The organism is Litchfieldella qijiaojingensis (genome assembly GCF_014651875.1).
GTDB lineage: Bacteria > Pseudomonadota > Gammaproteobacteria > Pseudomonadales > Halomonadaceae > Litchfieldella > Litchfieldella qijiaojingensis.
In genome coordinates this window covers 1-57671 of record NZ_BMXS01000011.1, presented here as the reverse complement: position 1 = coordinate 57671, position 57671 = coordinate 1, and the positions used below count along the sequence as shown (strand labels likewise).

47 protein-coding genes and 2 pseudogenes (1 of these 49 running past the window's edge) are annotated in these 57671 nt (G+C 63.2%); 20 read left to right on the top strand and 29 right to left on the bottom strand.

From position 1 onward, the window contains the following. From IE093_RS11745 to IE093_RS11730, 4 genes are all read left to right on the top strand, one after another. A protein-coding gene (locus IE093_RS11745; RefSeq protein ID WP_189469390.1) for a PilZ domain-containing protein crosses the window boundary here: on the top strand, positions 1 to 1337 show its 3' portion. It extends 283 nt beyond the left edge of the window; 1337 of the gene's 1620 nt are visible here — the last part of the coding sequence; its start codon lies off the left edge, out of view; it ends in the stop codon at positions 1335 to 1337. A 65-nt stretch (positions 1338 to 1402) separates the two neighbouring features. Then, the gene (locus IE093_RS11740; RefSeq protein ID WP_189469388.1) at positions 1403 to 2317 is read left to right on the top strand and encodes a polysaccharide lyase; all 915 of its coding nucleotides are present in this window, start codon (positions 1403 to 1405) and stop codon (positions 2315 to 2317) included. Positions 2318 to 2373: 56 nt separating this feature from the next. Next, the gene (locus IE093_RS11735) at positions 2374 to 3621 is read left to right on the top strand and encodes an alginate lyase family protein (RefSeq protein WP_229803507.1); all 1248 of its coding nucleotides are present in this window, start codon (positions 2374 to 2376) and stop codon (positions 3619 to 3621) included. Positions 3622 to 3896: 275 nt separating this feature from the next. Then, positions 3897 to 6458, top strand: coding sequence for a tetratricopeptide repeat protein (locus tag IE093_RS11730; protein WP_229803505.1), 2562 nt, complete (start codon positions 3897 to 3899; stop codon positions 6456 to 6458). A 65-nt stretch (positions 6459 to 6523) separates the two neighbouring features. Here IE093_RS11730 and IE093_RS11725 read toward each other — a convergent pair whose 3' ends face one another. From IE093_RS11725 to IE093_RS11675, 11 genes are all read right to left on the bottom strand, one after another. Next, complete coding sequence (locus tag IE093_RS11725) at positions 6524 to 7819, bottom strand: adenylosuccinate synthase (RefSeq protein ID WP_189469383.1); 1296 nt, start codon at positions 7817 to 7819, stop codon at positions 6524 to 6526. 99 nt (positions 7820 to 7918) lie between these two features. Next, entirely contained in the window at positions 7919 to 9100 is a 1182-nt protein-coding gene (locus IE093_RS11720) for an ATP phosphoribosyltransferase regulatory subunit (RefSeq protein WP_189469381.1), read from the bottom strand. 89 nt (positions 9101 to 9189) lie between these two features. Continuing rightward, complete coding sequence (hflC, locus tag IE093_RS11715) at positions 9190 to 10101, bottom strand: protease modulator HflC (protein WP_189469379.1); 912 nt, start codon at positions 10099 to 10101, stop codon at positions 9190 to 9192. After that, entirely contained in the window at positions 10098 to 11312 is a 1215-nt protein-coding gene (gene hflK, locus IE093_RS11710) for an FtsH protease activity modulator HflK (protein ID WP_189469377.1), read from the bottom strand. Before hflK ends, hflC begins: the two co-directional genes overlap by 4 nt. A 132-nt stretch (positions 11313 to 11444) precedes the next feature. Beyond that, a complete protein-coding gene (gene hflX / locus IE093_RS11705; RefSeq protein WP_189469375.1) occupies positions 11445 to 12758 on the bottom strand; it encodes a ribosome rescue GTPase HflX in 1314 nt (437 codons plus the stop codon). A 17-nt stretch (positions 12759 to 12775) separates the two neighbouring features. Next, complete coding sequence (hfq, locus tag IE093_RS11700) at positions 12776 to 13021, bottom strand: RNA chaperone Hfq (protein WP_076747124.1); 246 nt, start codon at positions 13019 to 13021, stop codon at positions 12776 to 12778. Positions 13022 to 13133: 112 nt separating this feature from the next. Next, positions 13134 to 14072 carry a tRNA (adenosine(37)-N6)-dimethylallyltransferase MiaA gene (gene miaA / locus IE093_RS11695; RefSeq protein WP_189469373.1) on the bottom strand — a complete coding sequence of 313 codons (939 nt, stop codon included), beginning with the start codon at positions 14070 to 14072 and terminating at the stop codon, positions 13134 to 13136. 26 nt (positions 14073 to 14098) lie between these two features. Beyond that, complete coding sequence (gene mutL, locus IE093_RS11690) at positions 14099 to 16030, bottom strand: DNA mismatch repair endonuclease MutL (RefSeq protein ID WP_189469371.1); 1932 nt, start codon at positions 16028 to 16030, stop codon at positions 14099 to 14101. A 124-nt stretch (positions 16031 to 16154) separates the two neighbouring features. After that, entirely contained in the window at positions 16155 to 17576 is a 1422-nt protein-coding gene (locus IE093_RS11685; RefSeq protein ID WP_189469545.1) for an N-acetylmuramoyl-L-alanine amidase, read from the bottom strand. 105 nt (positions 17577 to 17681) lie between these two features. Beyond that, positions 17682 to 18152 (bottom strand): tRNA (adenosine(37)-N6)-threonylcarbamoyltransferase complex ATPase subunit type 1 TsaE, encoded by a 471-nt coding sequence (gene tsaE, locus IE093_RS11680; RefSeq protein WP_189469369.1) that lies wholly within the window; start codon positions 18150 to 18152, stop codon positions 17682 to 17684. Further along, positions 18133 to 19644 carry an NAD(P)H-hydrate dehydratase gene (locus IE093_RS11675; RefSeq protein WP_229803504.1) on the bottom strand — a complete coding sequence of 504 codons (1512 nt, stop codon included), beginning with the start codon at positions 19642 to 19644 and terminating at the stop codon, positions 18133 to 18135. Before IE093_RS11675 ends, tsaE begins: the two co-directional genes overlap by 20 nt. Positions 19645 to 19752: 108 nt before the next feature. Between IE093_RS11675 and queG the strand changes: the two genes are divergently transcribed. After that, positions 19753 to 20856 carry a tRNA epoxyqueuosine(34) reductase QueG gene (queG, locus tag IE093_RS11670; protein WP_189469367.1) on the top strand — a complete coding sequence of 368 codons (1104 nt, stop codon included), beginning with the start codon at positions 19753 to 19755 and terminating at the stop codon, positions 20854 to 20856. A gap of 33 nt (positions 20857 to 20889) precedes the next feature. Here the strand turns inward: queG and orn are convergent, their stop codons facing one another. Then, positions 20890 to 21489, bottom strand: a complete 600-nt coding sequence (orn, locus tag IE093_RS11665) for an oligoribonuclease (RefSeq protein WP_189469365.1) — start codon at positions 21487 to 21489, stop codon at positions 20890 to 20892. Between the two features lie 116 nt (positions 21490 to 21605). Between orn and rsgA the strand changes: the two genes are divergently transcribed. From rsgA to asd, 3 genes are all read left to right on the top strand, one after another. Continuing rightward, positions 21606 to 22625 carry a small ribosomal subunit biogenesis GTPase RsgA gene (gene rsgA / locus IE093_RS11660; protein ID WP_189469363.1) on the top strand — a complete coding sequence of 340 codons (1020 nt, stop codon included), beginning with the start codon at positions 21606 to 21608 and terminating at the stop codon, positions 22623 to 22625. Positions 22626 to 22697: 72 nt separating this feature from the next. Continuing rightward, positions 22698 to 23528, top strand: a complete 831-nt coding sequence (locus tag IE093_RS11655; protein WP_189469361.1) for a sulfurtransferase — start codon at positions 22698 to 22700, stop codon at positions 23526 to 23528. A 290-nt stretch (positions 23529 to 23818) separates the two neighbouring features. Then, on the top strand, positions 23819 to 24691 hold the full coding sequence (gene asd / locus IE093_RS11650; protein ID WP_229803502.1) for an archaetidylserine decarboxylase: 873 nt from the start codon (positions 23819 to 23821) through the stop codon (positions 24689 to 24691). Here asd and epmA read toward each other — a convergent pair. Further along, on the bottom strand, positions 24675 to 25646 hold the full coding sequence (epmA, locus tag IE093_RS11645; protein ID WP_189469357.1) for an EF-P lysine aminoacylase EpmA: 972 nt from the start codon (positions 25644 to 25646) through the stop codon (positions 24675 to 24677). The genes asd and epmA overlap by 17 nt on opposite strands. Positions 25647 to 25858: 212 nt before the next feature. Then, positions 25859 to 26425 carry an elongation factor P gene (gene efp, locus IE093_RS11640; RefSeq protein ID WP_189469355.1) on the bottom strand — a complete coding sequence of 189 codons (567 nt, stop codon included), beginning with the start codon at positions 26423 to 26425 and terminating at the stop codon, positions 25859 to 25861. 103 nt (positions 26426 to 26528) lie between these two features. Here efp and epmB point away from each other — a divergent pair, with 103 nt between their 5' ends. Continuing rightward, positions 26529 to 27587 carry an EF-P beta-lysylation protein EpmB gene (epmB, locus tag IE093_RS11635; protein ID WP_189469354.1) on the top strand — a complete coding sequence of 353 codons (1059 nt, stop codon included), beginning with the start codon at positions 26529 to 26531 and terminating at the stop codon, positions 27585 to 27587. Positions 27588 to 27897: 310 nt separating this feature from the next. Here the strand turns inward: epmB and leuA are convergent, their stop codons facing one another. The 9 genes from leuA to pgi all read right to left on the bottom strand — a co-directional run bounded on the left by leuA (position 27898) and on the right by pgi (position 41089). Further along, on the bottom strand, positions 27898 to 29616 hold the full coding sequence (gene leuA / locus IE093_RS11630; RefSeq protein ID WP_189469352.1) for a 2-isopropylmalate synthase: 1719 nt from the start codon (positions 29614 to 29616) through the stop codon (positions 27898 to 27900). Between the two features lie 447 nt (positions 29617 to 30063). Beyond that, entirely contained in the window at positions 30064 to 30894 is an 831-nt protein-coding gene (locus IE093_RS11625; RefSeq protein WP_189469349.1) for an ion transporter, read from the bottom strand. Positions 30895 to 30970: 76 nt separating this feature from the next. Further along, the gene (locus IE093_RS11620) at positions 30971 to 32677 is read right to left on the bottom strand and encodes an HD domain-containing phosphohydrolase (protein WP_189469347.1); all 1707 of its coding nucleotides are present in this window, start codon (positions 32675 to 32677) and stop codon (positions 30971 to 30973) included. 86 nt (positions 32678 to 32763) lie between these two features. Continuing rightward, positions 32764 to 33018 (bottom strand): TIGR02647 family protein, encoded by a 255-nt coding sequence (locus IE093_RS11615; RefSeq protein ID WP_340163147.1) that lies wholly within the window; start codon positions 33016 to 33018, stop codon positions 32764 to 32766. Positions 33019 to 33096: 78 nt separating this feature from the next. Then, positions 33097 to 34314, bottom strand: coding sequence for a phosphoserine phosphatase SerB (gene serB / locus IE093_RS11610; protein WP_189469345.1), 1218 nt, complete (start codon positions 34312 to 34314; stop codon positions 33097 to 33099). A 113-nt stretch (positions 34315 to 34427) separates the two neighbouring features. Beyond that, on the bottom strand, positions 34428 to 36680 hold the full coding sequence (parC, locus tag IE093_RS11605) for a DNA topoisomerase IV subunit A (protein ID WP_189469343.1): 2253 nt from the start codon (positions 36678 to 36680) through the stop codon (positions 34428 to 34430). 149 nt (positions 36681 to 36829) lie between these two features. Then, a complete protein-coding gene (gene parE / locus IE093_RS11600; protein WP_189469341.1) occupies positions 36830 to 38710 on the bottom strand; it encodes a DNA topoisomerase IV subunit B in 1881 nt (626 codons plus the stop codon). After that, positions 38707 to 39360, bottom strand: a complete 654-nt coding sequence (locus IE093_RS11595) for a YqiA/YcfP family alpha/beta fold hydrolase (protein WP_189469338.1) — start codon at positions 39358 to 39360, stop codon at positions 38707 to 38709. Before IE093_RS11595 ends, parE begins: the two co-directional genes overlap by 4 nt. Positions 39361 to 39388: 28 nt before the next feature. Further along, positions 39389 to 41089, bottom strand: a complete 1701-nt coding sequence (gene pgi, locus IE093_RS11590; protein ID WP_189469336.1) for a glucose-6-phosphate isomerase — start codon at positions 41087 to 41089, stop codon at positions 39389 to 39391. Between the two features lie 90 nt (positions 41090 to 41179). On the opposite strand from pgi, the gene cmoA reads away from it, so the two are divergent. The 3 genes from cmoA to cmoB are packed head-to-tail and all read left to right on the top strand — an operon-like array spanning position 41180 to position 44381. After that, positions 41180 to 41920, top strand: coding sequence for a carboxy-S-adenosyl-L-methionine synthase CmoA (cmoA, locus tag IE093_RS11585; protein ID WP_189469334.1), 741 nt, complete (start codon positions 41180 to 41182; stop codon positions 41918 to 41920). Positions 41921 to 41957: 37 nt separating this feature from the next. Then, entirely contained in the window at positions 41958 to 43388 is a 1431-nt protein-coding gene (locus tag IE093_RS11580; protein WP_189469332.1) for a phospholipase D-like domain-containing protein, read from the top strand. A gap of 9 nt (positions 43389 to 43397) precedes the next feature. Further along, the gene (cmoB, locus tag IE093_RS11575) at positions 43398 to 44381 is read left to right on the top strand and encodes a tRNA 5-methoxyuridine(34)/uridine 5-oxyacetic acid(34) synthase CmoB (protein ID WP_189469329.1); all 984 of its coding nucleotides are present in this window, start codon (positions 43398 to 43400) and stop codon (positions 44379 to 44381) included. A 114-nt stretch (positions 44382 to 44495) separates the two neighbouring features. Here the strand turns inward: cmoB and IE093_RS11570 are convergent, their stop codons facing one another. The 3 genes from IE093_RS11570 to IE093_RS11560 form a co-directional block, all read right to left on the bottom strand. Next, entirely contained in the window at positions 44496 to 44903 is a 408-nt protein-coding gene (locus IE093_RS11570) for a PaaI family thioesterase (protein WP_189469328.1), read from the bottom strand. Continuing rightward, positions 44887 to 46929 carry a TRAP transporter permease gene (locus IE093_RS11565; protein WP_189469326.1) on the bottom strand — a complete coding sequence of 681 codons (2043 nt, stop codon included), beginning with the start codon at positions 46927 to 46929 and terminating at the stop codon, positions 44887 to 44889. Before IE093_RS11565 ends, IE093_RS11570 begins: the two co-directional genes overlap by 17 nt. Before the next feature lie 118 nt (positions 46930 to 47047). Then, entirely contained in the window at positions 47048 to 48067 is a 1020-nt protein-coding gene (locus tag IE093_RS11560) for a TAXI family TRAP transporter solute-binding subunit (protein WP_189469324.1), read from the bottom strand. 318 nt (positions 48068 to 48385) lie between these two features. On the opposite strand from IE093_RS11560, the gene IE093_RS11555 reads away from it, so the two are divergent. The 8 genes from IE093_RS11555 to IE093_RS11520 all read left to right on the top strand — a co-directional run bounded on the left by IE093_RS11555 (position 48386) and on the right by IE093_RS11520 (position 55100). Further along, positions 48386 to 49168, top strand: coding sequence for an IclR family transcriptional regulator (locus IE093_RS11555; protein WP_189469322.1), 783 nt, complete (start codon positions 48386 to 48388; stop codon positions 49166 to 49168). 217 nt (positions 49169 to 49385) lie between these two features. After that, positions 49386 to 50162: an enoyl-CoA hydratase/isomerase family protein gene (locus IE093_RS11550; protein ID WP_189469320.1), complete on the top strand. Its 777-nt coding sequence runs from the start codon at positions 49386 to 49388 to the stop codon at positions 50160 to 50162. Then, positions 50159 to 51775 carry an acyl-CoA mutase large subunit family protein gene (locus IE093_RS11545; RefSeq protein ID WP_189469318.1) on the top strand — a complete coding sequence of 539 codons (1617 nt, stop codon included), beginning with the start codon at positions 50159 to 50161 and terminating at the stop codon, positions 51773 to 51775. The genes IE093_RS11550 and IE093_RS11545 overlap by 4 nt, the downstream gene beginning before the upstream one ends. Positions 51776 to 51827: 52 nt before the next feature. Continuing rightward, positions 51828 to 52223: a cobalamin-dependent protein gene (locus IE093_RS11540; protein WP_189469316.1), complete on the top strand. Its 396-nt coding sequence runs from the start codon at positions 51828 to 51830 to the stop codon at positions 52221 to 52223. After that, the gene (locus IE093_RS11535; RefSeq protein ID WP_189469314.1) at positions 52220 to 53398 is read left to right on the top strand and encodes a CaiB/BaiF CoA transferase family protein; all 1179 of its coding nucleotides are present in this window, start codon (positions 52220 to 52222) and stop codon (positions 53396 to 53398) included. Before IE093_RS11540 ends, IE093_RS11535 begins: the two co-directional genes overlap by 4 nt. Positions 53399 to 53401: 3 nt before the next feature. Then, on the top strand, positions 53402 to 54349 hold the full coding sequence (locus tag IE093_RS11530; protein WP_189469312.1) for an ArgK/MeaB family GTPase: 948 nt from the start codon (positions 53402 to 53404) through the stop codon (positions 54347 to 54349). Next, entirely contained in the window at positions 54343 to 54906 is a 564-nt protein-coding gene (locus IE093_RS11525; RefSeq protein WP_189469310.1) for a cob(I)yrinic acid a,c-diamide adenosyltransferase, read from the top strand. The genes IE093_RS11530 and IE093_RS11525 overlap by 7 nt, the downstream gene beginning before the upstream one ends. Next, entirely contained in the window at positions 54903 to 55100 is a 198-nt protein-coding gene (locus IE093_RS11520; protein ID WP_189469309.1) for a DUF1289 domain-containing protein, read from the top strand. The genes IE093_RS11525 and IE093_RS11520 overlap by 4 nt, the downstream gene beginning before the upstream one ends. Before the next feature lie 191 nt (positions 55101 to 55291). Here the strand turns inward: IE093_RS11520 and IE093_RS11515 are convergent, their stop codons facing one another. From IE093_RS11515 to IE093_RS11505, 3 genes and pseudogenes are all read right to left on the bottom strand, one after another. Further along, positions 55292 to 55966 carry a zinc metallopeptidase gene (locus tag IE093_RS11515; RefSeq protein WP_189469307.1) on the bottom strand — a complete coding sequence of 225 codons (675 nt, stop codon included), beginning with the start codon at positions 55964 to 55966 and terminating at the stop codon, positions 55292 to 55294. A gap of 112 nt (positions 55967 to 56078) precedes the next feature. Beyond that, positions 56079 to 57448: pseudogene (locus IE093_RS11510) on the bottom strand (GTP-binding protein). Between the two features lie 122 nt (positions 57449 to 57570). Beyond that, a pseudogene (locus IE093_RS11505) lies at positions 57571 to 57671 on the bottom strand (sulfate adenylyltransferase subunit CysD); the annotation flags it as partial.

Genomic DNA, 57671 nt, shown 5'->3' with positions numbered 1-57671 from the left:
TTCTGACCGGGGCCGACTTCTCCTTGGGAGGCTTTGCCGTCTACGCGGAGTCGTCACTTGCCCCCGACACACCGGTATCCGTATCGCTGCTGCTGGACGCCGGGGGGGCGGAGCTCAATGTGCCCCTCGATGCCCGTTGTGTCCGCAGTGCCCCGACGGATGACGGCCGCGCCGTCAAGATCGCCTTCCAGATCACCTCCATCGAAGTGCCTCAGCGCGAGGTGCTGCGTCGCGTGATCCGCGCCTACCTGAGTGGCCATCACGCCAGCATCGAGAACCTGGTAGGCAGCGAGGACCCCCAGACACCTCGCAAGCGCAATACCGCAAGCCGCCAACCCACGCCTACCTCCAGGCCTCCCAAGCCATGGGGACGTTATGCCGCGTTATTCACCGCCGCCGGCATCCTGGCTTTGGTGGCGGCGGCCACGATTTACCGCAACTTCATGCTCATCGAACCCAGCTTCGCCGCGGTCACCGCGCCACGCATCGACATTCGCGCACCGGGTTCCGGGATCCTGGAAAAGCACGACCTGGAAGCTGGCGACTGGGTCGAGCGCGATCAATATCTGACCTCGGTAACCAACAGTGATCTGGAGTCCGAGCTGATCCTGGCGCAGGCCTCGCTCCGCTACAACAGCCAGTTGATAGAGAACCTGCAGCAAAGCCTGGAAACGGGGGGTACCGAGCAGGTCAGCCTGGTCAACTCGACCCAGCCCGCCAGCGGCGACACAGTGAGCTTCGAGACGGCATCCCCAGAGATCGCCCAAGCCCGTATCGAACAATTCGAAACGGCACGCGACTATGAGAGCTCGCGTATCACCGCGCTTGAGGCACGCATGGCGATGAACGACATCACCAGCCCCTGCAACTGTCTGGTGGCCTGGGCCCTGAGCAGTGCCGACGGCACCTATATCAACGAAAGCGAACGTATCATGACGCTGATCCGCACCGAAGAGGACGATGTGCTGGTCGAGGCTCTGGTGCATATGAGCGATATCGCCCGTATCGAACCCGATCAGATCGCCTACATCGCCCTGCCCTATGCGTCGGAGCCCATTCAGGCCCAAGTGCGCAACGTGGCACTGGATATCGAGCGACAGCCGCGTGCGGGCTTTCCTCGCTGGGTGCGGCAGCAAGAGAACGTGGCTAGTGTCCTGCTGGAGCCGGAAACTCCCTTGCCCGCCGAAAGCGTTGGACAGCCGGTCGACGTACGCTTCGCCGAAGCCCCGATGCTGAGTGCGGCGTCAGAGTGGGTATGGCAAGGCACGCGCGCCGTGATCCAGTTCGTCGACAGAATATATCGGGCGGCCCTGGACGACTCGCCAGAGAGCGCCTGATGCCTCGTACCGATCAAGAATACACTCGCGGCGAGACCACGCCGCAACATGTCAAGGAGAGTCCCATGCCCCGACAGCCATTCGCGATATCGTCATTGCGTTCCCGCATGAGCCTGGCCGTCGCTACCCTGCTCGTGACAGCCCCCATCGTGGGAATGGTCGGGACCACGGTACAAGCCGACACGATAGACAACGATTCCTTGACCGTGCCTCAAGAGGCGCCCTGCTCACAGCGTTATCCGCTGGTCGCCAACCCGGCACCGGCCATGGGCAGCGAAACGCCCAAGGACGCGGTACGCCAAGGCTTTGGCACCAAGCGCGATTGGGGAACCGAAGAGAATGTGGAAATCCTCTCGCCCAGCGCCACCGGCCTCAATGAGCCAGGCCTGCGGGTGCACTACCCGGAAGGTACCTCTTCACCTGGCGATACCGAAAAGGGAGGCGCCGGTTTCTACGCCGAGGAAGCCGCTCTCATGTCCAGTGACCGGGGATGCCTGCAATACCGGGTACGTTTCGAGTCGGGTTTCGATTTCGTCAAGGGTGGCAAGCTACCGGGGCTCTATGGTGGCGAAGCCCCCAGTGGCGGGACCAATGCCAATGGTGAAAACGGTTTCTCGATGCGCTTCATGTGGCGCGAGGATGGTCAGGGGGAGCTCTACGAATACGTGGTCAACCAGGACGACAAATATGGCAGCTCGGTGGGGCGGGGACTGTGGCATTTCCCGCCGGGACGCTGGGTCACCGTCGAACAGGAAGTCATCCTCAATACTCCCGGCCAGGAAGACGGTGTGGCACGGGTGTGGATCGACGGCCAACCGATTCTCGAACAAAACGGCATTGTCTATCGGACGACGGATGACGTCAGAATCGATGGCCTGATGTTCTCCACCTTCTTTGGCGGTGATGGTTCCGAATGGCGGACGCCGCGAGACCAGAGTGTCGATTTCGCCGCATTCCGCTTCTACGCACCGACTCAATGATACGCGTCCACGCTGCGTGGCGCCTTTGCATGACGCCAAACAGGAGAGCGACACTCATGGGATTGTCAGGCGTATTTTCCTCCTCGACCGGTCTCCGCCTCTTACTGGCGGTGAGCCTGGGGTGCCTGCTTGCCACAGCGTCACCGGCCCATGCCATGTCCGTGGAGGAACGAGAAAAGCTGGATCTCTCCGAATACCGGGTGACAGCACCGGATGCTTCCTATTTCGATGTCGACGAGCGCAAGGCGCTGCTGCGTGAAACCAACAATTCCATCTTGCTGCAAGAACTCGATCGGCTGAAGCAGGGGCCGAGCTGTCGACAAGTGATGGAGATTCCTCCTATCACCACTCGTCTGCGCATTCCCGGCTATTACCCCAATCCAGAGGCGTGGGAGTTGGCTTCGGAACCGCTATTCCAGTTCGAGGATGTCGTCTCCGAGCTGGCCGGAGCCTATATCGCCAGTGATGACCCCTATTACGCCGAGTGCCTGATCAGCTTTCTCGATCATTGGGCCAGAGACGATGCCCTGATGGATTTCTTCTACGACACGAGCCAGCCTCAGGCCTGGTTCTCCACCGAATCGATGATCTTCGCGGCAGCCATGGCCTATTCGATGATTCGCCCGGACATCGAAGGTATGCAAGAGGAGCGCGAACGAATCGAGAATTGGCTCAATCGGCTATCGCACAAGCATGTCGCTATTCCTGGTCTGGAAGAAAACAGCTGTTGCAACAACCATTTCTATCGGCGCGCGCTCTACGCCAGCATGGTAGGTGTTCTCACCGAGGACGATGAGCTGTTCCGCTTCGGGGTCAGCGCCATCTACTCTGCCCTACACGACATGACCGAGGAAGGGGCTTTTCCACTCGAAGTGAAGCGCGGGCGCCGTGCCACGCACTATCAGAACTATGCACTGCTGTATCTGATCACCAACATGCAGGTCATCGCCCGCCAAGGCTATGACATCTTCAACCTCCAAATCGACGGTCACTCCATACACGATGCCGTCGACTTTGCCATGAAAATCCTCGCGGATCGGACTCAGCTCGGTGATATGGCACCCCGCGAGCAGTACTTGGGATTTCTCAAGGACGAACAGTACTTCTCCTGGATGGAGATCTATCAATCGCGCTTCGACAATCCACGAATCGCCGACTTCCTGGAAAGGCACCGTCCAATCTACAACCGCAGCGCCGGCGGCTACATAACGCTGTATTTCATGGACCCCGAGGTGCAGCAGCATGTCGTCCTGGATGAGGAGAAAAAAGAGGCGGCCGCATTCGAGGGGATCTCCGCGAACTGATGGAAGGTAACGACCCCGAACCGATATCGGAGACCAAATCTCAATCACGTCAAGGCAAACCTATGAACACATCGAAAACCGCGATCTCCACACTGCGTGTTGGGTCATACCGAGGATGGTTGGTGACCGCCACGCTGCTGCTCTGGCTCGGCGGCTGCGCCACAGGAGGGCAATCCGGAGGACAGCCCGAGGGGAAACATGCCACCGTCCCCGTCCCCAGCCAATATCAGGCGTGGTTCGCTGACGGCCTGTCCCCCAAAATAGACTGGGATAGCGTGAACAGAGCCCAGGGGGCCATCGAGGCCGGCAACTATGCGGAAGCCATTGAACGGCTGGAATCGGCGATGGCCTGGGGCAACAATCCTCCCGCCTACTATGAAATGGCCAAACTCTACGAGAATGGTCAGGGAGTCGAGCGCAATACCCGCGAGGCAGCGAGGCTCTATAGCAAAGCCATCAGTCAGCCCTCCTCGATCCGGGGACATGCCTCCCTGAACCTGGCCAAGCTATTTCGGGAAGGCGACGGTGTGGAACGCAACGACGTGCTGGCCTATCACCTGCTTCGTCAAGCAGTCGATGAGCAAGTCGATCGCGATGCCAAGCTGATGCTCGCCGATCTGTTGGTGACCGGTGGCGACAACGTCAATGCTGACCCGGAACTGGCCGCCAAACTCTACCAGCAGGCTGCGGAGCAGGGACATACTCGCCCCCTGCTCGAACTTGCCAAAGGGTACCAACCGGGTGGCTGGCTGACAGAAGACCCCGCACGCGCCAATACCTATGCGCAGCATTATGCCAACGCCATGGCAGAACAAGCCGCAAAAGGCGACGTGGACGCCATGAGGGACCTGGCACGGCTCTACGCCGAGGATGGCTTGCTCGGCCACCAGCCGGAACGTCAACTGCGCTGGTTGCTTCATGCCGCCGAGGCCGGCGACCCTGCGGCGATTCGCGACGCTGGACGCGCTCTGCTGACCTCCAACGACCCGCAACGCGGCCTCGATCTGCTGAAACGGGCCGCCAACAACGGCGATATCGAAGCCATGGCCCTGCTGGGTAAGGCCTTGCTCGGCGAAGGCAACGTACGCCCCGACCCCATTCGGGCCGAACAATGGCTGCAGACGGCTGTCTCTGAGGGCTCCGCCGAGGCAATGACAACCTTAGGCCGGGCCTACCTGGATAGCGAATCGCTACTCCCTACCAACCCTCAGCGCGGCATCGCCCTGCTCGAGCAAGCGGCTCAACAGGATGACGCACTGGCTCTAGCAGCGCTGGGCGAGGTCTACCTCAGTGGCGAGCACATACCGACCCAACCCCTGCTGGCCATCGACTATCTGCAGCGCGGTCATGAGCTCGGCCATCCCTATGCGACGGCACAACTGGGCAGTGTCTACCTGGAAGGCCGCGGTATCTCTTCCGACCCGGTTCGCGCCGTGGACCTTCTGCAACAAGCCGCTGACCAGGGGCAAACATCGGCCATGCGCGAACTCGGCGAAGCCTATCTCGAGGGCGAAGTTCTGGCTTACGAACCGACACAAGCCGAAGCGCTACTGCAAAAAGCGGTGGAGGCCGGCGATATCACTGCCATGACCGTACTTGGCGAAGCCTATCTCGATGGCCCACTGCTCGAGCAACACCCTTCTCAGGGATTGGCCTTGCTCGAAGAAGCCGCCCGCCAGGGTGACAGCTATGCCATGGTCGTGCTGGGGCGCGCCTACCGCGAAGGCAAGGGGGTGCCCCAGGACCTGGCCGAATCGCAGTTCTGGCTGGAAAGAGCCGACCAGGCCGGTCACCCTTCGGCGCGGGAGGCTCTGACACGCACCCAGCGCGAACAAGGCGCCCGTGGCGATATCCGAGCCCTGGCCGAAGCCGCCGAAGATGGCGACACGGCCGCCATGGCCGACCTGGGACGCGCCTATCTGGAGGGCGCCGGTGTCGAGCGCAATCCTGAACAGGCCAGGATCTGGCTGGAACGGGCCCATCGCGAAGGACATGCCGGGGCATCCGCCAGCCTTGGCCGTCTGTATCTGGAAGGCCCCAACCCCGCCCAGGCAGTCGATTACCTGGAAGCCGCCGTCGCCGACGGACATGCCGGGGCTCGCGCCGATCTCGGCGAGATACTGCTCGAGGGCCGCCTGACGGCAGCAAATCCTGAACGCGGCCTGACACTGCTGCAACAAGCCGCCGCCAACGGCCATGAAGGAGCGAAACTGACGCTCGGCGAGGCATACCTGACGGGTGAGCACGTCGAGCGGAACGTGGAGCAGGGGCTCGACTATTTGGTTGGCGCCGCCGAGGCCGGCAACCCTCATGCCGCTCACCTGCTCGGCCAGGCCTATCAAGAAGGCAACGGCGTACCCCAGGACGCCGAGCAGGCCGAACGTTGGTTCACCCAAGCCAGCGAAGCCGGCAACCTGTCCTCAAGGGCCAGCCTGGGGCGAGCCCTGCTTCGCGGCGAGGGTGCCATCGCCCAAGATATCGAACGTGGCCATCAACTGCTGCGTGATGCCGCCGAACAGGGCGATGCCAGCGCCCAGGCCACCTTGGGACGTGAATATCTACGAGGAGAGATCCTGGAGCCCAACCGTCAGCAGGGGGCCGACTATCTTTTCCAGGCCGCGACTCAGGGTCATTCCAGTGCGCGCCTGGCACTCGCCGAGGCCTACCTGTCGGCCAACGGCCTGGAGAGCGCCAACCGCGAACAGGCCCTGTTGTGGTTGGATGACGTCATCCAGGGCGAGAGCCAACTCGCCCTACAGACCCTGCGACAGTTGCTCACCGACGATAGTGCCGTGAAAGCCGCCAGTGAAGTGGCAGTCGCTTCTCCCGGCTCTTGAGATCAGCGGCACAAACGAACGAGCCGGCGTTACGCCGGCTCGTGCAAGTGGTTCCTCAGGTCCCGTCAGCTATCGAACGGATTGCGCAGGACGATCGTCTCGACGCGGTCCGGCCCCGTGGAAATAATGTCGATCGAGGTGCCCACCTGCTCCTCGAGGAAGCTGATGTAGGAGCGGGCATTAGCCGGCAGGTCCTCGACACGCTTCACGCCCAAGGTCGACTCTCTCCAGCCCGGAAGGTCCTGATAGAGCGGCTCGATGGCTTCGTAGCCCTCGGAATCCACCGGGGTGTCCAACACCTCGCCGTCCTTGCTGCGGTACCCGACACAGACACGAATGTTTTCCAGGCCATCGAGCACATCGAGCTTGGTCAGGCACAGGCCGGATACCGAGTTGATCTGCACGGCATGACGCAGGGCCACGGCATCGAACCAGCCACAACGACGTGGACGACCGGTTGTGGCGCCGAACTCGTGCCCCCGCTCGGCCAGATGGCGACCAAACTCATCGAACAACTCGGTAGGGAACGGACCGGAACCAACGCGGGTGGTATAAGCCTTGGTAATGCCCAGCACATAGTCGAGATACAACGGCCCGACTCCGGAACCGGTGGCGGTACCACCTGCCGTGGTGTTGGAGCTGGTGACGAAAGGGTAAGTGCCGTGGTCGATATCCAACAGCGAGCCTTGAGCCCCTTCGAAGAGGATATTCTCGCCGGCCTTGCGCAAGTCGTGCACCAGGCTGACAGTATCGCAGACCATGGGGCGCAGCTCCTCGGCCATCTCCATGGCTTCGTCGAGTACCTGCTGGAAGTCCACCGGCGCCTCGCCGTGATACTGCGTCAACACGAAGTTGTGGTAATCAAGCACCTCGCCGAGCTTGGATGCGAATCGCTCGCGATGCAGGAGATCGCCCAGGCGTAGGCCGCGGCGTGCGACCTTGTCCTCGTAGGCCGGGCCGATGCCGCGGCCGGTGGTGCCGATCTTGGCCACGCCACGGGCCTTCTCGCGTGCTTGGTCGAGGCGCACATGATAGGCAAGGATCAACGGACAGGCCGGAGACAGGCGCAACCGTTCCCGCACTGGCACGCCCTTGGCTTCCAGCTCGCGAATCTCCTTGATCAGAGCCTCCGGCGACAGCACGACACCGTTGCCGATCACGCAAGTCTTGTCGGCACGCAGGATACCGGAGGGAATCAGATGCAGGACGGTCTTCTCACCGTCGATGACCAGGGTATGGCCGGCATTGTGCCCTCCCTGAAAGCGCACCACGGCGGCGGCTGATTCCGTGAGCAGGTCGACGACCTTGCCCTTGCCTTCATCACCCCACTGGGTGCCCAGTACGACTACGTTCTTGCCCATTGGTCTCGTCTCTTGCGTCAGCGCTGCAAAACATTGATCGTCGTCCGTGACTGCTCGGTCACGCACGCTATTTCCGCGAGGCTCGGCTGCCTCACCCGTTCATTCCAGGGACACCACGCGCCACTGCCCCTCCTGCTGAACGAGGCGGCGATTGCAGCGGTGTTCTTTCGGGCCAGTGCGCTGTCCCGGCAAAGCCTGCACCACCCGCTCGCCGGCACCGCGCAGCGAAGCCACCGTTTCGGCCAACTCCGGCGCCTCGTCAAAGGGCGCCCAAATCCCATCGCAGGACGGCTCTTCCACAGACAGCGAAGCCAATAGCTTGAGATCCATGGAAAACCCTGTGGCCGGTCGGGCACGCCCAAAGGCACGCCCGGTATCATCATAGCGCCCCCCCTTGGCCAGTGCCTGCCCATAGCCTGGCACATAGGCGGCGAACATCATCCCGGTGTGGTACTGATAGCCGCGCAGCTCGGCCAGGTCATAATAGAGCTCGACCTCGGGATAGGCAGCCTTCACACCAGCGCTCAACGCCTCCAACTGATCCAGGGCGGCACCTACCGCGGCGGGAGCCTCGGCAAAGACCTCGCGAGCCCTCGTCAACACGTCTTCTCCGCCATGCAACTCGACCAAGGCGCGAAACATCTCGGCCAGTCCCGGATCCTGCACACCTTCGGCGACGCGGAGAGACAATTCACCGGGAGACTTCAGTTCCAAGGCGTCAAATATAGCGCGTTCCTGCTCGGGATCGAGCTCGGCCGCCTGGACCAGGCTGCGATAGATGCCGATCTGTCCCAATGCCAGGTGAATTTCCTGCGCACCGGCGACCATCAGACTCGACAGGGCCAAGTGCAGTATCTCCAGGTCGGCCTGCTGACCGGCATGTCCGAACAGCTCGACCCCTACCTGGACCGGACTTCGCCCACCTTGATACTGGTCGGCCTTTGCGCGCAACACGGTCGTGCAGTAACAAAGCCGTACCGGTCCTTGGCGCTTCAGCGAATGGGCATCCATGCGCGCCACCTGCGGTGTCACGTCGGCGCTGACGCCCATCAAGCGACCGGTGAGCTGGTCGGTGAGCTTGAACGTCTGCAGTTCGAGATCGGTGCCAGTACCGGTCAGCAGCGAATCGAGAAACTCCACCGGAGGCGGCATGACCTGGTCATATCCCCAGCGGTGATAGTGGTCGAGCAGCGCTCGGCGCAGCTCTTCCATGCGTGCCGCCTGGGGCGGTAGCACTTCGTCCATGCCATCGGGGAGTAACCAGCGGTCAGCGATGGTCATATTTCCTCCACAAAAAAACCGGGCCACGCCCGGTTGATGGAGTTTATCATGTTTGGCCCCGGGGTGAACCCCGGGGCGCCATTCCAGGATCACTCCGTCCCATCACCCGCCATCCTCGGACCCTCGGACGGTGGCTGGGCGTTATTGAGATAACGGAAGAAGTCGCTGGAGGGTTCCAGCACCAGCATGTTGCCGTCTCCCGAGAAGCTATCCCGGTAGGCCTTCAGGCTGCGCCAGAACGAGAAGAACTCCTCGTCCTGTCCATAGGCCTGGGAATAGATGGCCGCGGCCGCGGCATCACCTTCACCGCGCAGGGTCTCGGCACGTTCGCTCGCCTGTGCCAGCAGCACCTGGCGGCGGCGATCGGCATTGGCGCGAATGCGCTCGGCTTCCTCTTGGCCCTGGGCGCGCCATTCGCGAGCCTCGCGCTCGCGCTCGGAACGCATCCGATCGTATACCGCCTGGGAGACGTCCTCGGGCAGATCGATCTGCTTGACGCGGATATCGAGGATCGACACCCCCAGTTCATCGCGCAGTAAGCGATCGAGCTCCTGAGTCGGGCCGGTCATCAATTCGTCGCGACGCTCGGAAATGATCTGCTGCAGGTTCAAGCGACCGAACTCATTACGCAGGCTCTCGTCGACACGCGGCTGAATCAGGCGTACCGCTATCATCTCGTCACCCGCCGTCGCCTCGTAGTAACGCGTCGGGTTGACCACTTGCCACTGAACGAAGGAGTCGACGATCACCGCCTTCTGCTCCAACGTCAGATAGCGACTGGGATCGGTATCCAACGTCAACACACGAATATCGAACTTGCGGACCGTCTGGGTGATGGGAATCTTGAAGTGCAAGCCCGCCTGTATGTTCTCCTCGATGACTTCCCCGAAACGCAACTTCACGGCACGTTCGGTCTCGTCGACGATGTAAAGACTGTTGCTGGCCAGCCAGGCAGCCGCGGCGAGCCCCCCGACGATGAGCAAGGAACGATTGTTGATCATTGACGGCCCTCCCTGCGGATACCACTACTGCTAGTGCCCTGCTGCTGACTGCGCACGCGTTCGAGCACGCGAGGGTCGATGGAAGCGTCGTCGGAAGCGTTGTCGGAGTCCTGGCCACCACGGCCTGACCCACTGGAGCGACGCAACTGATCCAGCGGCAGATACATCAGCGGGCTATTTTCGCTAACGTCGATCAACACCTTGTTCGTTTCACCGAAAACCTCGCTGATGGTCTCGAGGTACAGCCGTTCACGCATGATTCCGGGCGCATTGCGGTATTCGGAAAGCAGCGAATTGAAGCGGTTGGCCTGACCCTGGGCCTCGGCCACCACCGACTCGCGATACCCCTGGCCCTGCTCGATCAGGCGCTGGGCCTGACCTTGAGCGGTCGGAATGACGGCGTTGGCGTAGGCGATGGCTTGGTTGATGGTGCGCTGGCGATCCTCGCGGGCACGAATCACATCGTCGAATGCATCCTGTACCGCTCTCGGCGGCGCGGTGGATTCGATATTGATCGTCTGCAGACGCAGCCCGGTGCCATAGCTGTCCAGGTAGGACTGCAGACGACTGTTCACGGTGCTGCCGAGAATTTCACGTCCAGAGGTGAGGATCTCGATCATGTCGGTTCCCCCGACCACATGGCGCAGCGCGGAATCCAGCGCGTTTTCGACCGACAACTGCGGGTCGCGCACATTGAGCACGAAGTCACGCGGGCTGGCCACCTGATACTGGACCGAAATCTCGACTTCGACGATGTTCTCGTCACGAGTCAGCATCGACTGAGTCTGGGTCAACGAGCGCACACGCGTCACATTGACCATGCGCACATCGTCGATCAGCGGAGGATTCCAGTGCAGCCCCGGGGTGACTATCTGCTGGAACTCACCGAAGCGCAGCACCACCCCACGCTCCGACTGGTCGACCAGATAGAATCCGGAGGCTGCCCAGATTGCCAGCGCCACGATGATCAGCAACCCGGGCAAGGCGAAGGTATTGCGACGACCACCGCCTTTACCGCCACCACCGCCACGCCGGCCTCGACCGCCGCCGAGCATCCGGTTCAGCTTGTCCTGAAACTTCTTCAATGCTTCGTCGAGGTCGGGCGGCCCACCTTGATTGTTGCCACCACCCCCGCCGCCGCTTCCACCGCGTCGGCCACCTCCGCTCCAGGGGTCGTGCTGATTGCCACCACCAGGCTCATTCCAAGCCATACGTCGTCTCCACTATGCATATGCAGTAAAACCGTTGCCGTCGATGACGTAGGCTACACGTCATCGCGTCCCGTGGCATCGATTGCGATGTTTCTTATACCAACGTTGCAGTCGAATTGCGCTGTCTTTGGCTCACTCCCACACCGGCCGCTCCCGATACTCAGGTGGCAGGTAATCGTTGGCGTTTTCACCCAATCGCGCCAAGAGCTGCAGGAAGTCGCGCCTGGGCAGGCGGATATCCAACAGCGTCTGGCCGTGTTCGTCGAAGGTTTCATCACGCACGGCGCCTAATTCATGCAGGCCGGCTCGCAAGCGCCCCTGTGTGGGATCGAGTGCCAGCCGCGTCGCGAGCACATCCTCGGCCAGGCACTCCGACAGCGCCTGGAACAACAGTTCGAGTCCCACCCCTTGCTGTGCGGAGACCCACACCACCTCGGGGCGGCCATCGCCATCACGCTCGATGCGTGGCGCACTGTCGAGCAGGTCGATCTTGTTCATCACCCGCAAGGTCGGTACCTCATCGGCACCGATTTCCTCGAGCACCGTTTGCACCTGCGTCACATTGAGGTCGCGATCGGGATCGGCGGCATCGATCACATGCACCAGCAGGCTGGCCTCGGACGCCTCTTGCAGCGTGGCCTGGAACGCCTCAACCAGCTTGTGCGGCAAATGGCGAATGAAGCCCACGGTATCGGCTAGCACCACCGGCCCGACATCCTCGACATCCAGGCGCCGCAGCGTGGGATCCAGCGTCGCGAAGAGCTGGTCGGCGGCATACACTTCGGCCTCGGTCAGGGCATTGAACAGGGTGGACTTGCCGGCATTGGTATAGCCTACCAACGAGACACTCGGGACTTCCGCCCTGGCTCGCGCACGACGATTCTGGCTGCGCTGGCTGCGTACCTTATCGAGACGCTTGTGGATCGACTTGATATGTCCACGCAGCAAACGGCGGTCGGTCTCGAGCTGAGTTTCCCCGGGACCGCGCAAGCCGATACCCCCCTTCTGGCGCTCAAGGTGGGTCCAGCCGCGTACCAGACGCGTGGACATGTACTCGAGCTGCGCCAGTTCGACCTGTAGTTTCCCTTCATGGGTACGCGCCCGCTGGGCGAAGATATCCAGGATCAAGCCAGTGCGATCCAGCACCCGGCACTTGAGTGCGCGTTCGAGATTGCGCTCCTGTGACGGGCTCAGGGCATGGTTGAAAATCACCAACTCGGCATGATGGACGGCTAACAGCTCTTGCAGTTCTTCGAGCTTGCCGCTGCCGATGAAAGTGCGGGGATCAGGCCGATGCCGGCTACCCTGTAGCAGGGTGGCCGGCTCAGCACCGGCGGAACGCACCAGTTCCAGGAATTCTCCCGGATCTTCGCGTTCCTTTTCGTCCTGGAAATCGACATGGACGAGGACTGCCGTTTCTCCGGCGTCGGGACGTTCAAAAAACAATCACTACCTCGCAATGATCAACTTTCCTGCGCCGCGGCAGGATCCTGGGCCGGTAGACGCACGTTACGCGACGGAACCACCGTCGAGATCGCGTGCTTGTAGACCATCTGGCTAACGGTATTGCGCAGCAGAATGACGAACTGATCGAAGGATTCGATCTGTCCCTGCAGCTTGATGCCGTTGACCAGGAAAATGGACACCGGAATGCGCTCCTTGCGCAGGATGTTCAGATACGGGTCTTGAAGGGACTGCCCTTTGGACATTTTGCTCTCCCTAACTGTCTCTTTGCTTGATGTTTTCTATTTTTGCCAACCAAGTGGCACATGGTTCGTCAACGGCTCGACTATTCCCGCCAAGCGAAGGGAGTATCTTACGCTAAGTGCCACATTGGCGCACGATTTTCAGGACCTCATCGAGTGCATCGCCGCGTTGGGCATCGACCCACGTGAGATCCCGCCAGCCACGCAACCACGTCAACTGACGTTTGGCCAACTGGCGCGTCGCCACGATTCCCTTGTAACGTAGCGTATCCATGTCGTAACGACCTTCCAGGTATTCCCACGCCTGGCGATAGCCCACGCATTTCATCGATGGCAGGCCCACAACCAAGTCGCCCCGCGCTCGCAACGAGGCTACCTCATCGATGAAACCTTTTTCGAGCATTTGCTCGAAACGCTCGGCGATACGCCGATGCAACCAACTTCGCTCGTAAGGTGCCATTCCTATCGACAGCGTTCGCCAGGGGAAGGTTTCAGGGCGTTGTTCCCGCCACAGTTCGCTCATTGAGCGCCCGCTGACCCGATACACTTCCAATGCCCGCATCAGCCGTTGCGGATCATTGGGATGAATCCGTGCCGCCGACTCGGGATCGACCCTGGCCAGCTCGTCGTGCAACGCGCCAAGCCCCTGTTGTTGGGCCTGGAACTCGATCTCCGCACGCACTTCAGCATCGGCTGCAGGGAGATTGGCCACCCCCGCGAGCAGGCGCTGGTAATACATCATGGTGCCGCCAACCAGCAGTGGCGTGCGCCCCCCTGCGGTGATTTGCCGCATCTCGCACAAGGCATCCTGGCGAAAATCCGCGGCCGAATATGCCTCGGACGGGTCACGAATATCGATCAGACGATGGGGAGCGCGAGCCAGTTCCTCTGGACCCGGCTTGGCGGTTCCGATATCCATGCCACGATAGATCAGTGCCGAATCGACACTGATCAATTCACACCCCAGGCGCTCATGCAACGCCATCGCCAGATCGGTCTTGCCGGCCGCAGTGGGGCCCATCAACAGAATCGCCAGCGGTCGAGCGTCAGCCATCGGCATCCTCGCAGATCATGGCACCATCACTGGCCACGAAGGAACAACTTGTCGAGTTCGTGCATGGACATCTCGGTCCAGGTCGGGCGACCATGATTGCACTGGCCGCTACGCTCGGTGCGTTCCATGTCACGCAGCAAGGCGTTCATCTCGGTGATGGACAAGCGGCGGTTGGCCCGCACGCTACCATGGCAGGCCATGGTCGACAGCAATTCGTTTATTCGCGCCTCCAATCGGTCGGAGCGTCCGTAACGCTCCAGATCGCCGAGCATGTCACGGATCAACGGTTCGACATCGGCGTCGGCCAGCAGTGCCGGCACCTGTCGCACCAGCAAGGTTTCCGGGCCAGCCACATCGAGTTCCACTCCCAGGCGGGCGAAAGCCTCACGCTCGGCTTCGGCGGTGGCGACCTCCGAATAGCTGGCCGCCATCGATACTGGCACCAGCAGCGGCTGCGCCTCCAGCGCACCACCATGAACCTGAGCCTTCATGCGCTCGTAGGTGATGCGTTCGTGAGCAGCGTGCATATCGACCACCACCAGACCACGAGCGGTCTGGGAAAGAATATAAACGCCATGCAATTGGGCGATGGCATAGCCCAGCGGCGGAGCCTGGGTGGCATCGTCCTCGCCTAGCTCGGGTGCCCGAGCAGGCGCTTCGACCTGGTGTTGGCGCCGTTCATGCAGCGCAATCTCGGCTGCCCCACCGCCGGGAGTCGCCGGCTGCGGCGTCAGCAAGGTGTCCTCGTGATCGGGATGCAACGCATGATAGCCGGCCATGAACTGCCTGACGCGATCGGCGCCGGGGAGTCTATCGCTACCCTCCTGCGATGGCCGCAGCGCCATGGGTTGCTGTTGCCAGCGCGGCTGGACAGCAGCTTCCGGAGCCTCGCGAGGCGCCTCGGGAGACGAATCTGGTGCGGCATCCTGCGGCGTGGCATTGGGGCGTACCTCGCCCAACGCCCGATGCAAGCTGGAGAACAGAAAATCATGCACCAGGCGGCCGTCACGGAAGCGAACTTCATGCTTGGTGGGATGGACATTGACGTCGACCACCGTCGGGTCGACCTCCAGATAGAGCACGAAGACCGGGTGTCGACCATGGAAAAGCACGTCGCGGTAGGCTTGACGAATCGCATGCGCCACCAAGCGGTCACGCACCACTCGCCCATTGACGAAGAAATACTGCTGGTCTGCCTGCGCCCGCGAATGCGTGGGTAGACCTACCCAACCCCACAGTCGTAAGCCGCTGGCCTCGAGATCGAGGTGCAAGGCATTGTCGAGAAACTTACCGCCCAGCAGCGCCGCGATACGACGCTCACGGCCCGCCGCATCATCGGCTCCCCGCAACTGATGCAGGGTCTTCTGATTGTGGCGCAACGTCCAGCCGACGTCATAGCGCGACAGCGCCAGGCGTCGAAAGGCCTCTTCCGCATGACCGAACTCGGTCTTCTCGGTACGCAGGAACTTGCGCCGTGCTGGAGTATTGAAGAACAGATCACGCACGCTGACCGAGGTCCCGCGGGGGTGTGGAGCGGGGCTGACCCGAGGCTCCATCTGGCGACCTTCGGCCACCACTCGCCAGCCGCTGCGCGGGTCCTCCTCGATATTGGAAACCAGCTCCAGACGCGATACCGAGCTGATCGAAGCCAGCGCCTCGCCACGAAACCCCAGGCTAGCGACGCCTTCCAGGTCCTCCAGCGATTCGATCTTGCTGGTGGCATGACGCGACAGAGCCAGCGGTAGATCGTCCTCGGCGATTCCCGAGCCATCGTCACGCACTCGGATCAGACGGGCACCACCGTTCTCGAGCTCGATCTCGATTCGCCGACTGCCAGCATCGATGGCATTCTCCACCAATTCCTTGAGCACCGATGCCGGGCGCTCGACCACCTCACCGGCAGCGATCTGGTTGGCCAGGCGTGGGTTGAGGATATGGATGCATCGTTTATCTGTCATAACACTCCGCGTCAGCCAGAAGCTCGAAGCTCGAAGCTCGAAGCTCGAAGCTCGAAGCTCGAAGCTCGAAGCTCGAAGCTCGAAGCCAGGTTTTATCTTCCAGCTTCCGACTTCAAGCTTTCAGCTAGGATCTCGGTATGCGCAACACCTGCCCAACACGTATCACGTCACTATTGATTTCGTTGGCCTGCTTCAACTGACCCAGCGGCACCTGATGGCGCGCGGCGATCTCGGAAAGTGTGTCGCCGGGCTGGATACGATATTCGTTGCCGCTGCCACCACGCCCTCGATCACGCTGCCAGGCCAATAGACTGGCCGGTGGCGGATTGCGTTCGAAATGCGCCAACACCCCATTCAAGATGGCTTGTGCCAGGCGTCGCTGATGCGTCGGATCATTCAGGCGCCGCTCCTCGTCGGGATTGGAGATGAAGCCGGTTTCGATCAGCAGGGAGGGAATGTCTGGTGATTTCAACACCACGAACCCGGCCTGTTCGACGCGCGACTTGTGAAGCCGGTTGGCCCGACCGAGTTGGTCCAGCACCTGGCCACCGATCGCCAGGGAATCGTTGAGCGTGGCGGTCATGGTCAGATCCATCAACACGCCGCGCAGCACCTCGTCCTTGTCGCGCAAGGACAGATTGCCATCCACGCCACCGATCAGGTCGGCCCGGTTTTCGCTGTTCGCCAACCACTGGGCGGCCTCCGAGGTAGCACCGCTCTGCGACAGGGCATACACCGAACTGCCCTGGGGGCGAGGGCTGTTGAAGGCATCCGCATGAACGGAGACGAAGAAGTCGGCCTTCTGCTCGCGCGCGATCCGAGTGCGTTGACGCAATCCCACATAGTAGTCGCCATCACGGATCATGACCGCCCGGAAGCCCTCGGTATCGTTGATCAAGCGCTGCAGTTGCCGGCTTATGTCCATGACCACGTCCTTCTCTCGAGTGCCACTAGGGCCGATGGCACCGGGATCCTCACCGCCGTGACCGGCATCGACGGCGATGATGATGTCACGCTTGGGATGAGGTTGTGCCTGTTGCAGGGCCTGGGCCGCGGCACTTGCTTCACCACTGGTCCGACCTTCGGCGCGCGCTCGCGCAGCGGCGATTTCCTGCTCGCGAATCATTGCCTCGATCGGGTCGATGGGATCTTCCACGGCACTCTCGCCAGGATATTCGAGATCCACCACCAGGCGATGACCGTACTGGTCGTTGGGCGCCAGGGTGAAATAACGAGGCTCTACCCGCCGCTCGAGATCCAGTACCACACGTAACCCAGTGCCGTCTCGCACCCCGGTGCGCACGGCACTGATGGCACTCCCGTCGAGATTCAGGCGCCCCGGATCGGCCTGTAGACGACTGTCCTCGAGATCGATCACCAGACGTTCGGGGTTATCCAGGGTAAAGACATTAGCCTGGGTCGGTGCCGATAGGTCGAAGACCAGGCGCGCATGATCCGGCGCCGCCCACAGGCGCATGTTGTCGACCTCGCCCGCATTGGCCAACGTCGAAAAAGCCATCAACACCATCAGCCACAGCGACGACATCACGCCCCGTCCAGGGAAGCGCGGCAGCCGTGTGGGTCGAGCCCATGCGCGTATCGCAGTTTCGATCGTACAGCTCATTCTTGTCGGGTCTTCCTTGTCGGCAGCTCAGTCCCCCGGCTGCCAGTCTGTTGCCAAGCGTGTCAGTACTCGTGTGCCGTAATCGCTGGCCGCCTGTACTTCTGCCAGACGTCCCACGCCGCTGACCGCCAGATGTACATGCAGGTCGGGCGTTCCCAACCACCCGTGACCACGCTCCGGCCATTCGATGAGACACAGGCAGTCGGCATCGAGCAGATCGCGTGCACCCATGAACTCCAGCTCTTCCGGGTCCGACAGGCGGTAGAGATCGAAATGATGGACCTGCACCGTGCCCAGTCGATAAGGCTCAACCAGCGTATACGTCGGACTCTTGACGGCACCGTGATAGCCGTAAGCCCGCAGCACCCCACGGGTCAACGTCGTCTTGCCGGCTCCCAGCTCGCCTTCGAGATGGACCCGGCCACGCCCTTGTAGTGCCTTCCCCAGCGCTTCGCCGAAAGCGACCTGGGCCTGTTCGTTATCGAGTCTCGCCTGCATCCTGGTTCCGCGGGTTAGCCAAACGTCGCGCATAGCATGCCAGATCGCTGGCCAGCAGACCACGCTCGCCAGCGGCTTGCGCGGCCGCATCGGCGGCACTGGCGTGGAGTACCGCACCAAGCCGGGCCGCCACTTCGCATGGCAGACGCTGTGCCACCAGCGCTCCCAGCATGCCGGAAAGGGCATCGCCCATGCCACCACTGGCCATGCCGGGATTACCGTAGGGACAGACACCGACGCCCGCGGGTCCAGCGATCAAGGAGCCGGCTCCCTTGAGAATGACGCAACCTCCGCGGCGACGTTGCAGTTCCCTTACCGCCCAAGAGCGGTCAGCCTGTATCTGGGCCGTCGTCGTGCCCAGCAGGCGCGCTGCTTCCCCCGGGTGCGGCGTCAAGATCCAGTCATCGCGATGGAGCTGGGGCCAGTGCTTTGCCAGAAGGTTGAGGGCATCGGCATCCAGCACCAACGGCTTGCCAGCACCGAGCGCCGCCTGCAGCATGGCCTGTCCCCAGGATCCTTGGGCGAGACCGGGCCCAACCACCAGCACGTCGACCGCTTTCAGCAACTCACTGATCTCGGTGGCCGAACGCACCCCGCGCACCATCACCTCAGGACAACGCACCAAACTGGCGGTGACATGCTCCGGTGCCGTGGCCAGGCTGATCAGGCCGGCGCCCAGGCGCGCCGCGCACTCGCTGGCCAGAAGGGCCGCACCGCCGAATCCTGGCGCCCCGCCGAGCACCAATACGTGCCCGTAATGGCCCTTGTGGCTATCGCGCCGGCGCGGTGGCAGCCAGGCACCGACCAAGCGAATGTCGAGCAAGCGTGCCGCTGGCACCAGGTCGTCGTGAACCGCGACATCGACACCCAACGCTTCTAGACGATGTTCACCCACATGCGCCACCGCCGCCCCCGTATGCAAGCCCAGCTTGTCGCCGATGAATGTCACTGTCAGCGTGGCATCGACAGCACACCCCAGTACCGCACCGCTGTCCGCCGAAAGTCCCGAGGGAATATCTACGGCAAGCACTGGCTTGCGGCTCGCATTGATGGCCTCGATGGCCCCTCGGAAAGGCTCGCGCACTTCGCCATTCAGGCCGGTGCCCAGCAAGGCATCGACCACCACATCACCGTCGAATTCGACGTCGGGCGCCCAGGCCTGCACACGCAAGCCTGCTTTCTCCGCCATTTCCCGCGCACGGGCGGCATCGCCCGTCAGGGTCGTCGGATCACGCACCGCGACGAGCTGCGCATCGATGCCATCGCATACCGCAAGCGCCGCGATCACATAGCCATCACCGGCATTGTTGCCGCCACCGCAAACCACGCTCAGGCGCCGCGTCCGGGGCCAGCGTGCCCGCAGAGCGTCATAGGCGGCCATGGCAGCCCGCTGCATCAGCTCAAAGCCATTGATACCCGAGGCGATGGTGCGACGGTCGAGTTCGCGTACCTGTTCGGCCAGGTACAAAGGGCGTCCTTCAGGCGTTAGCATCGGCTTCTTCGCATATGACGTCGGCATGCCTTCTAGTGTAGGGTGTTCTTGCCAGCCGCCAAGCGCCTTGCGCTGAATTTTCACGGTTCTTTTCGCGCGTTTCCCTGCATGTCATCATTTACTAGCGCACTCGATGCCACCGATCTGGACGCGCTCGCCGATTCCATCAAGAGCTGGGGGCGCGAGCTGGGATTCCAGCAAGTCGGCATCACCGATACCGACCTCGAGACCCACGAGCGCTATCTCGAGCGCTGGCTGGCGGCCGGCCATCATGGCGAAATGGAGTTCATGGCCAAGCATGGTCACAAGCGCACACGTCCTGCCGAACTGATCCCTGGAACCCTGCGCGTGATCAGTGTACGCATGGACTACCTGCCGCCCGAGGTGGAAACCACCAAGGTGCTGGGGCAACCCCACAAGGCCTATGTATCGCGCTATGCTGTGGGGCGCGACTACCACAAACTGATCCGCAAGCGCCTGGCCCGTCTCGCTCAACGCATCGAAGACGAAGTCGGCCCGTTCGGCTACCGAGCCTTCGTCGATTCAGCGCCGGTAATGGAGCGCGCCCTGGCCCAGAAGGCCGGGCTCGGCTGGTTCGGCAAGAACTCGATGCTGCTCAACCCTCGGGCCGGCTCGCTGTTCTTCCTCGGTGAGCTCTACACCGACCTGCCGCTACCGGTGGACGAGCCCTTCGACGCCGAACACTGCGGCAGTTGCTCGGCATGCCGCACGGCCTGCCCGACGGGCGCCATCGTCGATGACAAGGTGGTCGACTCGCGGCGCTGCATTTCCTATCTGACCATCGAACTGTACGGCTCCATTCCCGAAGAGTTCCGCGAGGCGATCGGCAACCGTGTCTATGGTTGCGATGACTGCCAGTTGGTGTGTCCTTTCACACGTTTCACGCGAATAAGCCGGGAAGACGACTTCGCCCCCCGACACGACCTCGATCGCGCCGATCTGGTGACGCTGTTCGCCTGGAGTGAGGAAGAGTTCCTGGCCAAGACCGAGGGTAGCGCCATTCGGCGTATCGGCTACGAACGCTGGCTGCGCAACCTGGCGGTAGGGCTCGGCAATGCCCCCTGGAGCGAGTCCATCGAAGCCGCCTTGCGGGCACGCCTGGCCTACCCTTCCGATCTGGTCCGTGAGCATGTGCGCTGGGCGCTGGACAGGCAGCGGGAGAAGCGGGAACGGCTGATCGCCAGGACCTGAGAACGGCGCTGCGCGCCCTCTTCCCTCTTCAACCTATTTTTCCTCGTCGGCCTTACCGGCGTCTTTGGTCTCCAGGCGCAGGAAGGTCCGGCGATAGTGCGCCAGTTCGGCCAGCGACTCACGGATATCGTCCAGCGCCAAGTGCACGTTGCGTTTCTCGAATCCCTTCAACGCCGTAGGATTCCAGCGCTTGGCCAATTCCTTGAGGGTCGAGACATCGAGGTTGCGGTAATGGAAGAATGCCAGTAACTCGGGCATCTCGCGTTCGAGAAAGCGGCGATCCTGATGCACGCTGTTGCCGCACATCGGCGATGTGCCCGGCACGACATAAGCCTTGAGGAACTCGAGAGTCTGACGCTCGGCCGCCGCGGTATCGACACGACTCTGCTTGACACGCTCGACGAGTCCCGACTCGCCATGCGTCTTGCGGTTCCAGTCGTCCATGGCCTCGAGCAGACTATCGGGCTGATGAACGGCGATCACCGGGCCCTCGGCGATTAGGTTCAGGTCGTTGTCGGTGATCAGCGTGGCCACCTCGATGATGCGTTCGCGAGCGGGATCCAAGCCGGTCATCTCCAGGTCGATCCATACCAGCAGATCCTGGCGGGGGGGGGCGGCACTAGCATCCGACATGAGCAAGACTCCTTGAAAGAGGAAAGCGGGGGCATGGCTGGCCGGCTACGCCGATGTCGCGACAGCCTTGCCCAGGCTGGTTACAATGCTCCTATTGTACAGACCCTTGGGGCCGCATGAGCAAACGTAAGCTTTCCCGCCAACAGCGCTGGCGCATAGAAAAAATTCAGGCCGAGCGGGCCGAGCGGGCCGCCCGTCGTGATACACAGGACCAGGATAAGCTCGAAGCCGGGGAATATGGGCCCGAACAACCGGGACGAGTGATCGCTCACTTCGGCCGAACCCTCGAGGTAAGTTCTTCCACCAGTGATCGGACATATCGCTGCCACCTGCGCGCCAACCTCGATTCCCTAGTCACCGGCGATCGCGTGGTCTGGCGCGAAGGGGGGGATGGCAGCGGTGTGGTGGTGGCTCGTAGCGAGCGGGACAATGTACTGGAGCGTCCCGACGCGCGCGGTCAGCTCAAGCCAGTGGCTGCCAATATCGACCAGATCTTGATCGTCTTTGCCGTTGAGCCGGCGGCATACGCCAACCTGATCGACCGCTACCTGGTCGCCGCTGAAGCCACCGGCATCCCGCCCGTGCTGGTGCTGAACAAGAGCGACCTGCTGCCCGCTGAAGGCGGAGAACTGCGCGAACTGCTGCGACGCTATGAAGCGCTGGGTTATCCAGTGATCACCACCTCCACCCAGCGTATCGACGGGCTCGATGCCCTACATCGGCGCCTCACCGGCTGCACCTCGGTGTTCGTCGGCCAGAGCGGGGTTGGCAAGTCCTCACTGATCGATCGTCTGCTCCCCGACGAGGCTCTGCGCATCGGCGACCTTTCCAGCGACTCGCGCAAGGGGACCCACACGACGACTACCGCAAGGCTCTACCGCCTTCCCGCCGGAGGAGAACTGATCGACTCGCCGGGGATTCGCGAATTCGGACTCACTCATCTGGACGCACGGCAGGTCACCGAAGGCTTCATCGAGTTTCGCCAGTTCCTCGGCCACTGCCGGTTCCGCGATTGTCGGCATCGTGCCGACCCTGGCTGCGCCCTGACGGCCGCCGTGGAACGCGGCGAGATCCACCCGGAACGCTTCGCCAGCTACCGCCGAATTCTCGACAGCCTGGACCACGAGTTACGTTGAGTCGCCCGCTCGCCGCTCCACCGTCCGCTATGCCATCATCACAGTAATCCGATTCGCCGCAAGGAGTGTGTCATGAGCTCTGAAGACAACCTGCTGCCCCTGATCGTCGAGCCCGAACAACTGGCCCGGCATCTCGACGAGCCGCAGCTATTGATCATCGACGTACCCCTCAAGGCCGAAAGCTATGCCAACGGTCATGTACCGGGTGCCATCTATCTCGACCATCGGCGCCTGTTGAGCGGAACCGGCGAGGTACCCTGCGACGTACCCGATGAAGCCGCCTTGTCAGCGCTGTTCTCGTCATTGGGTCTGACCCGCGATACTCACGTCGTAGCCTACGACGACGAAGGCGGAGGCTGGGCCGGACGGCTGCTATGGACCCTGGAACTGATCGGTCACCAGCGTTACTCCTACCTCAATGGCGGTATCCATGCCTGGCGCGAGGCAGGGCTGGAGATCTCCACCACCGATCATCCGTCCCACCCCAGCGACTACGAGGCCGAGTTCCTCCGCCCCGAAACCCGCATCGACCGTGAGGAGCTCCAGGAACGCCTGGGAGAAAAAGGCTTTGCCATCTGGGATGCCCGTTCGAGAGAGGAATACGAAGGCCTGAAGGGCCAGAACAAGCACCTGGGGCATATCCCCGGTGCGGTGAATATGGAGTGGACCAGCGCCATGGATCGTACCCGGGCGTTACGCATTCGCGATTATGCCGAGCTGATCACCGAACTCGAGGCCCTGGGGCTCACGCCGGATATGGAAGTGGTCACTCACTGCCAGAGCCACCATCGCAGTGGTTTCACCTGGCTGGTCGGCAAGGCGCTGGGGTTCGAGAAGATGCGTGCCTATCCTGGCTCGTGGAAGGAGTGGGGCAACCGCGACGATACGCCGATCGAACGCTGATATGTGGCGCTACGAGCTTTGCTGGGCTATCTGGGCGCCTGCCGGCGCCAATCGCGCAATGAATTGCGCTTGTATGTTGGAAGTGACCAGACAAGGGCAGTATTGATACTCAACAGGCTGCGCGCCGCTCGTAGCTCGTAGCTCGTAGCTCGTAGCTCGTAGCTCGTAGCTCGTAGCTCGTAGCTCGTAGCTCGTAGCTCGTAGCTCGTAGCTCGTAGCTCGTAACCAGGATTGCCTGACACGGGCTTTGCCGCTATCGTGCGGGGCTCCTGCTTGAATGGATGGTTGTTGTGACTCGCGACAAGCTCTTTGCCTTGATCCAGTATCCTCTGCCCCACCACCTGATCTCACGACTGGTGGGGCAGCTCGCCGAGTGCCGTATCCCCTGGTTGAAGCACCTGTTCATCCAGGCTTTCATCCGGCACTTCAAGGTCGATATGGACCAGGCGCTGGAACCGGATCCCAAGGCCTATGCCTGCTTCAACGACTTCTTCACCCGCAAGCTGAAGGCGAATGCTCGCCCCATCGGTGAAGGACTGGTATCCCCCGCCGACGGCACCCTTTCGCAATACGGTCGCACCTATCACGGCACCCTCATCCAGGCCAAAGGCCAGGCCTACTCGATCACTAGCCTACTGGGTGGTGACATGTACCGGGCCGCCCCCTTCCGCCAGGGCAGCTTCGCCACCATTTACCTCTCGCCACGCGACTATCATCGGGTGCATATGCCGCTGACCGGCACGCTCAAGGAAATGGTCTACGTGCCGGGACGCATCTTCTCGGTCAACCAGGCCACCGCCAACCATGTGCCGGGACTGTTCGCCCGCAACGAGCGCCTGGTGTGCATTTTCGATACCGAGCATGGTCCCATGGCCATGGTGCTGGTAGGCGCGATGATCGTCGCCGCCATCGAGACCGTGTGGGCCGGCCAGATCACCCCACTGTCGGGCCAGGTACAGCGCATCCGCTTCGACGCTCCCATCACCTTGGAAAAGGGCGCCGAAATGGGCCGCTTCAAGCTCGGTTCCACCGTGGTCTTGTGCTTCGGCCGCGAGGTCGAGTTCGAGGACATCACCATGGACTCCATGGTCAGCATGGGACAATGCCTCGGCGAACTTCCCGCCATGCAACGCGTTGGCGGCGCAACTAGCAGCGCGGGGTAGAGAAGGCCATCACCTCTGCCACGCTCGTTTTACCCAGCGCCAGTTGAATCAGGCGATCGATACCTAGGGCCACGCCACAGCCACTGGGCATCCCGGCCGCGAGTGCGGCCAGCAGGCGCCTATCGACATCCACCTCGGGTTTGCCTAACCAACGTCGCTGGGCATTGTCCTGGACGAAACGTGCCGCCTGCTCATCGCCGTCGATCAGTTCGTCGTAACCATTGGCAAGTTCCAGCCCTTGCACATAGACCTCGAAACGCGACGCCACCCAGACCCCATCCTCGTCATCGCGGCGCCTGCGCGCCAGCGCCGCCTGCGTGGCGGGATAGTCGACCACTACGTCGAGCCCGGTTTCGCCCAGTGCTGGTTCGATCGCCAGGCTCATCAATAGATCCAGGCAGTCGTCGCGCAAGGCCTCCCGCATATCCAGACCGCCTTGCTCGCTGGCCAGGCGGCGTAGCTCCGGCAGCGGCTCGGTAAAGGGATCGATCGCCAGATGCTCGCGGAACAGCTCTCTATAACGACGTAGCCTCCGCGCCCCCAGAGATGGCAACAGCAGACGAATCAACGCTTCGGTCTCGTCGATCAGATCCGGGAGTTCGAATTCCGGCCGGTACCACTCGAGCATGGTGAACTCGAGATTGTGCCGGCGCCCCACTTCACCATCGCGGAAACTTCGAGCTAGCTGAAAGATCGGCCCGCTGCCGGCTGCCAGCAGGCGCTTCATGTGGAATTCCGGCGAGGTCTGCAACCACAGCCGCTCGCGCCCTTCTGGCGTAGTGGCGGTCAGCGACAGCGAATCGAGATGGATATCGGTACTGCCGCCATGCCCCAGCACCGGCGTCTCCACCTCCAGCACCCCACGCTCGGCGAAAAAGCGCCGCACCTCCGCGAGCAGACGCGCCCGCTCGCGAAGCGTCTCGATCTCCGCCGTGGGTCGCCAATCGATAGCCATGAATTCTTCCTCCCCAACGACGAAGGCCACGCCTGGGCGTGGCCTTCATGAGACCTGGCAGGAATACGGTGTGCCCGGCGACAGGCCTACGCGGAGGCGCTGTGACCCCCTCCCTGGGCGCTACTTCTTCCTTCCCTGGAAGAAGACCCCCGCTACGCCCTGTCCCCTGCGCCGCTCGTAGCTCGTAGCTCGTAGCTCGTAGCTCAATACAATCAGGCGCGGGAGACGTATTCGCCGCTGCGCGTGTCAATCTTGAGCACCTCACCCTCGTTGATGAACAACGGTACCCGCACTACCGCGCCCGACGACAGGGTTGCCGGCTTGGAGCCGCCTTGGGCGGTATCGCCCTTCACCCCTGGATCGGTCTCGACCACCTCGAGTTCGATGAAGTTGGGCGGCGTGACACTGATGGCGTTATCGTTCCACAAGGTAACGGTATAGGGCACCTGCTCCTTCAGCCACTTTTCGGTGTCGCCCAGCGCCTTCTTGTCCACGGCATACTGCTCGAAGGAGCCGTCGGTCTTCATGAAGTGCCACATCTCGCCATCGTTGTAGAGATACTCCATCTCCAGGTCGAGGACATCGGCGGCTTCCAGCGACTCACCCGACTTGAAGGTCCGCTCCCAGACCCGGCCGGTCAGCAGGTTGCGCAGCTTGACACGATTGAAGGCCTGACCCTTGCCGGGCTTGACGAATTCGTTCTCCACGATGGCACAGGGGTCGCCGTCGAGCATGACCTTCAGACCGCCCTTGAATTCATTGGTAGAATAGCTCGCCATGATTCCTCACTGATATCCGGGCGCGGTCGGTCGATATGATACCGCGCACGTGAAAACATCGACGAAGGCCCGAGACCTTCGTTTCATTGGATTGGTGCCACGCATGATAACCCGAAGCCTTGCCAATGTGCAGACAGACTCGCGTCGGCGCGACGACGCCGAGCGGATTCCGGTGTCGAGCACGCCCCAGGGACGCTGGCAGGCGCAACTGGCCAGCGCGATCCGCGACCCGTACGAACTCTGTCGTCGCCTTGAACTCGACCCGGCCTGGCTACCTGGCGCCAGAACGGGTCATGAACTCTTCGAAGTCCGCGTGCCCGAAGCTTATCTGAGCCGTATCCGCCGCGGCGACCCCGAGGACCCGCTGCTGCGTCAGGTGCTGCCTCTGTTGGCGGAAAGCGATACCATGCAGGGTTTTGTCCAGGACCCCCTGGACGAAACCGGGCACACACCGCGCCGTGGCTTGATCCACAAATACCACGGTCGCGTATTGCTGATCGCCAGCCCTACCTGCGCGATCAACTGCCGTTACTGTTTCCGCCGCCACTTCCCCTACCATGAGAACAGCCCGTCGCGAGCTCAGTGGGACGACACCCTGGCCTATATTCGCGACGATACTTCGATCGGCGAGATCATTCTCTCCGGCGGCGACCCGCTGGCGACCAGCGACCGCCAGCTTGCCTGGCTTGCCGAAAGACTGGAGGCGATACCGCATCTCAAGCGGCTGCGCATCCACACACGCCTACCGGTAGTGATTCCCGACCGCATCGACACCGAGCTGCTCGACTGGCTCTCCGCCACACGGCTCCAGCGAGTCGTGGTGCTGCATGTCAATCATGCCAGCGAGATCGACGACACCGTGGTGGCGGCGTGTCAGCGCCTTCGCGAGATCGGCGTCACGTTGCTCAACCAGAGTGTATTGCTGCGCGGCGTGAACGACAGCGTCGAGACGCTGACCGAGCTGTCGGAGCGGCTATTCGAGGCCGGCGTGCTGCCCTATTACCTGCATGTGCTCGACCCGGTGGCCGGTGCCGCACACTTCGACGTCCCCGACGCCGAGGCGCGTGACCTGGTCAAGAGCCTGCGCACACGACTGCCGGGGTTCCTGATGCCCACTCTGGTGCGCGAGATCCCAGGCGAAGCTAGCAAGACACCGCTGTAAGCTACGGGCTACGGGCTACGGGCTACGGGCTACGGGCTACGGGCTACGGGCTACGGGCTACGGGCTACGGGCAGAAAGTTTAGAAGGAAGAAGGAAGAAGGAAGAAGGAAGAAGGAAGAAAGGGTGATGTCGCGCCAAGCTTCTAGTAAGGACGCTGACGCAAACGAGCCGGGCAGCGACGATCGACAGGGATGTCGATCGAGGATAGGCGAGATGGACCTCGTTTCTATCCGACGCGTCGCCCGGCTCGTACAGCGTCAGGGTTTCGTCCTTGCGTGGCGCAAGCGGCTCACCCTGAGGTATTCACGATTTACTTGGCAGCGGCAAGTGTTTCGGCCGTCACATTGGGCGCCGCCGGCTGATTGGCCGCGTGGTAACGGTTCAAGGCGCTCATCACCGCCTTCATCGAGGCGCTGGTGATGCTCTGGTCGAGGCCGACCCCAAATATCGCCTTGCCACCGACCCGCACCTCAACGTAAGCAATAGCCTCGGCATCGGATCCTTGACCACGGGCATGCTCGTGATAGTCGATGATCTCCGCCTCGATACCATTAGCCGCAAGTGCCTTGATGAAGGACGCCAGCGGACCGTTACCCTCACCGGCGATGGTCTTGCGTTGACCTGCGTCCTCGATGACCGCCTCGAGATGAATGCGCGGGCTGTCGGGCTCGGATGACAGACGATGGTTGATCAGCGCATAGGGCGACGTTGCATCGAGATACTCATCGGCGAACGCCTGGAAGATCATTTGCGATGTGATCTCCTTGCCGGTGCGCTCGGCAACCTCCTGCACCACTTGACTGAACTCGATCGACAACCGCCGCGGCAGCTCGATGCCGTGCTCGCTCTCCAGCAGATAGGACACGCCCCCTTTGCCGGACTGGCTGTTGACGCGGATCACTGCCTCGTAGCTGCGTCCTACGTCCAAGGGATCGATGGGCAGATAAGGCACTTCCCATATGCTATCCGGGTTCTGGCGACGCTCCGCCATGCCCTTCTTGATCGCATCCTGGTGGGAACCCGAGAAGGCAGTGAATACCAGGTCACCGACATAGGGATGGCGAGGATGCACCGGCAACTGGTTGCAATACTCCACCTCGCGCATGATCGGCGTGATGTTGGAAAAATCGAGCCCCGGATGCACGCCTTGGGTATAGAGGTTCATGGCCAGTGTCACGATATCCACGTTGCCGGTTCGTTCGCCATTGCCGAACAGCGTGCCCTCGACCCGGTCGGCACCGGCCATCACGGCGAGCTCTGCCGCCGCCACCCCGGTGCCACGATCGTTATGCGGATGCACGCTGACGATCAGACTGTCGCGATTCTTGACGTGACGACAGAACCACTCGATCTGGTCGGCATAGTTATTGGGAGTCGCCACCTCCACCGTGGCCGGCAGGTTGACGATCATCGGCTTGTCCGCGGTGGGGCCGTAGGTATCCATCACCGCCTCGACGATCTCCACCGCGAAGTCCATCTCGGTGGAAGTGAACAGCTCCGGAGAATACTGGAAAGTCCAGTCCGTTTCCGGGTTGTCGGCCATCAACCGCTTGATCATCGCCGTGGCATCGCAGGCGATCTTGATGCACTCGGGCTTGTCGACATTGAACACTACCCGGCGGAACAGTGGGTCGGTGGCATTGTAGACATGAACAATGGCCCGCTTGGCCCCCTTGAGCGCCTCGAAGGTACGTTCGATCAGGTGCGGACGCGCCTGGGTCAGCACCTGGATGGTCACGTCATCAGGCACCAGGTCGTTATCGATCAGCTCACGCACGTAGTCGAAATCGATCTGCGAAGCCGAGGGGAAGCCCACTTCGATCTGCTTGAAACCGATTTCGACGAGCATCTCGAAGAAGCGCCGCTTGCGCTCCATGTCCATGGGATCGATCAGAGCCTGGTTGCCATCGCGCATGTCCACGCTGCACCACAGCGGCGGCTGGGTGATACGCACATCGGGCCACCTCCGGTCAGGCAGATCGACGGCAACGAAAGGGCGGTACTTGATGGACGGGTCGCTGAGCATCATGACGTGGACTCCTTGGACTGGACGCGAGACGGGGGTTGAATACGACGACGCCCCGACAGCACGAGGCATGTCGGGGCGTCGACAGAAGTAGGACGGCAGCGGTTGACGCTGGCGGGATAACCCGGATGGATCGACATGGTCTTTGACATTTTACACCTCAGCTTACCTTGACTGGAAAATGCGATGCGCAACACACCGCCTGGCTCGATTCAGAGGCCAGCTAGTAGTCGTAGGTCTAGGCTCAGGTGATGAAATGTCATGTTCATGCCCTTAGAAAATCAGGCTGGCGCCCTTCTGTCAAGCCAATGAAGGAAAACATCACTGCGAACGGCCCGTCTCGCCCCGTTTCCATAGTATGACCAAGCCTTCGGGTGCCCGCTCCTCGTCGATTTCCAGCGCCCAGCATGGCGGCTGCCCCTCTTCGCCAATCTGGAGCCGCAAGATCGCCTACCCCTCCCTACGCTCGAGCATCGCCTCCATGCGCGAAAGCTGTTCGCGCAACGCGCTGACGTCAGCGCGCAGGCCATGAAGTTCAGCAGCCTCGCCCTGGCCGCTTTCCAGCTCGATCTGTACGCTCTCCTTCTGCATCACGTCGAGCACGATCCCTATCATCATGTTGAGAAAGATGAAGGCGTTCAGAAAAATGAACGTCAAGAAGTAGATCCACGCGTATGGGTAGTGCTCCATGGTCGGGTAGAGCACCGCGGTCGCCCAGCTTTCGAAGGTCGCCACCTGAAACAGCGTCAACATCGCCAGCGCGATGTTGCCCCACAATTTCTCGTCGACGCCATGGAACAGGAAGCTGCCGATAGCGCCGTAGATATAGAAGATGATGAACATCAAGAGTGCCACGTAGCCCATCCGTGGGATCGACTTGAACAGCGCCACCATAAGCACACGCAGTTCGGGAATCATCGATACGAGGCGCAGCACGCGGAAGATGCGCAACAGCCGCGCCAGCAACACCATCTCCGAGTCGTCCAACGGCACCAGGCTGGCCGCAACGATCAGAAAGTCGAAGACGTTCCAACCCTTCTTGAAGAAATCGCGCAGACGCCGCTCGGCGGCCATGCGGATCAGGATCTCGACCAGGAAGAAGGCGGTGACCGCCATGTCGAAAACCAGCAGCACCTGTTCGAAGCGGCTGGTTTCCTCGTAAGTCTTGGCGCCTATCAGCAATGCCGAGAGGATGATGATGGCGATGACGCAGGTTTCGAACAGCTTGTTGGCACGCAGCCGCTCGAAGCGGCCCTGCCAAGTGGTGAAGGATGTACTCATGGGAGGCTACTCAGTGACACAAGACCGGCCTGGCGCGGCATTATCCGCTATCCAGGCCACGACGCAAGCCATGTCATCACACCGCAGTCGCCCCTTCGCGAACCATGGGTACGACCAAGGCTTCGAGCTTGCCGAGCCGAGCCAGTTCGTCATCGGACAGCACGCCTCCCAGGCTATTACCCGGTGGAGAAGCGGAGGCCGTCAACTGAACCTGCCGAGGTTCGCCCTGGCGGTTCAGGCGCTGGATCCAAGCCAATTGGCCATTGGCGTAACGCGCCAGGGAGCCGATCGGCACCACCCCGAAGTGACGTACGTAACGCTGCACCAGCGACAGATCGAATTGTTCGCCATGACTTAGCAGATGGCGATAGATATGGCTGACGGTCCACGCCTGACGGTCGGGACGCGGTCGCCCCATGGCGTCGACGACATCGACCACCGCCGCCAGTCGTGCCAGCGAATCGAGCTGATCGCCCTTGAGCGCTCGCGGATAACCGCTACCATCGAGACGCTCGTTCACCGACCTCACCACCGAGGTACGTACGTCCTCCGAAAGCCATCGACAATCGCTCAGTCGCTCCTCGAGCAGAGCCACGTGCTCGGCGAAACGCGCGCGCTGCTCCGCGGTAAGGTGCAGAGCGCGACGCAACTCGGACGGCAATAGCACCTTTCCCAAATCATGCACCAGGGCGCTGGCGACGATGGCCTTGCGCACGTCACGCGACAACCCTTGATGGGCGGCCAAATCGGCCAGGCGCAGTGCGACCGACAAGCCATGTTGCACAAGGGGATGATCGTCGACCATGCACACGGTAGCGAACAACGCTGCCTCGCGATCTTCCTCGAGCAGTCCCAGTACTTGGTCGCTGTATCGAGACAGGTCGCGGGATACGACCTTGCCACCTTCCTGGAGCTCCAGGAGCTGACTATCGAGATAGGCGCTCACCCGGGCCAGGCGACGCGCCATCGGCGTCGCGTAGTCAGCGCCATGCGGACGACTGCTGACACTCGGCCCCGTGTCACGGGGTTCGAACAGCGGCGAAGGCGATAATGGCCGTTCACCCTCCACGCCGTAGCGTGCGCTTTCGCGCTCGATTTCGCGCACATAGAACCACAGATGTCGTTCGACCTGGGGATCGACGGCACTGAATTCGCAGCCAACCCTGACCAGTTGCCGTTCACTGTCACCCTGCACATGGCGCAGCGTCGCAGGCACTCTGAGCCGCTGACCATTGGGAAATTGCAATTCCAGCGATTGGACGGGCTGGTCTGGCTGCAGTGTCATGGCCGCAGCCAGAGGCAGCTCGAGCAGGCAGCCCCCCAGCGACAGGTTCCTGAGCATGCCCTTGACCGGAACTTCGGCATGGCCGGTCAGCAGGCTCACACGCACCTCCATGCCGGATTTCAGTTCGGCACGAAAGACGCGGCGCCGATGCATGAGCTCGACATGGTCGGGAAAGGCACACAAGAACTGCGTATGCCCTTTTCCACCCACCCAAGCCATGAACTCAAGCGGTGGAGTGCGCAGCATGGCGCCGCCTGCCTGGCCGATCAGGTACAACGGTGCTCCGCGCTCGATCGCTTCAGCGATTTCAGCGACAGCGGTAATGTCCACTCGCAGCGGCTCGCCCTGTTTGACGTCCATCACCAGCGCGGGTATCGGCTCACTGTCCTGGGAATCGAATAACAAGGAGGCGCCCCCCGGCTGGGTCAGCGCCTCGAGCAATGTCTGCAGTTCTCCCGGATGCTCTATCCGGCTATGGGTTTCGCTTTCCTGCGCCATAGTACCCTGCCCCCAATTTAATAATTTTTCTATTTTTATCATCCCCTATCCGCTCGCATGGGGCGTTAACACCCCATGCGAGCGGATCAAGACGTAATGTCAGAAGTTTCCAATATCGTTAACAGATCCTGCGCGTACCGTGCCGCATCATACCCAAGCGAGGTCAGGTAACCACCATCGACCAGAGTGATCAGGCCCTTTTCGTGCAACCGCCGGGTAGCGGCGATCGCTTCCGGCTTGGCTTCGGAATGAACCTTGATGCCTTCCTGGGTGGTCGCCAGGTTGAACAGGCAGAGAATCTTGAGTTCTTCGAGCAATTCCGGTGTATAGGTCATTGGCATACTCGGTATCGTTGTCGGTGATGCTCCGACACTACCCTGAAAGTCGACACCAAGCCATGGGCAACTCGTTGACCTCAATCACGGTGTCGTCACGTCATCGAGATCCGATTGGCGATAACCGATCAAGTACAGCACCGCATCCAACCCCAGGGTGGAAATCGAGTGTTGTGCCTGCTGCCTGACCAGCGGCTTGGCACGGAAGGCAATACCCAACCCGGCACTGGCCAGCATCTTCAGGTCGTTGGCACCATCACCCACGGCGATCGTCTGTTCCGGCCGCAACCCCTCGCGTTCGGCGATCTCGCGCAACAATGCCGCCTTGCGCTCGGCATCCACGATCGGCTCGCGTACCTCGCCGGTGACCTTGCCGTTCTCGATCACCAGTTCATTGGCATGAATCTCGTCGAATCCCAATTTCTGCTGCAGATAACGAGCGAAGTAGGTAAAACCGCCGGACAGGATGGCGGTACGATAGCCCAGGCGCTTGAGATGAGTCATCAAGCGTTCGACACCATCCATTAGCGGCAGCGACTCAGCGATTTCAGCCAACACTGCCTCGTCGAGCCCCTTGAGCTTGCCCATGCGCTCACGGAAGCTCTGTTGGAAATCCAACTCGCCACGCATGGCCCGCTCGGTAACCGCGGCGACTTCGTCATAGACCCCATGGCGACGCGCCAACTCGTCGATGACCTCGGCCTGGATCAAGGTCGAATCCATATCGAAACACACCAGGCGCCGGTGCCGCCGCCAGATCGAGTCCTCCTGGATGGCGATATCCACGCCATGCATGGCTCCCAACGCCAGAGCCTTCTCGCGAAGCGCCTCCAGATCCACTTCCTCGCCACGCAGCCAACATTCGACGCAGGCGCCGTGAGGCGGCACGCCACCATCGAGAGGCTCGCGACCGGACAGGCGGTGAATCAGCTCCACCGTCAGGCCATGCTCGGCGGTAAGCGCACCGACCTCGGCAAGGATCCCGGCCGGCAGATGCGGCGCCAACAGCGTCAGGATCAGCCGCGGCTGGCTGGCCTCGACGCTCCAGCGCTGATAGTCCTCGGCACTGACCTGGATGGCCTGCACATCGAGCCCCAAGGCGTCACCCGCCTCGCTCAATGCAGCTTCCAGGTCGACATCATGATCGAGTCCCACCAGCGCCTCCAGCGACAGGATTCCAAAGGTCACGCTCTGGTTGATGTCGAGAAGCCGCGCCCCGGTTCTGGCCAATGCTCGTCCCAAGCCAGCCAGTTGCCCGGGACGCGCGGTACCCGTGGCACGAATCAACACTCGTCTTGTCATTGCAACCTCATTTCATGAGTAGCCACGAGCGGCGGGCAACGAGCCGCGAACCGCCCGGCGAAGCCCGAAGCCCGAAGCCCGAAGCCCGAAGCCCGAAGCCCGAAGCCCGAAGCTCAAGAGTCTACCTCTAGCTTATCGACTTTCTGGAATCCACGCGGCAACTTGCTGCCGCGCCGCCCCCGCTCACCACGATAGTACTCCAGGTCGGCGAGCTTGAGGGTCAGCTTGCGCTTGCCGGCGTGCACTACCAGCGATGCCCCCTCTGGCAGGATCACCAGGTCACGCACGAACTCCTCGCGTCGTGCCGCTCGCGCCCCGGGAATATCGATCATCTTGTTGCCCTTGCCCTTGGCCATCTCCGGCAATTGTGCAAGATCGAAGACCAATAGGCGCCCCTCGTTGGAGACCGCCGCCACGCTGTTGCCTTCGCCAGAGGGGATACGCTGCGGCGGCAGCACGTTGCAGCCCTTGGGCAACGACAGTACCGACTTGCCCGACTTGTTCTTGCCGATCAGGTCGGCCAGTACCGCAACGAAGCCGTATCCGCCATCGGAAGCCAGCAGGTAACGAGTCTCGGGGGGCGCCAGCATCAGGCCCATCATGTGCATCCCGGCGGCGGTATTGACGCGCCCGGATACCGGCTCGCCCTGGCTACGGGCGCTGGGCAGGTTATGCGCGGTCAGGGTGTAGGCGCGCCCACCCTCGTCGAGCAACACCAATGGCTGGTTGGTCTTGCCTCGCGCCGCCAGGTGGAAACGATCGCCTGACTTGAAGGAGAGCCCAGCGGGATCGATCTCGTGGCCCTTGGCACTGCGAATCCAGCCTTTCTCGGAGAGCACTACGGTAATCGGATCGGCGCCCAGCAGCTCGACCTCGGAAAGCGCCCGGGCCTCCTCGCGTTCGACCAGCGGCGAACGGCGCTCGTCGCCATGTTCGCGTGCGGCCTCGCGCAACTCCTCCTCGATCAGGTCAGTCAGTGCGGCGTCATTGCCCAGCAGTTCGTTGAGGCGCTCGCGCTCGGCTTGCAAGTCATCCTGCTCGCCGCGGATCTTCATCTCCTCGAGCTTGGCCAGGTGACGCAGGCGCAGTTCGAGGATCGCCTCGGCCTGGCGGTCGCTGAGGCCGAAGGCATTCATCAACGCAGGCTTGGGTTCGTCTTCCTCGCGGATGATGCGGATCACTTCATCGATATCGAGATAGGCGATCAGCAAGCCTTCGAGGATGTGCAGGCGATCCTCGACCTTGCCCAGACGGTGCTCGAGCCGGCGACGCACCGTGGTGCGCCGAAAGCGTAGCCACTCGCCGAGCATGTCGGGCAGCGGCATTACCCGCGGTCGGCCGTCGAGACCGATGACGTTCATGTTGATGCGGATGTTCTTCTCGAGATCGGTAGTGGCGAACAGGTGCGCCATCAGCGCCTCGATATCCACCCGATTGGAGCGCGGCTCGATCACCAGTCGAGTCGGGTCCTCATGGGTCGACTCGTCTCGCAGGTCGGCGACCATCGGCAGCTTCTTGGCCTGCATCTGGGCAGCGATCTGCTCCAGCACCTTGGCCCCGCTGACCTGGTAGGGCAACGCAGTAATCACCACGTTGCTGTTCTCCTGGGTATAGCGGGCACGCAGCTTCACCGAGCCACGCCCGCTCTCGTAGACCTTGCGCAGTTCGTTGCGTGGCGTGATGATCTCAGCCGCAGTGGGGAAATCGGGTGCCGGAAGGTATTCGACCAGCTCCGCCGTGGTCGCCCCGGGGTGACGCAGCAGGTGGCAGGTGGCTGCGACCACTTCGTTGACATTGTGTGGCGGGATATCGGTGGCCATGCCCACCGCAATACCAGTGCCGCCGTTGAGCAGCACATGCGGCAACCGTGCCGGCAACACCACAGGCTCCTGCATGGTACCGTCGAAGTTGGGGGTCCAGTCGACAGTGCCCTGCCCCAGCTCGGCGAGCAGGATTTCGGAGAACTTCGACAACCGCGCCTCGGTGTAGCGCATCGCCGCAAACGACTTGGGGTCGTCGGGACTGCCCCAATTGCCCTGACCGTCGACTAGCGGATAGCGATAGCTGAACGACTGCGCCATCAACACCATGGCCTCGTAGCAAGCACTATCGCCGTGCGGATGGAACTTGCCCAGCACGTCGCCGACGGTGCGCGCCGACTTCTTGTACTTGGCGTTGGCGGTCAATGACAGCTCGCGCATGGCATAGACGATGCGTCGTTGTACCGGCTTCATGCCGTCACCGATATGCGGCAACGCCCGATCGAGAATCACGTACATCGAGTAGTCGAGGTACGCTTTTTCGGTGTATTCGCGCAGCGAGAGGCGCTCGACGTCGCCCTCCGCCACTTGGATATCCATGGTCATAACAGCAAGGCCTTAAAGGTTGCCGAGTGCACTTTGCCTTGTAGGAGCGGCCGTGGCCGCGATGACGGTATCACCCAAAGCCGGCCTGACGGCCGGATCGCGGCCACGGCCGCTCCTACATTGGCGCGGTGCCCTATTCATTCATGTCGCTAGACTTCGATATCGGCCAAATTACCGTAATCCTCCAACCAACTCTTGCGGTCGGGGGCGCGCTTCTTGGCCAGCAGCATGTCCATCATTTCGAGGGTGTCGTCGCCTTCCTCGCGGGTGAGCTGCACCAGGCGCCGGGTGTCGGAAGCCATGGTGGTCTCGCGTAGCTGCAGCGGGCTCATTTCGCCCAAACCCTTGAAACGTTGTACGTTGGGTGTGCCGCGCTTGCCCTCCAGGCGCTTGAGGATTGCGCCCTTCTCGCTCTCGTCAAGGGCGTAGAAAACCTCCTTGCCGAGGTCGATGCGGTACAGCGGCGGCATGGCGACGAATACATGGCCGGCATCAACCAGCGCCGGGAAGTGGCGCACGAACAGCGCGCACAGCAGGGTCGCGATGTGCAGGCCGTCGGAATCGGCATCGGCAAGGATACAAACCTTGTGATAGCGAAGCTTGGAGAGATCGTCGCTGCCCGGGTCGATACCGATGGCCACGGCGATGTCGTGGACCTCCTGGGAGCCGTAGATATCGTGGGAGTCAACCTCCCAGGTGTTGAGGATCTTGCCGCGCAGCGGCAGGATCGCCTGGGTCTCGCGATCGCGAGCCTGCTTGGCGCTGCCACCGGCGCTATCGCCCTCGACCAGGAACAGTTCGCTGGCCGCCGGGTCCTGGCCCGAACAGTCGGCCAGCTTGCCGGGCAGCGCCGGCCCCGAGGTGATCTTCTTGCGCGCGACCTTCTTCGAGCTCTTCTGGCGCCGTTGAGCGGCGCTGATCACCATCTCGGCAAGCGCCTCGGCCTGATCGACATGATGGTTGAGCCACAGCGAGAAGGCGTCCTTGACCACCCCGGAGACGAAACCGGCCACGGTGCGCGACGACAGCCGCTCCTTGGTCTGGCCGGCGAACTGCGGATCGAGCATCTTCACCGACAGCACGTAGGCAACCCGTTCCCAGAGATCGTCGGCGGTCAGTTTGACGCCACGTGGCAGCAGACTGCGATAGTCGCAGAATTCGCGCAGTGCCTCGAGCAGACCGGAACGCAGACCATTGACGTGGGTTCCGCCCAACGGTGTAGGAATCAGGTTGACATAACTCTCCATCAGCGGCTCGCCGCCTTCCGGCAACCACTGGATGGCCCAGTCGACACCCTGCTCTTCGTCAGCGAAATGCCCCACGAAAGGAGAAGCCGGCAGCACCTCGAAGCCATCGGTGGTCTGCGCCAGGTAATCGCGCAGGCCGTCCTCGTACTGCCATACGCTCTCGTTGCCATCGACTTCGGCCAATGTGACCTTCAACCCTGGGCATAGCACCGCCTTGGCCCGCAACAGATGCTTGAGCCGTGGCATCGACAGCCGGGGACTATCGAAATAGCTCACATCCGGCCAGAACCGGACCACCGTCCCCGTGGCACGCTTGGCGCAGGAACCGATCACCGACAGCTCGGCGACCTTGTCGCCGTTCTCGAAGGCCATGGCATAGCGATTGCCGTCGCGACACACTTCGACTTCCAGGCGCTTCGACAAGGCGTTGACCACCGACACGCCGACACCGTGCAGACCGCCCGCGAAGCGGTAGCTGGACTGCGAGAACTTACCGCCGGCATGCAGCTTGGTGAGGATCAGCTCGATACCGGTCACGCCGTGCTCGGGGTGCACGTCGATCGGCATGCCGCGACCGTCGTCGGTGATCTCGATGCCGCCATCGTCGAGCAGGCGCACGCTGATTTCGCTGGCATGCTCGGCCAACGCCTCGTCGACGCTGTTGTCTATGACCTCCTGGGCCAGGTGGTTGGGTCGGCTGGTGTCGGTATACATGCCGGGGCGCTTGCGCACCGGCTCGAGTCCGGAAAGAACCTCGATGGAACTGGCACTGTATTGCGTCATGCGTCGTCCAGATTGATAGCGGTTATTCGTCCAGGGGCCAATCGCCACCCGCCATGGGCGAGGATCGCCGGCAAGTAATCGGCCAGGGTGCTGAAGCCATGATCGCCGCCGGGGTGAAGGATGGTACGGCAGCCCCAATAGGCCTCGAAGGCATCGCGGCAGTCCAGCGTCTCGTCGCGCGTTCCCAGCAACAGCAGATAGCGTCCGGGCGTGACGCCATCGGGCGTCAGGGCGGCGAGCTCGTCGCGGTGCGCGGCCTCCACCGCGAAACGCTCCCCGGTGTATTCGTTCACGAAACGTTGACCCAGCCAGCCCTCGACCAGGCGCGCGGGACGTACCGCCGGGTTGATGAGCACTGCCTGGAGATCATGTCGCTCGGCCAGGCAGGTTGCCAGGAAACCACCCATGGAACTGCCGATGACCAGCGGCCTGGAACCCAACATCGCGAGCCGCTCTTCGGCCAGTTGGTACGCCGCCGACGGACGATGCGGCAAGTGGGGCGTCGCACAGGGCAGCGGTCCATCCTCCAGCAAATGACACGCCAGGTCCACCAGGCGGGCCTTGGGAGAGCGACTGCCGCTGTTGAAACCGTGCAGATAGAGCACGCCACTGGCCCCGGCCTGGTCGGCGGGCCGACCAGCGCTCAGCATAACGCACCCCCTGTATGAATAGCCAGCATCAGGAGTCCTTGGTGTCCTCGGCACGCCACAGCGACTCGATCAGGCCACGGCTGGAGTCGTCCATGGCATCGAGCCCCTGATGCGAGGCAAGGATGCGCTCGGTTTCCCCAGCGATCTGCTTACCCAACTCCACCCCCCATTGATCGAAGGGGTTGATATCCCAGATGGTCGCCTGGACGAACACCTTGTGCTCGTATAAGGCGATCAAAGCGCCCAATGTCCGCGGGGTCAAACGATCGAGTAGCAACGTCGTCGACGGCTGATTGCCGCGATAGCGCTTATGACTGGGGCGCTCTCCCGGCTCGTCGATGGCGTCGTCGCCCAGCATCAATACACGCGACTGGGCGAAGCAGTTGGCCAGGGTCAGGCGGTGCTGATCGATCAGATGCGCGCGGGTGGCCTCGTCGGGTATGTCATCGTAGCGCCGGAGCGGAGCGATGAAGTCGCACTCCACCGCCTGGGTTCCCTGGTGCAGCAACTGGTAGAAGGCGTGCTGGGCGTTGGGACCGAGTTGTCCCCACAGTACCGGGCAGGTGGAGTACGATGTGACCTGACCGTCATGGGTCACCGACTTGCCGTTGGATTCCATCTCGAGTTGCTCGAGATAACTGGCGAAATACTCCAATCGGCCATCGTAGGGCAGGATCGAATGGGCACGGATGTCCAGGAAGTTGACGTTCCAGATCCCGGCCAACGCCAGAAGGACCGGCAGATTATCCTCTAGCGGCGCTTCGCGGAAGTGGCGGTCCATGGCATGAGCACCGGCCAGCAACTCGCGGAAGCCCGCCATGCCGACCACCAGGGCGATGGGCAGGCCGATGGCTCCCCACAGCGAGTAGCGACCACCGACCCACTCCCAGAACTCGAGCTGATTGGCTTCCGCGATGCCCCACTCGCTCATCTTCTCGGGACTCGCGGAAACGCCGATGAAATGCTGGCGCATCACCAGATCGCGATCCACGTCGACCGCCAGCTCGCGCTCGGCATTCTCCAGCCGCGACAGCAACCAGTCGCGCGCGGTACGCGCATTGGACAGGGTATCGATGGTGGTGAAGGACTTCGACGACAGCACGAACAGCGTGGTCTCGGGATTGAGCCGCGACAGATAATCGGCAAGCTGGGAGCCGTCCATGGTCGAGGCAAAATGCACATTGATCTCGTGCACCCCAGGCGGACGGTAGTCCGCCAGGGCATGGGTGACCATCAGCGGCCCCAGGTCCGAGCCCCCGACACCGAGATTGACCACGTCGCGGATAGCATGCCCGGTGGCCCCGCGCCACTGGCCGGCGTGAAACTTCTCGACCATCGTCGCCATGCGCGAGAGTGTACGATGCACGCCCGGCACCAGATCCTCGCCCTCGACCACCAGGCTGGCATCCGCCGGCAAGCGCAGAGCGGTGTGCAAGGCCGGCCGGTCCTCGCTACGGTTGACCCGCGCCCCGGCGAGCAAGCCTTCGATGGCTCGCGGCACTTCCGCTTCCCGCGCCAGGTTCAGCAACAGGTCGAGCGTTTTCGGCCGCCAACGCTGCTTGGAAAGATCCAGCATCAGGCCAGCCGCCTGACGGCGGAAGCAAGCAAAGCGGCCGGATTGTTCGACGAACAGCTCACGCAGGTGCACATCGCGCATGTCCTCGGCATGGGACTGCAGCGCGCGCCAGGTTGGACCTTGGTCGATAGTGGCACTCTCGCTGGTGCTCATGGTCATTCCCTCCCTGAACGAGTACCCCGTGCAGTCAAACGGCACGGGGCGTAGAATGTTGCCATCTATGCCTCGAAACTTATTGAATTCATGAGTGACGCATCTTACCGCGACGCCATCTTTTCCACACCCCTGGACCGCGTAGCGAGTTTCTCCTTCGACGAGCGAGTCGTGGCCTGCTTTCCCGACATGATTCGCCGCTCGGTGCCTGGCTATGGCCAGATACTGGGCATGCTGGGCGTGATCGCCGCGCGCCACCTGCGTCACGGAGCCCATGTCTACGATCTGGGCTGTTCGCTGGGCGCGGTGGGCCTGGCCCTGGCTGGCCGCTTGCCTCCCGAGGCCTTCACCCTGACCGGTTTGGATCTGTCGCCTGCCATGGTCGAGCGCGCCCGCACCACCTTCGCCGAAGAATGCCCCGACCACGCCATCGAGGTCGTCGAGGGGGATATCCGTCATGTCGACTATCGCACGTCGGGGATGATCGTGCTCAATTTCACCTTGCAGTTCCTGCCGCCGCAAGATCGCGATGCGGTGATCGCCAAGCTCTACGAGGCGCTCGAGCCCGGCGGTGTCCTGGTGCTGTCCGAAAAAATCGTTGCCGCCGACGAAGAGGAAAATGCCTGGCTGGTGGAGCGCTACCACGATTTCAAGCGCGCCAACGGCTATAGCGAGCTGGAGATCAGTCAGAAACGCACCGCCCTGGAAAACGTGCTGATCCCCGATACGCTCGAGGCCCATCATGCGCGTCTCGCTCGCGCCGGCTTTCCGCGCAGCCATACCTGGTTCCAGTATCTGAATTTTGCCTCACTGATCGCGTTCAAAGACTGAAGGCAGGCCAAGTTTCCAGGTCATACGGAGGTTCTGAGTGGCGACGACCCTCAGCGTGGTTTCCGTGTTGCTGGCCGTGTGGCTGGCCACTGCCTGGTGGCATGCCAACAAGCCCCTGCCTCGTGGGCTGGGCATAACGGGTCCGTGGCGCGAGGTGGGCGACCTGCATTTGCTGCTCGACGAAAGCTACCGCGACTCGCAAGGCGAATGGCATTGTCGCCAGGCGATCTTCGACGAGATCTTCCGCCTGATCGGCCAGGCCCGGCGCCTGCTAGTGCTCGATATCTTCCAGTTCAATGTCCCCGGTGAGAACCGCGACTGCTATCGCCCACTGGCACAACAACTGCGCGACGCTCTGCTGCGCCGCAAGGCCGAGGTGCCCGACCTTGAGATCGTGCTGATCACCGACCCCATCAACAGCGTCTACGGTGGTCGACCAACTCCTCACTTCGATGCCCTGCGGCAAGCCGGTATCCAGGTCGTGGTCACCGACCTGGCAGCGAGCCGTGACCCCAACCCGACCTGGTCCGCGCTATGGCGGCTGGCCTTTCGCTGGCTTGGCAACACCTCCCGCGGCGGCTGGCTGCCCAACCCACTGGGGCCAGGGAAGGTAACGCTGCGTAGCTACCTGGCGACGCTCAACTTCAACGCCAATCACCGCAAGACGCTAGTGGTAGATCATGGCAACGACTGGGTGGCCCTGGTCAGTTCTTCCAACGCCGACGACGCCAGCAGCGACTACCTCGACACCGCCATACGCTTCGCCAGCCCGGCCGCCCTGGACCTGCTCGACTCGGAACTGGCCGTGGCCGAATGGTCGGGACTGCCTCCTCTCGGCCTTCATCCCGCGCCTTTACCACCCGCAGACGCTCCCCCGCACCAGACGCGCCTGCGAGTCCTTACCGAAGGTGCCATCCGCGCCGCTCTGCTGGATATCATCCGCGACACACATAGCGACGAACGACTGGATATCGCGGTGCTGTTCCTGTCCCATCGTAGCGTGATCGAGGCGCTAAAGGACGCCCATCGACGCGGCGTGGCGATCCGCCTGCTACTCGATCCCAACAAGTCGCATTTCGGCCACGCCAGCCCCGGCATCCCCAATCGTCAAGCGGCACACGAGCTGCACCGGGCAGGCATCGCCATTCGCTGGTACGATACCCGCGGCGAACAGGCACATAGCAAGGTACTGCTGAGAAGCGGCGGCACACGCCCCGCCGAGTTGCTGCTCGGATCGGCCAACTTCACCCGCCGCAGCCTCGACGACCTCAACCTGGAAGCCGATATCCAGTTCCACGCCACCAAGGATCACCCGGTCATCCGTGACGTCCAGACCGCTTTCGAGCGCCACTGGCACAACTTGGACGACGAGCGGTTCAGCCTGCCTTTCGATGCTCATTCCGACCCGTCGCGATGGCGCTACTGGAGGTATCGGTGGTTGGAGGTCACTGGCTGGTCAACATTTTAACGAGGAACCATGGACACCACCCATCGCGATCTCTACCACGCCTTCGTCGATCAGGGCCTCGATGCCTGGCTGGCGAAACTGCCCAAGCAACTGGCGCGCGGCCTCGACCGCAAGCGTTACGGCGACCTGCCGGCCTGGGAGAAGGCGGTCGCCAAGTTGCCGGTGCTACCCGCCGAGCGACAGGTGTGGCTCGACCGCGATACCGTCACGGTGGAGCTGGCCCTGAGCGATGCTCAGCGCCGCCAGAGCGAGAACCTGCTGCTCAAACTCGCACCGTGGCGTAAGGGGCCCTATTCGCTGGGAGGGATCCATATCGATACCGAGTGGCGCTCGGACTGGAAATGGCGACGGGTCGCCCCTCACCTCTCCGCACTGGCGGGTCGTCGTGTTCTCGACGTGGGTGGCGGCAGCGGCTATCACGCCTGGCGCATGGCCGGCGCCGGTGCCGCCTTCGTACTGGTCATCGACCCTTCGCCGCGCTTCTACTACCAATTCCAGGCCGTCCGTCACTTCGTCGGCGACGCCGACGGCGGGCGCACGCATTTCCTGCCGGTGGGCATCGAGGACGTACCGGCCAAGCTCGAGGCCTTCGATACAGTATTCTCGATGGGCGTGCTCTATCATCGTCCCTCGCCGCTGGAACACCTCCAGCAGCTCAAGGACGCCCTGCGTCCTGGCGGCGAACTGGTGCTGGAAACCCTGGTGGTGGAAGGCGACGAGACCACCGTGCTGCTACCCGGGGAACGCTACGCAGCCATGCCCAACGTCTATTTCCTGCCCTCTTCCGCGGCCCTCTGCCAGTGGCTCGAGCGCAGCGGCTTCGACAACGTGCGTATCGTCGACGAAGCGACCACGAGCCTGGAGGAGCAGCGCTCGACGGAATGGATGACCTTCCAGTCGCTGGCCGACTTCCTCGACCCCGAGGACCCATCGAAAACGCTAGAGGGCTATCCGGCGCCGAGCCGTGCAGTGGTGGTGGCCAACAAGCCCTGACCGCCAAGGCCCGACATATCCATCGCTCAGCGGAGCTGCGCTCCCACCACCCCAGCCAAACCACCCCCTCGTGGGAGCGCAGATCTTCTGCGCGATTCCGGCCGCCAGGCCGGCCTACAAGCCCCTTCCCTCGCGCCCCGGGTCGCTGCGACGCTTGCTGCGGAAGCTTCCCGATGCCTTGGCAATCGTGCCGCCCGCTTCGTCGAGCAGTTCCGCTTCGGCGAAGAAGATCGCCCTGCCGCCGCCGACCCGCCGGCCCCGGGCCACCACGCGCCCGCCGTCGACCCTGGCCAGGTAATGGATGGTCAGCGAGATGGTGGCGGTGCGTGCCGGGGGCTCATCGGCCGCGTGAAAGAAGACGCTATAGCCGCAGGCGACATCCAGTAGCGTGGCGATGACGCCGCCCTGCAGCGAGCCCTGCGAGTTCAGGTGGTGGGGAGGCTGCCATTCGCACTGCCCGTGGTCCCAGTGCACCAGGCGGGCACCGAGGAGTTCGAGAAACGGATTATCCGGCATGCTCATCGTGCCCTTTTCCCAGTCGCTGGAGAGATGTCACGGCGTGGAACCGGTGCAGGGCCAGCCCCGCCACGATGCACAGCGCCCCGGCCATGTCCACCCATAGGCCCGGGGTGACCATGACGATGGCGCCTCCCCCCACCAGTAGCCGGGACACGGGCCCCATGCCGCCCCACAGATGACCGATGGCCGCCACCGACAGGAAGCCGATGCCCACCAGTGCGCTCAGCACCGCGACCAGGATGGCCAGGGGATTGCCCGCCAGGGTGAGTTCCGGGTTCAGGATGAACAGGAACGGCAGGATGAACAGGCTACAGGCCAGGGTCAGCGCATAGCGGGCCGTTCCGAAGAAGGTCCCGCCGCTGATGGCGATGGCGGCAAAGATTCCCGCCGCGACCGGCGGCGTGATGGCCGACACGCTGGCGAAGAAGTACAGGAAGAGATGCGAGGGCAAGCGCTCGAACCCCAGGTTCAGCAGCGGTGGCGCCAGCACCGCGGCAGCCACGGCATAGGCCGCCGGGGTCGGCATCCCCATCCCCAGGATGATGGCCAGCGCCATGGTGAGCACCAGCGAGACGAACAGGTAATCCCCGCCGATGGACAGGATCACCTGCGACAGCGTCACGCCCAGCCCGGTCAGGTTGATGATGGAGACCATGATCTGAGCGGCGGCGATGATCATGGCGATGTACACCACGCTCACCGCGGCGGCGAACAACCCCCGATAGGTCGACCCGACCACGTCGGAGAGACGCTGGCCCGCGGTGCTGACGACTGTCCGCGGCACCCGATCCGTCTCGTCGGCCATGAGGCCCGCCACCCTGCGGGCCTGTTCGCTGGCCGCGGTCTCGGGTGGCCGGCGGCGAAACAGGGCGCCTGCGACCATCATCGCACTGATGGAGACCAGCGACCAGAACACCGCCGTCTGTATCGTGTAACGCTGGAGGATGAAGAACAGCAGGATACCGATCGGCACCAGCAGGCTGGCCATGGCCAGGGGCTCGAATGCCTCCCGCCGCGACGGGATCAGCTCCGGCGGCAATGCCTCCAGCCGATAACGCCGCGCCATCAGGTAGACGCCCAGCAACAGCGCGGTGAAGAACAACACCGAGGGCACGAACGCGGCCTTGACCACATCCAGGTAGGCAATGCCCAGCAGCTCCGCCATCAGGAAGGCGCCCGGCCCCATGATCGGCGGCATGATCTGCCCGCCCGTCGAGGCGACCGCCTCGATGGAGCCCGCCAGGTTGCGATCGAATCCCAGGCGGCGCATCAGCGGGATTGTCAACACGCCGGTGCTGGTCACATTGGCCACCGTGCTGCCGTTCACCATGCCCATGAAGGCGCTGCCGATCACGGCGACGATGCCCGCGCCACCGCGAATGCGTCCGCCGAGCCGCATGGCGATGCGGATGAAGGTATCCCCGGCACCGCTGGCATTGAGCAATGCCCCCAGGATCAGGAACAGGGTCACCACGGTCGCCGAAATGCCCATCAGCGTGCCAAGGATGCCGTTGTTGCCCATGTAGAAGACGTAGATCATCCGCTCCAGCGACAGGCCACGGTGGGCCAGCGGGCCCGGCATGTAAGGACCGAAATAGGCATAGATACAGAAGAACAGGATCAGGCCGACGAACAGCCAGCCCAGGGTGCGCCGGACGGCTTCCAGCAACAGCAGAAACAGCGCGACGCCAAACGCCTTCTCCACCGCCTCATTGACGTACCAGTTACTCATCACGATGGCGTCGTAGTTGACGAAGACATACCCCAACAGCACCAGACAGGCGAACGCGCACGGCAGGTCGACCAGCGCAAGCTGCAATCGAGGAAAGCGTGCGCGCCCCTGGTACAGGAGAAACACGAAGAACAGAGCGCCGCCCAGGTGTACGGCACGTTGCTGGTAGTTGGGTAGCGTCCCCACGCCGGCGGTGACGATATGGAAGAGGATCCACGCCAGGGCGAGGCCTCCGATCAGCCAGCCGGCAAGACCGCTGAAGCGGCGCAGATAGGTGACACGTTCATCAGAACTCATACGCTAGACCCTCAAGGTCCCCGGACCTTGGCAGCGAGCGGAGGCCATGCCGCGGCCCCGCCCACTGACGACTTGAAATGTCATGGTTGGCACGTGCTGGCGGCCCTGTCGGACGCCATCACTCGGTGTATTCCGGCGGCACCAGGCGCTGGGGAACCTCGTGTCCCTGTTCCTTCAGGTAACGCACCACCCCGGCATGCAGGGGAGCCACGCTGGCGTTGAGCGTCAGCTGCAGCGGATCGACCTGGGCGGCGGGCGCATAGCCGTCGGCCGCGGCCTGGATCCCCTCCTCGGAAAACGCGCGCGCCACGATACCGTAGGCGGCTTCCTCAGCGAGCTCGCTGGTGGTGTTGATGCCGATCCCGGTCTGGATGGTGATCAAGGGGCTTTCCTGTTCGCCATAGAAGTCAGCGGGATCGACCTCGCCGACGCTGAAGTACGGCCGGGCATCGGCCACCTGTTGCGCCTGGTCCGGGGTCATCGACAATAGCCGCACCGGCCGCGACGAATGGGCTTGCTGGATGTAGCCATCGGGATGCAGGCCGGCTTTCACGAAGGCATCGAGACGCCGGTTCTGGTAGGCATCCAGCGCGTCGCTGCCACCGGCGCGATAGTAGTTGGGCTCGATGCCGAGGATCTCCAGCGCGGTCTCCGTCTGGCCCTCCGTGGCGGTGCCGCGCCCACCGGGATTGAAATCGCGCCCGGCCAGGTCATCGAGGCCGGCGATGTCGGCATCGGCCGACACGACCCAGTTCAAGGGCAGCGGCGCGAAGAAGTACAGCGTCCGCAGGTTCTCCGCCGGCGAACCGTAGTCCCCCTCGCCCTGGACGGCTTGATGGTCGGAGGAGGTCACCGCGATCCCCATGTCCACCTCTCCGCGCAGCAAGGCCTGTGTCGAGGCGGCGGCCCCGCCCAGTTCCTGGACGCTCATCCCAACGCCTTCGACGGTGTCGTTCCAGTCGGACACCACAGCGACCTGATAGGAATAGAAGGCCGATCCGCTGTGGGTCGCGCCCATGGCGAGCCTGGCCTGGGCCTCGGCGGTGAGCGGCAACAGGCTCGCTGCGACGATCCCCGCTGCGCCCAGGGTGAACGCATTCAGATAGTGTCTGGCTGTGCCGTTGGTTGTAGCTGGCATTGTTGTTGTCCTCCTGGCATATGCGAGTCCTTACGATGGCATGCCCACCGGCGGTGGCACCTTCCCTGGGAGTCGTGGTCTCCGGATAGCGACGCGTGACGGCCGCTTCCGGACGATGTAGTTATTAATAGTCCCACGCTAGCACTTTTTCCTCCCTATGTAATGTTTTTCATAAAGCCGAAATCGCTTATACTTTAGCCGAACCGGGCGACACGGCTGCCCCCGTCCCCGCGCTTGCCCCTGACGACGGGCTGGCAATCGGCCGAGCCTCATGTAAGCTCCCGGGCCGTGTCCCGTATTGCAAAGAGAGAACAGGCGATGAAACGAAACCCCCGGTCAGCCGGAGACCCCGCGGAACGCGGCAAGCCCGAGAGCGTCAAGACGGCGGCACGCACCCTCAGCCTCTTCGAGGCCTTTGCCGACGACCAGACGCCGTTGTCGCTCAGCGACCTGGCCAAGCGCATCGACACCCCGGTCAGCAGCTGCCATGCGTTGATCAAGACCCTGCAGGCGCTGGGTTACGTTTACGTCCTCGAGCAGAAGAAGCGTGTCTATCCCACCAAGCGCCTGCTGCAGGTCGCCCAGGCCATCGCCACCCACGACCCGCTGCTGGAAAGCGTGTCCCCCATACTGCACGAACTGCGCGACGAACTCGGCGAAACGGTGATCCTCGGCAAGCGCCAGGGCGACGGCGTGGTCTACCTGGAGATCATCGAAGGCACCCACACCGTGCGTTACGCCGCACGCCCGGGCGACGCCAAGCCGCTTCACTCCAGCGCCATCGGCAAGGCCATGCTGGGGCAGGAAACCGAGCAGCGCCTGCGGGGGCTGCTCGAGCGACTGCCGCTCACCCCGGCCACGGGCCGAACGCTCACCGACCGCCATCAGCTGATGGACGACATCGTGGAGAGCCGCCGTCGCGGCTACTTCATCACGCGGGGCGAGAACGTCGATGACGTCATGGCCATCGCCATTGCCCGCCAGGTCTACGGCGAGCCCCTGGGCGTGGCGATCGCCGGCCCGATGGAGCGCATGTCACGCCAGCTCGAGCACTACCTTGACACCCTGATTCGTCACGGTGACCGCCTGACCACGCTCTAGCCTTCTCCGAAAGCTGCCTGTGCTCGCCTGTCAGGGCGGGCACCCTCATCCTCTCCTACTCCACCTCGGCTCCCGGCCGGGAGCCGAGGCCATGCGTCGCGTCAGGGCAGCGCCCCGCCCAATTGCCGACTCTCCTTTGCAGGCCGCTTGACAATATTTTTCACCTATACGTATAGTCATTCGATATGCAGAAAAAACACAAGACCGGAGAACGCCGATGGCCGATCATCTCCTCGTCGCGATGGATGGCCCCCTGCTGCGGGTGACCATCAACCGCCCGGAGAAACGCAACGCCCTGTCCCGCGAGGTGCTCGACGACATCGCCGACGTCTTCACGCAACACGCCGAGACGCCCGGGCTCAGGGCTGCGGTGCTGACCGGCGCCGGCGACAAGAGCTTTGCCGCCGGTGGCGATCTGCGCGATCTCTCGGCGGTGCGCTCCGACGCGGCCGCCGAGGCCATGAGCCGTGACGCCCGGCGTGCCCTCGATGCGATCTCGCGCTTTCCCGTTCCGGTCATCGCCGCCCTGAACGGCGACGCCCTGGGCGGCGGTGCGGAACTCGCCGTGGCCTGCGATTTCATCGTCGCCGGCCCCACCAGCCGCATCGGCTTCATCCAGGGCAAGCTCAACATCTCCACCGCCTGGGGCGGCGGCAGCCGGCTGCTGCATCGCGTGGGCGCGACCCAAGCCCTGCGCCTGCTGTCGCGGGCCGAACTGCTCACGGCCGACGACGCGCTGCGCATCGGCCTGATCGACCAGGCCACCGCGCCCGGCGAAACGCTCGACGACAGCGTGGCGGCGTTCTGCCGGCCCATCCTCGCCCAGGTCCCGCAAGTGCTCCGGGCCTTCAAGGCGCTGGCCAGCGCCCATCTCGATGGCCAGCCGCCGGCCGCGCTCGAGGCCATCGAGACCCGCCATTTCGTTGCGACCTGGACCCACGACGACCACTGGGAAGCCGCCGACAAGGTGCTGAACAGCAGGAGGACCCGATGAGCGATTCCGCCCCCCAGAACCGCACCCCCCCGATTCCCGAACCGCGCACCGCGTCCGGCATCGAGATTCCCGAACTGGTGACACCGGACATGCTGCAGCACCCCGATCCGGGCCGACCCGGCAGGCCCCCCTACACCCGGGGGATCTTTCCCAACGGCTATCGGGGGCGGCTGTGGACCTTCCGCCAGTACTCGGGATTCGGCACGGCGGAGAACACCAACGAGCGCTACCGCTTCCTGCTCGAGAGCGGCCAGACCGGCCTCTCGGTGGCCCTGGACCTGCCCACCCAGTGCGGCTACGACCCCATCGACCCCATGGCACGCTCCGAGGTCGGCAAGGTCGGCGTGTCGCTGTCCAACCTGGCGGAGGCGGAAATCCTCTTCGACGGCATCGACCTGGGCGGCATTTCCACCTCCTTCACCATCAACGGCACCGCTGCGATCATCTATGCCATGTACTGCGCGGTGGCCGACAAGCAGGGCGTGCCCCGCGAGAAACTCACCGGCACCATCCAGAACGACATCCTCAAGGAGTACGTGGCCCGCGGCACCTGGATCTTCCCGGTGCGGCCCTCGCTGCGCCTGATCTCCGACACCATCCTGTTCTCCAACCGCGAGACGCCGCGCTTCAACCCGATCAGCATCGCCGGCGCCCACGTGCGTGACGCCGGGGCCACGGCGGTCGAGGAGCTGGGCTACACCCTGGCCAACGGCCTGGCCTACGTCGAAGAGCTGATCCGTCGCGGCGGCGACGCCACTAGGTTCGCCAACCGGCTGAGCTTCTTCTTCTACGTGCACATGGACTTCTTCGAGGAGATCTGCAAGTTCCGCGCGGCACGGCGGCTGTGGGCCAGCCTGCTCGAAGAACGCTTCGATATCACCGACCCCAAGGCGCAGCGGCTGCGTTTCGGCGTGGTCTGCGGCGGCTCGTCGCTGACCGCCGCCCAGCCCTACAACAACATCGTGCGCGTAGGCCTGGAAGCCATGTCGGCGACACTGGGCGGCGCGCAATCGGTGTTCACCTGCGCCTACGACGAGGCCTTCCAGATCCCCACCGAATTCAGCGCCGAAATCGCCCTGCGCACCCAGCAGATCCTCGCCTACGAGAGCGGCATCTCGAAGACGGTCGACCCATTGGGCGGCAGCTATTACGTGGAGTGGCTGACCGATCGGATGGAGGAGGAAACGCGCCGGGTCATCGAGGAGATCGACGACTACGGCGGTGTCGTGAAGGCAATCGAGGACGGCTACCTGCAGGCGCGCATCGCCGAACGCGCCCACGAACGCAAGCAGAAGGTGGACCGGGGGGACACGGTGATCGTCGGCCAGAACTATTTCCGCCGCGACGACCAGACCGACGATTTCGGGGAAGTGTTCAAGGTCGACCCGCAGGCCTCGGAGCGCGTGCAGGAGAAGTACCAGCGCCTCCTCGCCGAGCGCGACCCGGCCCGGGTCGAGCGGACCCTGAAGGCGCTGGAAAAGGCTGCGGGCCAGGATGACGAGAACCTGCTGCCGTACCTGATCGACTGCTGCCACGCCTACGCCACCGTGGGCGAGATGGTCGCCACGCTCAAGTCACAATGGGGCGAGTTTCAGGAACCCATTCGTCTCTGAGCGGAGCCCGACAGGCCGGTCGGCCCCCGCCCATCGTCACCGGAGAAATCCCATGAGTTTGAAAGGCAAGAGAATCCTGATCGCCAAGCCCGGCCTCGACGGCCACGACGTGGGCGCCAAGGTGATCGCCCTGGCCCTGCGCGACGCAGGCGCGGAGGTGATCTACACCGGGCTGCGCAAGAGCGCCGAGTACATCGCCAAGGTCGCGGTGGACGAGGACGTGGATGTGGTGGGACTGAGCATGCTGTCGGGCAGCCACATGGAGCTGGTGAACGAGACCATGCGCTGTCTGAAGGAGTACGATGCCGGCGACATCAAGATCTTCGTGGGCGGCACCATTCCCGAGAAGGACCGCGAGGCGCTGCTGAACGCGGGGGCATGCGGGGTCTATACCTCGGAAATGCCCCTGGAAGACGTCCTCAGCGACATCGAGAGGCAACTGCAATGAACGATGCCACCCACGCCCAGGGCCCGCTCGCCGGCATTCGCATCCTCGAGGTGAGCCATATGCTGGCCGGGCCTTACTGCGGCATGCTGCTGGCCGACCTGGGGGCGGAAGTGATCAAGATCGAAGCGCCCGGACAGGGCGACATCGGGCGCCAGATCGGACCGAATTACATCGGACCCCACAACGCCTACTTCGCCAGCCTCAACCGCAACAAGCACAGCCTCTGCCTGGACCTCACCAGCGAGGCCGGGAAAGGGCGGCTCGCCGAGCTGGTCGCGTCGTCGCACGCCCTGCTCACCAACATCCGCCCTGCCGCGATCCGCAAGCTGGGCCTGACCTACGATGCCCTGCGCATACACAACGAGAAGCTCGCGTGCCTCGCCCTCACCGGCTACGGGCTGGACGGCCCTTTCGCCGACAAGCCCGCCTACGACTACGTCATCCAGGCGCTGGCGGGAGTCATGGCCATGACCGGCGACCCCGACGGCCCGCCGGTGAAAACGGGCTACTCCGTGGTCGACAACTCCGCGGGCATCATGGGCGCGCTAGGCCTGACCGCCAAGCTGGTGGAGGGCCGTGGCGGCCAGGTCGACGTGTCCCTCTACGACACCATGCTCTCGCAGTTGAACTATCTCGCCAGCGCCTATCTCAACGCCGGGCAGAAGGTCGAGCGCTATCCCGGCGGCGGCCACCCCTACATCGTCCCGGCCCAGATCTTCGGCACCCGGGACGGCCACCTGGCGCTGTTCATCACTCACGACGGCTTCTGGGCGGACTTCTGCCGCGAAGTCGGGCATCCGGAATGGATCGACGACCCCCGCCGCTCGACCATGGAGGCGCGCGCCGCGAATCGCGAGCGCGTGGTCGACGACATCCAGGCGGTGCTGTCGACCGGCACCACCGACAGCTGGGTAGATCGGCTCTCGCCCCTGGGCGTGGTGGTGGCGGGCGTGCAGAGCCTGGAGACGGCCCTCGAGTCGGCGCTGACCCAGTCGCGTCAGATGGTGGTCTCGGTGCCCACGTCCCATGGCGAGATCCGCATGGTGGGCAACCCGATCAAGCTGCCGGACCAGCCGCCGCGCTATGGCCCCCCACCGCTGCTCGGCGAAGACAGCGAACCGTTGCAGGGCCGGCGCTGGGACATCCACCAGCCGCACGACGCCGAGGGAGGCTAACGCATGACCCGGCTCGATCCCCGCTCACGCCGCGCCCTGGGTCGCACCCTCACCAAGCTCGCCTCGGCCTCCGTGGCCGAGAGTCTCGACCATGGGGCGCGCCAGCCCACCTCCGACCGCGACACCACGCGGATCGGTTTCACCGGCGCCCCCGGCGCGGGCAAAAGCACCCTGGTCAGCCGCCTCGCCAAGCGACGCCTGGCCGCCTGCCGTGACCAGGGCGGCATCGCCATCCTGGGAATCGACCCGACCAGCCCGCTCTCCGGCGGCTCGATCCTCGGCGACCGCATCCGCATGGACAACATCGTCAACGAGCCCGAGCTCTACATCCGCTCCCTCTCCAGCCGCTCCGCCAATGACGGCCTGGCCGACAACGTGGCGGACCTGCTGGACGCCCTGGACAGCCACGGCTTTTGCGAGGTGCTGCTGGAAACCGTCGGGGTCGGCCAGGCCGAGCACGCCGTGCGCCACGCAGTGGACAGCCTGGTCATGGTGCTACAGCCTAACGCCGGCGACGCCGTGCAGGCGATGAAGGCCGGGATTCTCGAACTGGCGGATATCTACGTCATCAACAAGGCCGACCTGGTCGGCGCCAGGAAGACCGCCTCGGAAGTGCGCGGCATCGTGCAACGCCACCGCGACACCCGCACCTGGCTGCCACCGGTCATCGAGGTGACGCAGGACGGCGAGGCAGGCCTGGCCGAGCTGGATGACGCCATCAGCCAGCACCTCGACTGGCTGAGCAAACGGCGCGACCCAACGGAGACACGTCGCCTGCGGCGGCGCTATCATGTCCAGTCGCTGATCGTACGCCGGGTGGCGGAGCTGCTCGGGGAACAGCCCCAGCTCCTCGACGAGCCGACCCTGCGCGACACCTACCGCAAGGCCCTCCAGACCCTGGCCGGGGACGAGGCCGCGACGGACCCGGAGGCAAGGCGAGACACATGGTGAAGCTCAACAAGATCTACACCCGCACCGGCGACAAGGGCGACACAGGGCTCGGCGACGGCAGCCGGGTGCCGAAACACGACCTGCGCGTGGAAGCCTACGGCACGGTGGACGAGACCAACGCCGCCCTCGGCCTGGCCCAGCTGCATGCCGAAGGCGAGCTGCACCAGGTGCTGGCGCGGATCCAGAACGACCTGTTCGACGTCGGCGCCGACCTCTGCACCCCGGAGCAGGACGCTTCCAAGCATCCGCCGCTTCGCGTGGCGGCCTCGCAGGTCGACTACCTGGAGGAACGCATCGATGCGCTCAACGAGCACCTCGCCAGCCTGCGCTCGTTCATTCTCCCCGGCGGCACGCCGCTGGCCGCCCACCTGCACCTGGCCCGCACCATCGCCCGGCGCGCCGAACGGCTGATCGCCCGGCTCATGGAGACCCAGCCCGTAAACCCCGAGGTCCTGCGTTACATGAACCGACTCTCGGACCTGCTGTTCGTCGCGGCCCGCACGGCCAACGCCAACGGCGCGGACGACGTGCTCTGGGTGCCCGGCGCCAACCGATGAGCGATGCCACCCCGCCCCAGCGGATCGCCTCGCCCTGCACGGGCGTCTGCCGCCTGCCCACGGGCGGCCACTACTGCCTCGGCTGCCACCGCACGCTGGACGAAATCGCCGCCTGGTCGTCGCTCAGCGATGCCGAACGCCACGCCATCATGAACGAACTGCCACAGCGCAAGGGCAGCAACCACAGCGAATGACGCCCGCCATCGCCAGGAGATGCAGCACGGCACCGGTAGGAACGCTCGCGAGCGCGATCCGGCCGCCAGGCCGGCATTCTCGGGGCGGTGCCACACCCATCGCGCAATAAATTGCGCCACCACCCCCGCATGGCCACCCACCCCGTGGGAGCGCAGATCTTCTGCGCGATTGGCGCCGCAGGCGCCCCATGTCAGCGGCGCAGAATCACCAGCCACCTGCCCAGGTTGAGGATGCTGGCCAGCGAGGCGGCCACGTAGGTGAAGGCGCAGGCGGTAAGCAGATGGCGGGCCGCCGGCATGTCATAGGGCGGGAGGTACTGCTTGAGCAGCGGCAGAGCACGCTGGAAGCTGGCATCGAACTCCACCGGCAGGGTGATCAGGTGCACCATCGCCGCGGTACCGAAGCTGAGGATGGCGGCGATGACCACGAGGGCGGTGCCACCGGGCGTGCGCGTCAGCACGAACAACAATGGCGCAGCCATCATCAGGCCGGCCCCCAGCTTCTCCGCGCTCTGGGCAACCCCCACCAGGCGCGTGCGCATCAACAGTGGCTGGTAACCGTGATGATGCTGGATTGCGTGGCCCACCTCATGGGCCGCCACGGTCACAGCGGTCAGCGAACGCCCCTCGAAATGCTCCGCGGAGAGACGCACCCTACGCGAAGTCGGATCGTAGTGATCGCCATACTCGGTGACCTCCACCGTCACCCCTTCCAAGCCCAAGCGCTCGATCAGGTGTCGAGCCAGCTCCCCTCCGGTTCCTGGATAGTCGGCGCGTGGGCGCGAATACCGTTGCAGCACCCACTTGGCCCAGACATTCGGCAGGATGAACAGCAACAGCAGCAGAATGACGGCAATCACGATCATGGCGGCGGGTCCCCTGACAGTTCCGACCCAGGGTAACCTGTGGGGTTCAACACGGCAGCCCCGGAATCATGCGATCCCGGGGCGTCGTCGGTCATGATACGGCTCGTGCCGGTCAGCGCTTCAGCAACTCGCGCACATCCTTGGCCTCCCAATGCGGGAAGTGCTTGCGGATCAAGGCGTTCAGCTCGATCTCGAAGGCTTCCCAGTCCACCTGCGTGGTCGACCTGGCCTGAGCTTCGGCGATGCCACGGATCATCCCCGCCCCCACCGTGACGTTGGTCAGACGGTCGATGACGATGAAGCTGCCGGTGCCAGGGCTCTGGCGGTAGTCGTCCACTGGCACCGCGCTGGTCAGTTCCACCCGGCAGTGGCCGATGGCGTTGAGCTCGAGTCGCTCGGCCGGATGATGCTCGAGGGTGTTGACGTCGATCTGATGCTCGATGGTGCGGATCTCGCCGGACAGGTCGCGCGTCGCCAGCTTGAAATCGTAGAGCTTGCCGGCTTCCATCGGCGTGTCGTGCATCCACACGATGTCGGCCGTGAAGGCGTTCGACAGCGGCACCTCGGCCTCGGCCTCGACCAGCCAGTCACCACGCGAGATATCGAGCTCGTCTTCCAGCGTCACGGTGATCGCCTGGCCCGGATAGGCGACCTCGAGGTCGCCGTCGAAGGTGACGAGGCGCTCGACCGTCGAGGTCTTACCCGACGGCAGCGCCTTGACCTTTTGGCCCGGGCGCAGGATGCCGGCGGCCAGAGTGCCGCAGTAGCCGCGGAAGTCGAGGTTCGGTCGGTTGACGTACTGCACCGGCAGGCGCAGGTCGCTGAGGTTCTGATCGTGGACTATCTCCACCGTCTCCAGCAGCTCGAGCAGCGGTTCGCCCTGGTACCACGGCGTGCGCTCGCTGGCGTTGACCACGTTGTCGCCCTCCAGCGCCGACATCGGCACGAAGCGAATGTCGCGGGCACCGAGCTTCTCGGCAAAGGCCCGGTAATCGGCGACGATCTCCNCTGGATGCCCAGCAGGTCGGCGATGAAGCTGTGCCGCCGGGTCTGGGTCTGCACCCCGTAGCGCGCGTCGATCAGGATGATCGCCAGGCTCGCCGTCGAGGCGCCGGTGGCCATGTTGCGGGTGTACTGCTCGTGCCCCGGGGTGTCGGCGATGATGAACTTGCGCTTGTCGGTGGAGAAGAAGCGGTAGGCGACGTCGATGGTGATGCCCTGCTCGCGCTCGGACTGCAGGCCGTCGACCAACAGCGCCAGGTCCACGGCGTCGCCGGTGGTGCCACTGGTCTTCGACGCCTGGGTGATCGCGGCGAGCTGGTCCTCGTAGATCATCTTGGAGTCGTGCAGCAGCCGCCCGATCAGCGTCGACTTGCCGTCGTCGACGCTGCCGCAGGTGATGAAGCGCAGCAGGTCCTTGTTCTCGTGCTCGTGCAGGTACTGCTCGATGTTGTCGGCGATCAGTGCGGATTGATGTGACATGGGCAAACCTTAAGATAAAAGGAGGAAGATGGAAGAACGGTACTTCGCACCTGGAAGAAGAAAGAAAACCTTGGATACCACGCCCCTTCCTCCTTCCTTCTCGGGTCTTCTGAGCCTTCGGCTCAGAAGTACCCCTCGCGCTTCTTCTTCTCCATCGATCCCGCCTGATCGTGGTCGATGGCCCGCCCCGAGCGCTCGCTGGTGCGCGTCAGCAGCATCTCCT

What these genes read in the sequence shown, in the direction of transcription:
- IE093_RS11595 (WP_189469338.1), bottom strand. Translation starts at nt 39,360, where the DNA reads ATGCTGAGCGCTGGTCGGCCCGCCGACCAGGCCGGGGCCAGTGGCGTG.
- hflC (WP_189469379.1), bottom strand. Translation starts at nt 10,101, where the DNA reads ATGATCAACAATCGTTCCTTGCTCATCGTCGGGGGGCTCGCCGCGGCT.
- IE093_RS11520 (WP_189469309.1), top strand. Translation starts at nt 54,903, where the DNA reads ATGAGCGATGCCACCCCGCCCCAGCGGATCGCCTCGCCCTGCACGGGC.
- hflK (WP_189469377.1), bottom strand. Translation starts at nt 11,312, where the DNA reads ATGGCTTGGAATGAGCCTGGTGGTGGCAATCAGCACGACCCCTGGAGC.
- IE093_RS11570 (WP_189469328.1), bottom strand. Translation starts at nt 44,903, where the DNA reads ATGAGCATGCCGGATAATCCGTTTCTCGAACTCCTCGGTGCCCGCCTG.
- IE093_RS11740 (WP_189469388.1), top strand. Translation starts at nt 1,403, where the DNA reads ATGCCCCGACAGCCATTCGCGATATCGTCATTGCGTTCCCGCATGAGC.
- IE093_RS11725 (WP_189469383.1), bottom strand. Translation starts at nt 7,819, where the DNA reads ATGGGCAAGAACGTAGTCGTACTGGGCACCCAGTGGGGTGATGAAGGC.
- IE093_RS11720 (WP_189469381.1), bottom strand. Translation starts at nt 9,100, where the DNA reads ATGACCATCGCTGACCGCTGGTTACTCCCCGATGGCATGGACGAAGTG.
- tsaE (WP_189469369.1), bottom strand. Translation starts at nt 18,152, where the DNA reads ATGCAGGCGAGACTCGATAACGAACAGGCCCAGGTCGCTTTCGGCGAA.
- epmA (WP_189469357.1), bottom strand. Translation starts at nt 25,646, where the DNA reads ATGGCTATCGATTGGCGACCCACGGCGGAGATCGAGACGCTTCGCGAG.
- pgi (WP_189469336.1), bottom strand. Translation starts at nt 41,089, where the DNA reads ATGAGCACCAGCGAGAGTGCCACTATCGACCAAGGTCCAACCTGGCGC.
- IE093_RS11735 (WP_229803507.1), top strand. Translation starts at nt 2,374, where the DNA reads ATGGGATTGTCAGGCGTATTTTCCTCCTCGACCGGTCTCCGCCTCTTA.
- IE093_RS11550 (WP_189469320.1), top strand. Translation starts at nt 49,386, where the DNA reads ATGGCCGATCATCTCCTCGTCGCGATGGATGGCCCCCTGCTGCGGGTG.
- IE093_RS11555 (WP_189469322.1), top strand. Translation starts at nt 48,386, where the DNA reads ATGAAACGAAACCCCCGGTCAGCCGGAGACCCCGCGGAACGCGGCAAG.
- IE093_RS11545 (WP_189469318.1), top strand. Translation starts at nt 50,159, where the DNA reads ATGAGCGATTCCGCCCCCCAGAACCGCACCCCCCCGATTCCCGAACCG.
- parC (WP_189469343.1), bottom strand. Translation starts at nt 36,680, where the DNA reads ATGACCATGGATATCCAAGTGGCGGAGGGCGACGTCGAGCGCCTCTCG.
- IE093_RS11615 (WP_340163147.1), bottom strand. Translation starts at nt 33,018, where the DNA reads ATGCCAATGACCTATACACCGGAATTGCTCGAAGAACTCAAGATTCTC.
- IE093_RS11625 (WP_189469349.1), bottom strand. Translation starts at nt 30,894, where the DNA reads ATGAGTACATCCTTCACCACTTGGCAGGGCCGCTTCGAGCGGCTGCGT.
- epmB (WP_189469354.1), top strand. Translation starts at nt 26,529, where the DNA reads ATGATAACCCGAAGCCTTGCCAATGTGCAGACAGACTCGCGTCGGCGC.
- parE (WP_189469341.1), bottom strand. Translation starts at nt 38,710, where the DNA reads ATGACGCAATACAGTGCCAGTTCCATCGAGGTTCTTTCCGGACTCGAG.
- leuA (WP_189469352.1), bottom strand. Translation starts at nt 29,616, where the DNA reads ATGATGCTCAGCGACCCGTCCATCAAGTACCGCCCTTTCGTTGCCGTC.
- IE093_RS11560 (WP_189469324.1), bottom strand. Translation starts at nt 48,067, where the DNA reads ATGCCAGCTACAACCAACGGCACAGCCAGACACTATCTGAATGCGTTC.
- IE093_RS11515 (WP_189469307.1), bottom strand. Translation starts at nt 55,966, where the DNA reads ATGATCGTGATTGCCGTCATTCTGCTGCTGTTGCTGTTCATCCTGCCG.
- queG (WP_189469367.1), top strand. Translation starts at nt 19,753, where the DNA reads ATGTCATCATTTACTAGCGCACTCGATGCCACCGATCTGGACGCGCTC.
- IE093_RS11525 (WP_189469310.1), top strand. Translation starts at nt 54,343, where the DNA reads ATGGTGAAGCTCAACAAGATCTACACCCGCACCGGCGACAAGGGCGAC.
- miaA (WP_189469373.1), bottom strand. Translation starts at nt 14,072, where the DNA reads ATGGCTGACGCTCGACCGCTGGCGATTCTGTTGATGGGCCCCACTGCG.
- IE093_RS11685 (WP_189469545.1), bottom strand. Translation starts at nt 17,576, where the DNA reads ATGTCGTCGCTGTGGCTGATGGTGTTGATGGCTTTTTCGACGTTGGCC.
- cmoA (WP_189469334.1), top strand. Translation starts at nt 41,180, where the DNA reads ATGAGTGACGCATCTTACCGCGACGCCATCTTTTCCACACCCCTGGAC.
- serB (WP_189469345.1), bottom strand. Translation starts at nt 34,314, where the DNA reads ATGACAAGACGAGTGTTGATTCGTGCCACGGGTACCGCGCGTCCCGGG.
- hfq (WP_076747124.1), bottom strand. Translation starts at nt 13,021, where the DNA reads ATGTCCAAAGGGCAGTCCCTTCAAGACCCGTATCTGAACATCCTGCGC.
- IE093_RS11675 (WP_229803504.1), bottom strand. Translation starts at nt 19,644, where the DNA reads ATGCTAACGCCTGAAGGACGCCCTTTGTACCTGGCCGAACAGGTACGC.
- efp (WP_189469355.1), bottom strand. Translation starts at nt 26,425, where the DNA reads ATGGCGAGCTATTCTACCAATGAATTCAAGGGCGGTCTGAAGGTCATG.
- mutL (WP_189469371.1), bottom strand. Translation starts at nt 16,030, where the DNA reads ATGACAGATAAACGATGCATCCATATCCTCAACCCACGCCTGGCCAAC.
- IE093_RS11540 (WP_189469316.1), top strand. Translation starts at nt 51,828, where the DNA reads ATGAGTTTGAAAGGCAAGAGAATCCTGATCGCCAAGCCCGGCCTCGAC.
- IE093_RS11530 (WP_189469312.1), top strand. Translation starts at nt 53,402, where the DNA reads ATGACCCGGCTCGATCCCCGCTCACGCCGCGCCCTGGGTCGCACCCTC.
- IE093_RS11535 (WP_189469314.1), top strand. Translation starts at nt 52,220, where the DNA reads ATGAACGATGCCACCCACGCCCAGGGCCCGCTCGCCGGCATTCGCATC.
- IE093_RS11565 (WP_189469326.1), bottom strand. Translation starts at nt 46,929, where the DNA reads ATGAGTTCTGATGAACGTGTCACCTATCTGCGCCGCTTCAGCGGTCTT.
- IE093_RS11655 (WP_189469361.1), top strand. Translation starts at nt 22,698, where the DNA reads ATGAGCTCTGAAGACAACCTGCTGCCCCTGATCGTCGAGCCCGAACAA.
- rsgA (WP_189469363.1), top strand. Translation starts at nt 21,606, where the DNA reads ATGAGCAAACGTAAGCTTTCCCGCCAACAGCGCTGGCGCATAGAAAAA.
- IE093_RS11620 (WP_189469347.1), bottom strand. Translation starts at nt 32,677, where the DNA reads ATGGCGCAGGAAAGCGAAACCCATAGCCGGATAGAGCATCCGGGAGAA.
- cmoB (WP_189469329.1), top strand. Translation starts at nt 43,398, where the DNA reads ATGGACACCACCCATCGCGATCTCTACCACGCCTTCGTCGATCAGGGC.
- orn (WP_189469365.1), bottom strand. Translation starts at nt 21,489, where the DNA reads ATGTCGGATGCTAGTGCCGCCCCCCCCCGCCAGGATCTGCTGGTATGG.